Here is a 57,671-nt window from a genome sequence, read left to right as displayed (position 1 = left end):
TTGAAATGTTTCTAGAAAGTGTATAGCGATTTTGGAAAGAGAACGATTTTTTAACCATATGACAGCAGAGTCCGATGTAATAGTAGAATCCTCTATATCTATTATTTTTACACCGTTTAATGGGAGTGCAACTAGAGTAGATTTTGGAAGGAGTGTAAATCCGACGCCGGATTTAACTAGTGATAGGAGCATAGCTGCATCAGGGCAATCACAAATGATATTTGGTTTTAGTCCATGTTGCTTAAAGCCATCTAGCACTTTTTCATAAAGTCCAAATCCTTTTATGCGTTGTAATAGCATAAGGGGAGCAGTGGCGAGTTCTTTCATCGAAATCGTTGTTCGCTTATCTGTTTTTTCATCAGGTATGACGACTACAAACTTATCTGTTGGTAAGGGGAAAAAAGAGAACTCTTCCATCTCTACAGGGAGTCGTACAACGGCAAGCTCAATCTCTCTGTTTTTAATCGATTCTGCAAGGCGAAATGAATCGCCTTCATATAAACGAAATGTTACAAGTGGGTACTTTTCACGAAATAAGCGAAGTCTTTCTGGTATATAAGAGAAACATGATTTGACAGATCCGATTGATAGAGTTCCCTTTAATCCGTTTCCGACTTCTTTCACTTCTGAAATTGTTTCATCAAATTGATATAAAATTTCCTGCGCTTTTTTGAATAAAACACTACCAGCTTCCGTGAGTTCTAGTTGTCTACCATTTCTTTCTAATAATAGAACACCAAGTTCTTGCTCAAGTAATTTCAGCTGCTGACTTAATGGTGGTTGTGCCATATGAAGCTTTTTTGCTGCACGTGTAATTTGTCCTTCTTGTGCAATCGTGAAGAAATAGCGAAGTTGTCTAATGTCCACACTACATTCCTCCAGTAGCTAAGTATATTTTTTTCGTATAGAACACCAATCTTTTTAGTGTTTTTCATCTATGATATCACATGATAGAGTAACACTGTAATGAATTTTCAGATAAGTTAGACTTTTTGAAGGTGATTTTGTTGCATGTTTTATAGTATGAAAAATGAAAAGGAGAGACGCTAGAATGACTAAATTTGAAGAAATGAAGAAAAAATTAAGAGGTTCTATCGCCCCGATTATTACACCATTTGATGAGAATGGTTCGATTGATTTTGAAACATTAGTAAATCTGATTAACTGGCATATAAAAAGTGGAAGTCACGGTATTTCAGTGACAGGAACAACTGGTGAACCTAGTTCATTAAAGATTGAGGAACGTGTGCAAGTAATGGAAGCTGCTGCAAAGGCAATTAACGGACGAGTACCTTTCGTACCGGGAACAGGATCGACTAATCATGAAGAAACATTGTACTTAACGAAGAAAGCGCAAGAAATTGGTGCGGATGCAGCACTTGTTATTGTTCCTTATTACAATAAACCATCGCAACATGCGCTTTATAAACATTTTAAAATTGTTGCAGATTCTGTTGATATTCCAATTATTATTTACAACATTCCGGGAAGAACAGCTGTAAATCTTCAAGTTGAAACGATCACTAAATTAAATAAGGATTGTCCAAATATTATTGGTGTAAAAGAGTCTAACAAAGACTTTGAACATATTAATCGTGTGCTATTAAACTGCGGAAGAGATTTTCTTTTATTCTCTGGTATCGAATTATTATGTTATCCGATGTTAGCAATTGGTGGGGCTGGACACATTAGTGCTACCGCTAACGTTGCTCCGAAGCAAGTCGCAGAAATATATGATGCTTGGAATGAAGGAGACGTAAAGAGAGCATTACATCTTCACTATGAGTTAATGCCATTAAATGATGTTCTATTTAAAGACACAAACCCTGCCCCTCTAAAAGCAGCACTCGGGATGATGGGGAAAATTAAACCTGTATTACGCTTACCAATGGATGTTCCAACGCAGGAATTACAAGATGAAATTCGTGAGGTGCTAAAACAGTACGTAGAACTGCCAGAAAGTATTGTATCTAGATAATGAATGAGAACATGTCCCCTTTAAAATTGGAATGGTTTTAAAGGGGACATCAGGAAAGAGGGGGAAAAGGATGCAGACGGAAGCAACTAATATTCAAAGATACAAAGCGCATGGAGAAGTGAAAAACATTGATTTGTATATTAACGGTGAATTTGTATCTGCACAATCAGGTTTAACATTTAAAAATATGAATCCATTTATGAATGAAATAATAAATAGAGTAGCAGAAGGCAGTGCTGTAGATATAAATTTGGCAGTTGCTGCAGCAAAACACGCGTTTGAAATCGGGCCTTGGGGCAAGATGAAAGTAGAAGAACGAATGAAGTATATAAACCGCATCGCAGATTTAATTGATGAAGAAATAGAAGAAATTGCATATTTAGAAGCATTAGATACAGGGCTTCCTATTAGTCAAACGAAAAAAATGACATCCCGAGCAGCTGAGAATTTCCGCTTTTATGCAAGGATGGTTCAAACGAAACTTCATGGGGAATCGTATCCGGTCGGCCAGGAGTTTATCAATTATACAATCTATAATTCATTAGGAGTTGTAGGGTTAATCACACCATGGAATGCCCCTTTTATGCTAGAAACATGGAAAGTAGCTCCAGCATTAGCTACTGGCAATACAGTTGTCTTAAAGCCTGCGGAACTTTCTCCTTTAACAGTTAACAAACTAGCGGAAATTATTGATAAAGCAGAAGTGCCAAAAGGGGTATTTAATGTGGTTCATGGTTTCGGGGAAACTGCTGGTGCAAGCCTTGTTTCACACAAAGATGTGAAAGCGATATCATTTACAGGTGAAACAACGACAGGTTCTATTATTATGAAAAATGCTGCTGATACTTTAAAGAAAACATCGATGGAACTCGGCGGAAAATCGCCTCTTATTGTCTTCGATGATGCTGACTTAGATCGTGCATTAGATGCAGCTGTTTGGGGGATTTTTTCATTTAATGGCGAACGTTGTACAGCAAATTCTCGGCTATTACTTCACAAAAATATAAAAGAACAATTTATCGAAAAGCTAAAGGAACGCGTGGGCTATATTACAATTGGTGACCCAATGGATCCGACAACAGAATTAGGACCTTTAATTGAGAAAGAGCATTTTCAAAAAGTGCAAGAGTACATTGAAATCGCAAAAGAAGAAGGATGCGAAGTTGTACAAGGGATCGTCCCTGAAGAGATGAAATCAGGAAACTTTGTACCGCCAACGTTATTACTGCATGCTAAAAACGAAATGAGAGTTTGCCAGGAAGAAATTTTTGGACCAGTTATGGCTGTTATTGAATTTGAAACGGAAGAAGAAGCGATTGCAATTGCAAATGACGTTAGATACGGGCTTGCTGGTTATGTTTGGACGAATGATATAAAGAGAGGTCATCGTCTAGCGCAATCGATTGAAGCAGGAATGTTATGGGTGAATGCTCAAAATGTTCGTGATCTCCGCATTCCATTTGGGGGCACGAAAGATAGTGGAATTGGGAGAGAAGGTGGTCACTATGCGATTTTTGAGTTTTATACAGAGCCAAAAGTCATTCACGTTGCAATTGGAGACCATCATATCCCGAAATTTGGAAGGAAGAAATAACCTTTATTAGAGCGTATAGGAATCTACTTTATTTTTAAGCTATATAAAGAATTTTGAAAGGGGAGAGTGAAATGCCAGCAAAAACGGGGAAAGAATATATTGAGAGAGTGGATCAAGCCGATGCGAATGTATGGGTTGATGGGAAGCGAGTAGAAGGAAAGATTTCAGAGCATCCGGCCTTTAAAGGCGTTATGAAAACACAATCGGAGTTATATGATATGCAGCATGATTCCGCTAAATCAGAGTATATGACCTATACTTCTCCAACAACAGGAGAGCGCGTAGGTACTTCGTTTCTACAGCCACGAACGAAAGAAGACCTGCAAACACGCCGGAAGATGATACAAGAATGGGCGAAGTATAACGGAGGCATGATGGGGCGTTCTCCGGACTATATTAATGCAGGTATGATGGCCTATGGTTCTGCTTCTGAAATGTTTGGGAAGCAGGATGCCTTTTATGCAAAAAATATGGCGGAGTACTATGAATATTGTAGGGAGAACGATCTATCTTTAACACATACATTAATTCAGCCACAGGTGAACCGTGCTGTAAATGCTGCGCAATTACCAGATCCTTATATTGCAGCGCGTATTGCCGGGAAAACTTCTGAAGGTGTAATCATTCGAGGCGCACGTTTATTGGCAACACAAGGCGGAATTACAGATGAGATTATGGTGTTTCCTTCTACTCTTTTAAAGCAATCAGAAGAGGAAAATCCATATGCATATGCCTTTTCGATTCCAAACAATACACCGGGATTAAAATTTATTTGCCGGGAATCGTTTGATTATGGCAAATCTCATTTTGATCACCCGCTTGGGTCACGTTTTGAAGAAATGGATACAATTGTTGTATTTGATGATGTAGTAGTACCTTGGAATCGCGTGTTCGCATTAGGAGATGTTGGTGTTTGTAATCAAGCCTACAATGAGAGTAATGCAGTTGTTCATATGACGCACCAAGTTGTCTCAAAAAATGTAGCAAAAACTGAATTTGTATTAGGAATCCTTCAATTAATGGTAGAGACCATTAACATTAGTCAATTTCAGCATGTACAAGAAAAGATGTCAGAAGTCATTATGGCGCTAGAGACTGTGAAAGCATATGTTGCGGCGGCAGAAGCAAATGCCAAAATGGATAAGTGGGGAATTATGACACCAGACTTTACACCATTAAATGTTGCTCGTCATTACTATCCGAAAATTTACCCGAGATTTAGTGAAATTATGCAATTACTCGGAGCAAGTGGCTTAATGGCAATCCCATCAGAGACGGATTTTAACTCTGATTTACGTCCGGATTTAGATAAATATTTACAATCGGCAAATGGTGATGCTTATAACCGTGTGAAATTGTATCGCCTTGCTTGGGATGTATGTATGAGTGCATTTGGCTCAAGACAAACATTGTATGAGCGCTTCTTTTTTGGAGATCCAGTTCGCATGGCGAGTGCGTTATATAACGGCTACGATAAACAAGAGTATGTAGACCGTGTAAAAGAGTTTTTAAGTCGCTCGGAACAATTAATAGAAAAAGCATAAAGGTATGTGAAAAGAAACTTGGAGGTGTAACGAATGGATTTTAACATTATTCGAATTGCAAGAACGGTATTGAATGTAAAGGATTTAGAGCGTTCGAGAGAATTTTATGTAAACGCTTTAGGGTTTATCGAAACAGAATGTGATGAAGAACATATTTATTTAAGAGGATTAGAAGAGCATGTTCATCACAGCTTAGTATTAAAAAAATCAGAGGAACTAGGTGTTCACGCACTCGGTTATAAAGTGAAAAGTGAAGAGGATTTAGATAAATTAGCAGCATTCTTTCAATCAAAAGGACTGAAAACGAAGTGGAAAGAGGAAGGGACGCAGTATGCATTAGGAAGAGCATTGCATGTGCATGATATATCAGGTATGCCGCTTGAGTTCTTCTGTAAGATGACAGGCGCTGAGCGAATGATACAGCGCTATGATAAATATAAAGGAGCAAGAGTTCAACGAATCGATCATGTCAACTGTGCGGTTCCAGATGTGGAAAAAGCGTATAACTTCTTCGTAAATGAACTTGGATTTGCATGTTCAGAATATACGGCAACAGAAGATGATCGTGTATGGGCAGCTTGGCTTCATCGGAAACAAACCGTGCACGATCAAGCATTTATGAATGGAGAAGGACCTCGTCTTCATCATATTGGATTTTGGCTACCGGACCCATTAGCGCTTATTCATTGTTGTGATGTACTCGCATCTCTTGGTTATGGCGAAAATATTGAGAGGGGACCTGGTCGTCACGGATTATCCAATGCATTTTTCTTGTATTTAAGAGATCCAGATGGGTATCGAATTGAGCTTTATAATGGGGATTATTTAACGAGTGATCCAGATTTTAATCCAGTACGCTGGGATTTAAATGATCCGAGGCGCCAAACATTCTGGGGACATAAAGCACCGGATAGCTGGTTCAATGAAACATCACCATTTTTAGATATTGAAACGGGAGAAAAAATACAGGAAGAGAATCCTACGTTAGAACAAAGAAAACCAGATTTTGTTTTGTAGATGGCTATTAGATAAATGAAGGGAACCTTTAGGTGGGAAAGAGTATCCGATTATACATAGAATCGGTCAACTTCTTTTCCTGCCTGGTGAAAAGAGAAAATAAGTAGAGTTCACTTTTTATTTTTCATTGCAGCTACATATATAGTAGAACATCAAAATAGATTTGTATTTTTTTGAAAGAGTAAATAGTTTCATAAAAAGGGGTAGGTGAGTTGATAAGGTGAAGACGGTTTATATTCAACACCCAATTTCGAAAACGGTAAGAGATGAAACTGAAGAATGCGTGTTGGCACTTGGTTTCTTTGATGGCGTGCATATTGGTCATAAACAGTTAATTCAAACAGCAAAAGAGATTGCAAGGCAGAAAAAGATGACACTTGCTGTAATGACGTTTTATCCGCATCCAAGGGATATTGTTCATTCTACTCAAAATCCAATGAAATATTTAACGCCGCTAACAGTGAAAGAAGAACGTTTTAAAAATATGGGTGTTGAAAAATTAATCGTGGTGAAATTTGATTCGGCTTTTGCTCGTCTATCCTATGAAGAGTTTGTCAAAACATATATTATCGGGTTTCGATGTAGACATGTTATAGCTGGTTTTGACTACCATTACGGATACATGGGGCAAGGTAACATGCAGTTACTTAAGGAACAAGGGAGAAACCAGTTTGCTGTTACAACGATTCCAAAAATAGAACATGATCATGAAAAGATTAGTTCAACTGCCATCCGGAATCTTCTTAAAGTAGGATTGGTACATGCCGTCCCGAAGTACCTTGATGATTATTATGAAGTGCGAGGAAAAGTAGAAAAATCATCATCTTTTTATGAAACGTATCAGTTTTTGGAAATTTTAGTAGATAAAGATTATATGCTCCCGGCATCTGGTGTTTATCGCATTGAAGTGGAAATAGAGAACGATATATATGAGGGAGTTTGTCAGCAAGTATCGCAGCAAGGTGATAGACAAGCTCTTCTTATTCAATTATCTAATTGCACCGTACAAACATGTGGGAAACGACTGAAAGTAAGGTGGATACAATATATATTTGAGAAACAAAATGTGTATGAGATGAGCCGATATTTTGTAGGAGATGAATTAGCGATGTAATCAAATAGTTGATGTTACATCGTGACAAAACTGAATTAAGGGTGAGGTGGGGTTTTATATGATAAAATCCAGTCAAAACATAGATTATGAGAAGATTGCGAGTTCGGAAAAGTTTCAAGAATTGTTGAATGCGAGAAAAAAATTTACCGTTTCAGTTACAATTTTTTTCATTAGCTTTGCTCTACTTTTACCTATCTTAACATTAGATACGGATATTTTAACAAAGCCTGCTATTGGTACAATATCATGGGCTTGGATCTATGCGTTTTCTCAATTTTTCATGACAGGAATTATATGTCACTTATATGTAAAAAAGGCAGCCTATTTTGATCAGCTAGCTGAGGAAGTATTGAACGAAGAGGTGAAGGGGAGAAAAGTAGATGGATTATAAAGTAGTAGCAATGTTTGGATTGATTGTTGTTATAACGCTTTTCATTACTTATTACGCCTCGAAAAAAACAAGGAATGCGAGTTCTTTTTATACAGCGGGGGGAGGGCTTAGTGGTTGGCAAAATGGTTTTGCAATTGCTGGTGACTTTATGTCAGCCTCTTCTTTTTTAGGATTAATTGGAGCCATTTCACTTCTTGGATATGATGGTTTTTTCTTAATGTACGGCGCACTTGTTTCCTATTTAGTTGTATTGCTTTTAGTCGCTGAACCGCTTCGGAATCTTGGAAAGTATACGTTAGCAGATATGATTACTGAACGTTTTCAGAATAAAAAGGTTCGTGGTGTTACTGCATTTAATGCCCTTACAATTTCTGTTTTTTATATGCTTGCGCAGCTTGTTGCAGCTGGTGCGCTATTTAAATTGTTATTAAATATTAACTATGAAATATCAGTAGTAATTGTTGGGCTTGTTATGTTAGTTTTCGTTATTTTTGGTGGTATGACAGCTACAAGCTGGGTGCAAATTATAAAAGCTTTTTTACTACTAGGCGGGACATTTATTATTTTTATAATGGTAATGACAAAATTTGATTTTAATGTTTTACGTATTTTTGAAGAAATGAGAACAGCTACGCCTCTTAAGGAAGCATATTTAAATCCTGGAGCAAAATATACGAATGGATTAGATGCATTTTCATTAACACTCGGATTAATACTTGGTACAGCCGGCCTTCCGCACGTATTAAGTCGTTTTTTGACAGTGCCAAATGCAAAAGTTGCCCGTAAATCTGTTGTGTATTCCATTTGGATTATCGGTTTATTTTATATCATGGTTATATTTTTAGGGTTTGCAGCAGCAAAATTTGTAGGAGCTACCAATATTATGGCAGCAAATCCAGCTGGGAATATGGCAGCGCCACTACTGGCCAAAATATTAGGCGGGGATATGTTGTTCGCCGTTATATCAGCTGTTTCATTTGCGACAATTCTTGCTGTAGTAGCAGGTATTGTAGTAACAGGTGCAACGGCATTCTCTCATGATTTTTACAATGAAATTATGAGAGAAGGAAAAGCGACTGAGAAAGAGCAAATTCGAATGGCTAGATTTGCATCCATTGGTATTACTATTTTTTCTATCATTCTAGCGTTATTTGTTCAGAAAATTAATGTTGCGTTTCTTGCATCGCTCGCATTAACCGTTGCAGCTAGCTCAAACTTACCAGTTATTTTATTTACTGTATATTGGAAGCGTTTTAATATGGCGGGAGCGATTATAGGAATGCTCGTAGGGCTATTAGGGAGCATTATTCTTGTCGCACTTAGTCCAAGTGTATGGAGTCCTGAACCAGGAAAAGCACTCTTTGTTGGGACACCACTATTTCCACTATCTTCTCCAGGAATCGTATCTATTCCTTTAGGATTTTTAGGAGCTTATATAGGTACCCTTCTTTTTGCAAAGAAAAGTAAGACTGGTAATTTTGAAGAGATATTAGTGAAATCAAATACAGGAAGTGATGTGAAGGGTGTCAGCCATCATTAAGTGAGATCTTTGTGATAGAAGTGTCACTTTATCGTAAGGAGTGAAAAGGATGAGTAAGGTAAAAGTTAAATTTTGTGGTGCACTACAAGTGGAAGAAAGTGAAGTAAATCTATTAGAAGGTACAGTCAAACGGAACGAACGATATTATGAGAAGGATGAATTACAGTTGGATGTTCCAATTACAGGAACTATTTACGGTACATTATTAAATTATAAAGGAGCACTTACAGCATTAGGAGATTCAGTACATGAATTACCATATAAAAAAGCGCCAAGTGCTCCTATTTTGTATATAAAACCCGTAAATACCATTATTGCCGGGGGAATGTCAATTCCGTTGCCAAATGGAGTTGAAGAACTAGAAGTTGGAGCAGCACTTGGAATTGTAATAGGAAAGAAAGCAACCCGAGTGTGCGAAGAACAAGCGATGGATTATATAGCCGGCTATACAATTGTGAATGACATTAGTATTCCTCATGATAGCGTATATCGTCCGGCAGTAAAACAAAAAGCACGTGATGGTTTTTGCCCGGTTGGTCCGTGGATTATGGGTCGAGATGCGATAGAAAATCCGGATAATTTGGATATACAAGTATATATAAACGGTGTATTACAGCAGGAAAATAATACAGAAAATTTAATTCGTTCGGTAGCACGACTCATCGTCGATGTAACAGAATTTATGACACTAAACGAAGGAGATACACTGCTTGTCGGTGTTCCAGAAAATCCGCCTCTTGTAAAGGATGGGGATCTGATTCGAATTGAAATTGAAGGGATTGGAAGTCTAGAAAATAAGGTTGTACTTGAAAAAGAACTTGTGAAAGGAGAAGTACAATGAAACGAGGGCGTGTTGCATATGCCGGCGCAATTCATGGCGTTACCGAAGTAAATGGAAATTTGAAATTAGATGACGGGCGTCTTTTGTCAGAAGAGGAAGTCGTTTGGTTACCACCAATTGAGCCACGAACAGTATTTGCATTAGGTTTAAATTATGCTGATCATGCGAAAGAATTATCATTCAATGCACCAACAGAACCACTTGTTTTTTTGAAAGGGCCGAATACGTTTATTGGTCACCGCGGACAAACATATCGTCCGGGAGATGCGACATATATGCACTATGAATGTGAATTAGCTGTTGTTATTGGGAAAACAGCTCGAAATGTAAAACGGGAGCAGGCGTATGATTACGTTGCGGGATATACAGTGGCGAATGATTATGCTATACGAGATTACTTAGAAAATTACTATCGTCCGAACCTTAGAGTGAAAAATCGTGATACATGTACTCCAATCGGCCCGTGGCTTGTAGATGCTGCTGACATTGAAAACCCGATGGATTTGACACTTCGTACGTATGTAAATGGGAAGCTTACACAAGAAGGAACAACAAAAGATATGATATTTGATATCCCAGCTTTAATTGAATATTTTAGTAGTTTTATGACGTTAAGCAAAGGCGATATCATTTTAACTGGTACGCCAGAAGGGTTAGTTGATACAGCAATTGGAGATGAAGTGATTACTGAAATTGAAAGTATCGGACGCTTAGTAAATACAATTGTTGGTGCGGAAATGTTTTCGAAACAATAAGTGATGAGAAGAGTAGCTGATCTGGGCTACTCTCATGATTGTTATAGACGACAAGTAGAAATGATGGGAGGAAAAAATATGCCACATTTTATTATAGAGTATACAAACAATATAAAGGGAGAAGCGAACATTTCAACTCTCTTACAAAAAGTAAATGAAATATTGATCTCACGAAGCGATATCTTTCCAACAGGAGGTATTCGCTCAAGGGCGATTGAACTAGAAGATTACTATATTGCTGATGGGAAAGAAGATGACGCATTCGTCCATGCCACATTTAAAATTGGGGCAGGGAGAACAGAAGAAGATAAGAAAGAAGCATGTGATCACATTTTTAATATGATGAAAGAGCATTTTGCTAATCTATTTACAAATCGTTACTTTGCATTATCGATGGAATTAGTTGAATTTAGTGAAGCGGGGACTTATAAGTGGAATAACATTCATAAGAGGTTTAAGGGATAGTGAGGACAGAGATTTCTAAAATGAATAGAAAGGTATGTTGACTTTTATTGTTAGCATACCTTTCTATTCAATATATATTATCTTTGTATCGGTTTATATTATTATATAGAAAAAATAATAAAATAGAAAATAACCAAAAAAATCAAGTTTAATATACAATAAGTTTGAAATTGGATTTCATTCTATTTAATTTTCATTACAATTCTGTTACTATTCTTATTCTTATCTGAGAAACAATTATACTTATACATAATACATAGATTGAGTCAATGATTAAATTTAGGAAAAGGAAGGAATTTATGAGAAAACGAATTGTGGCATTAACTATAGCGATGGCTTTTGGACTTGGTTTTCAACCGAATAGTAGTTTAGCAGAAACATCAAATACTATAACACAAGCGGCTCCACAGCAAACGGGCTGGCAATCACAAAATGGAAAATGGTTTTATTATCAAAATGGTAGTAAAAAAACAGGTTGGTTAAGTACAGGTGGAAAATGGTACTACTTAGATGCAGCAGCGGGCGGAGCAATGAAAATGGGCTGGTTAAGTACAGGTGGAAGTTGGTATTACTTAGATGCAGCAGCAGGCGGAGCAATGAAAACAGGCTGGACTAAGATTGACGCCAAAATGAATTATTTCAAAGGTAGTGGACAATGGGTAAATGCACGTGAGCTAACAGTGAGATCAACAGCATATTCAAATGATCCAGTAGAAAATGGTGCGAAACCTGGTCAACATGTTTATACTCGTATGGGAGACGATTTAACAGCTAATCCTAATTTGAAAGTAATTGCCGTAGATCCTTCTGTTATCCCACTTGGTTCAAATGTATATGTAGAAGGATATGGAGCAGCAGCAGCGAGAGATACGGGTGGAGCTATTAAAGGTAATAAAATAGATGTATTCATTGCTTCCAAGCAGGCCGTTTGGAACTGGGGAGTTAGAACAGTAAAGGTATACGTCTTACCTTAAGATAGTTGTAGTATTACATACATATTGTTACATAAAAAGAATTAGTACTAGAAACAGCTTTTTCAAGTGTGGACTTGGGGAAGCTGTTTTTTAGTGGGGATTTATCCCGCATTAACGGACAGTAACACTCCCCTCTCAAAATTCAGTGAAAGCAATGTCCAGCTCTAGTGGTTAAAATCTCCAGCCGTTTCGCTCCCTCGGACGAGGCAAAAAACGCCTCTCTGTCAGGAGCGCGGGCGGCCTATGATTTTGAACGAGCCGTTTCCGCTTTTCTAAAGAAGTTAGGTGGGGAATGAAGAAACCTCCCCACTGATGGAAGTTTCACTTTATCCCGTTTTCTCTCTTTAAACGCGCAACAATGTGAGGTTCCTCTAAAATATTACCATTTGAATGAACATTATGTTGTGGCGGAATCAAATTCGCCTTTTGTACAAGTGAGATTATACATTCACACATGTAATGCTTGTTTCATAAATATATATATAGCTATTTTAATGTAATATTCGAAAGGTGTGAATGTATGCAAGATGACTTACAAAGGAATTCTGAACGTATAAATTTAGAGCAAAAAGAAATAAGAAAAGAGATGTGTAACATTGAACAGCGGATCACCGTTAACGAAAAAGATATATCAGCACTAAGCGGGCGTGTAGAAAAAATTAGTACAAACATCATTTGGCTGTTACGAATCGTTGTAGGTGCAGTTATTATGGGGATACTAGGATTGATAATTAACGGTGGAGTGTAAGGGATTAAAGTAACACATTAGAGAAGCAGAAATGCTTCTTTTTTATTTTAGCAGGAGAGGGATATTGATGATTGAAATTGCAGTCATCAGTCGAACTATACCAAGTGGATAGGGATAAGAATGATTGATATGTATAAGCAAGGTGTTACTAGGCACAACGTATCAAGCAGTAAATCGCTAGATAAAAAAGGGGAATAAATCCTTCCCCTTTTTTATCCTCATCACTTTTTAACGCCTACTTCCAGCAAAGTGTCCCCAGTCATAAGCTAACGTCAGGACTGTAATTTCCTCATCTGTAAGTTGGCGTCCTAAATAGCCCTCGATGTAAGCCTTTGTGGCTGTATTAACCTTGCGTTGCGTTTGGACATTGTTACCATCTTCTTTATCTTCATGCATAGCTATGTTTAGATGCCGAATTTCTTCAGCTGACTTCGTACCACCGAAATGTTTTTCTGATAATACCTTTAACAATTCAAGTTTCTCTGTATCATCCATTTTGTACATATATACTAAAATCTCATCACACGATATTTTCGTAGTCATTACAGTTGTACCTCCTAAATAAGTTTTGAAACATTCTTGATGCCTTCGCTAATCTTGTTCGTTGATGAACTGTTGCTTCATTGTTTCTTATCTTTTCGATTGTCCTTTCTATGTATCTGGCTGGTGTATAGAACGCCCAGTATTGGTATTATACAGCCTCTTCTTATCATGTTCTAGCAATACGTTTTTGATTGAGACTATTGATTGAGGGGATGTTTTCTCACTACGTAATGTTAGCGAGTGTCGGCTTTTGCTTTGCCATTATTGAGGGTGAGTCTATTGAAGAAATTAGAGAGAATATAAGCAAAGAGTTAAAGACAAGAAATGCAACTTATATGCATACTAATTGGTTAAATAATTGAGTCGAAGATTTTATGTAAATAAAAAAGTCATTTTTCAATGACTTTTAAAAATCTGGTAAATATTGAAAAAGAAATGGAACTAATAATACAAGAATAACGCCTATAATAGTTATGGATATAACCTTAATTAAATCTTTTTTTACCTCTTTTTCCAAATAAAAACACCTCCGTATCATTTGCATTTAATACTATCACTATTTTGAAGATTATGAATTATTCGGATTAAATTGTACTTTACAACTAAAGTTGAATGTATCGAGGAAGAGTTTGGAATATATATTCCGGTATATTTTCTTCTAAGATGAGGACACCATTTTGTGAAGTCTCCCATACGGTTGTAGTGGTGAAAGAAAACATAGATTTAAGGCTTCTTGAAATTCTTCACGTTCTACTATAGGCTTCGTTGTGAAAAAGTGTAAAAAACGAACAGATGCAATAGGGATGTCCTTATTTCGATATAACGCTTCATACCGTAACTTTTCTTTTTCTGTCTCATAAAACGTATCGGCATGAAGGCGGGATAAGAAAGATGGAAGTAATTGATATTCCCGTTCATGTAAACGAGATTTACGGATTCCCACTTTTATCCTTCAACTAAAAACTAGTTATAATCCCCAGACAACATGATCTCATTAATTTTTATATCTTTCCCATAATATGTTTTTAATTGTTGAATCATAGGAACACTTCTTTTTATATGAATTAGGCTTCATTTTTTGCTATTCGTTAGTGCGAGGTAAACTAAAAACTTGAGGGGAGGATTTCTTTATCTTGTTTTAATGATTAATCTTCATCAATCCGATTTTAATAGAAAGAATCTATTTTATAAAAATAATTTTTCTTTTGTAGGCAATTCAATTCATAGTTTGCATTACAAAATAAATATAGAATAAGTTTGTTGAGTGATAAATAAAATTTTAAAAAATTCAGAAAAAATGTATTGCGGAAGAAAAAGTTGTGATGGTATACTTCATAACAACTGGTAATGACAACATTATATCATGATTGAATCTGTCATATACATAATCAATATAGTAGTCATAGTTTGTTAGTTCAACTGGTAGTGACATCATTATACCTGAGTGATAGAAAGAACAAAAAAAGTTTTTTACAAATAAAAACACTTATTTGTAAACGTTTTATTTATGCTAAAATACAATTCTTTTGTCAGCATTGTTATTTGTAGCAACAGGATGTTCTAATGGTGGCGAAAAAGCAAACATGTCATCTTTAAAAATAGTTGGATAATAAGAAAATAATTCCACAAGGCTTTAAGGAGGTGGTTCACCAAGAGGAATGATCAAAAGTAGCAGGGATAAGAAGAAAGGATAGGAGGAAGTATCAAATGGAAACTGTAAGAATTGGGATTATTGGTGCAGGACTTCGGAGTGGTATTGCAAAGTATTGGCATAACCCAGGTGGGAATTCAGTTGTCGTTGCTGCAGCCGATGTTTCGATGGAAAGATTGAAAACCTTTCAAGAAAAAATTAACCAACATGCATATATTACCACCGTTTATAAAGAGTTGCTCGCTCGCACGGATATTGATGCCGTTGCCATTTTGTCTCCCGATTATTTACATGAAGAGCATGCCATTGCGGCACTTCAAGCTGGTAAGCACGTCTATTGTGAAAAGCCCTTAGCGATCACAGTAGAAGGATGTGACCGGATTATCGAACAAGCGGAAAAGTCTGGAAAGCATTTAATGGTTGGTTTTAATATGCGTTATATGAGTATGTACCAAACAATGAAAGAAATTATTGATTCCGGGGTAATCGGTGATCTTAAAGCCGTTTGGGTAAGACATTTTGTCGGATTTGGCGGATACTATTATTACCATGATTGGCATGGAACAGCTAAAAATACGACTTCGCTTTTATTGCAAAAGGGTTCTCATGATCTCGATGTGATCCATTGGATTACTGGAAAATATACAAAAAAGGTTTCGGCTTTTGGGGGACTCGATTTTTACGGTGGAGATAAACCAAATACATTAACCTGTCCTACTTGTGATGAAAATGATACCTGTACGGAAGCGAGTCTGAACGTATTGACCCAATGCGCTTTCCGGGAAGAAATCGATGTTGAGGACAATAATATGTTGATTATGGAACTTGAAGGCGGCATTAAAGCCTCCTACTTACAATGCCACTTTACACCAGATTATTCAAGAAACTATACCTTTATCGGTACAAAAGGCAGAGTAGAGAATGATGATGTAAATGAAAAAGTATATGTGAAAACGAGAAAATCAAACTCCTGGAATGAACTTAGCGACATAACCTATGACATGAAAAAAGAACAAGGCAGCCACGGTGGTGCGGATCCAAAAATATGCAGAGACTTTATCGAACTAGTCTTAAACAACAAGCAGCCTTTAACCACACCATATGCAGGAAGAATGAGTGTTGCGGTCGGCTGTGCAGCGACTGAGTCTATTCGCTCTGGTGGAAAAGTTATTCAGATCAGTCAAAGTTCAACTGTCAAGTATGTGTGATTAGCTTCCGTATGAGAAGGGGGAGAGAATTTGGAAAAAATTATTCAAAGCGAGACTAGTATGCAACACACTAGCATATTAGAAAAAAAATCAGAAACTTCCTTGTCGAAGTGGACAATTTTACAGAAATCGTTCCGTAAAAATTGGGACCTTTATTTATTGATTTTTCCTGTAATCGCTTACTTTATTGTGTTTCATTATGTCCCAATGTACGGTGTGCAAATTGCTTTCAAAGATTTTATTGCAACGCTAGGGATATGGGATAGTCCATGGGTAGGGATGAAACACTTTGAGCGTTTTTTTAATAGTTACTATTTTTGGAGACTTATTAAAAATACGTTGATTATTGGTATTTATACACTAGCAGTAGCATTCCCAATTCCAATCATCATTGCCCTCATGCTAAATGAAGTAAGAAATTCTAAGTTTAAAAAATTCGTACAAACCGTTATTTATGCCCCTCACTTTTTATCTACGGTAGTAGTAGTCGGGATGTTAATCCTTTTTTTAAAGCCGGATGGACTAATCAATCAAATTATTATTCTAGTGGGTGGAAAACCAATCGCATTTATGTCGGAACCAAGTTGGTTTAAAACATTATACGTGTTTTCCGATGTATGGCAAACCATGGGATGGAGCTCTATTATTTATCTTTCTGCTTTAACTGCTGTTGACTATTCCTTACATGAATCAGCAATGATTGACGGTGCTTCGAGATTTCAAAGAATATGGCATATTAATATCCCAACGATTATGCCAACGATTATTATTCTGTTTATCCTAAATGCAGGATCTGTTATGTCAGTTGGATTTGAAAAGGTTTTCTTAATGCAAAATACCCTAAACATGTCGACATCAGACGTTATATCTACCTTTGTTTATCGCAGCGGTATCGAACAAGCTGAATACAGCTTTTCTGCTGCAGTGGGGTTATTCAACTCAATCATAAATTTCATTATGCTTGTAATGGTGAATTTCTTTGCTAAGAAAATCAATCAAACAAGTCTATGGTAGGTGGTGACTAGATTGGAAAATACAGCATCTGATAAGGTTTTTGATTTTTTCAATTATTTCTTTTTAACAATCATCGCGTTACTAGTTGTGTATCCTTTGATCTTTATCATAAGCGCGTCGCTTAGCAATCCAATCCATGTGTTAAACGGAGAAATTTGGTTTTGGCCAAAGGGGTTAAATTTCGACGCGTACAAAAAATTATTTTCAAATCATGATATTATAAACGGATTTCTCAATACGCTTAAATATACGGTGGTAGGGACTGCTATTAATGTAGTATTAACGATTATGGCAGCGTATCCACTTTCTAGGGCAGACTTTGTTGGCCGTAATGTGATTATGGGAATCTTTGTTTTCACGATGTTTTTTAGCGGTGGTTTAATTCCTAGCTATTTGCTTATCAAAGATCTTGGAATGATTGATACATTTTGGGTAATGGTTATTCCTAATGCCGTATCTGTCTTTAATATTATTATTATGCGGACGTTTTTCCAAACGACCATTCCACTTGAGCTTCAAGAAGCGGCCATGATTGATGGTGCAGGAAATATCAGAATTCTTTTGAAAATAGTTTTGCCTCTTTCCATGCCTGTTATTGCCGTTATGATTTTATTCTATGCAGTTGCACACTGGAATTCTTATTTTACAGCATTAATTTATTTACAAAATAAAGAACTTTTTCCACTTCAATTAATCTTAAGGGAGATTCTTATTCAAAACCAAGCGAGTGATATGGTTAAATCAACGAGTGAAAGCTTTTTAAAACAGCAGATGAGTGTGGAAGGGCTAAAATATGCTGTTTTAATTTTTGCGAACTTACCAATGTTGATTTTGTATCCATTCTTACAAAGGTATTTTGTTAAAGGATTTTTGGTTGGATCTATTAAAGGATAAAATCAGGGGGGTTGCGAAATGAAGAATAAGAAGAAAAAAGCTAGTATTCTATCATTTGTTCTAATGAGTTCACTCGTATTAGGCGCATGTTCCAACGAGAAAACCGCTACCGAAAAGAAAGACAGTAAAAAGGAACCTACAGTATCTAATTTAAATCAAACTGGAATGCCCATTGCAAAAGATAAAATTGAGTTGGAAGGCTTTGCGGGAAAGTTTTTGCAATCACAGGATTGGAACAATTTAATGCTTTGGCAAGAATATGAAAAAATGACCAATATTCATATCAATTGGGATACTGTCCAAACACAAAGTTTGAAGGAAAAACGAAATCTCATGCTTGCAAGTGGTGAGCATCCAGATGTACTATTCGCAGCTGCAGTGCCGAAGACGGATTTAGTAAAATTTGGTCAGCAGGGTGTATTTATTTCTTTAAATGATTTAATTGATAAGTATGCTCCGAATTTTAAAAAGATTATGGAAAAATACCCTTTAGTGAAAAAAGGGATTACGATGCCTGATGGGAAAATCTATGGGTTTCCGGCTTTTTATGATCCTGAATTCAAAGGGCTATTTTATGGAACACCATGGATCAAAAAGGAGTGGCTTGATAAATTAGGATTGAAAGAGCCAACGACTCTTGATGAATTTGAATCCGTATTACAAGCCATAAAAGACGGTGATCCAAACGGTAATGGAAAAGCAGACGAAATTCCTTGGGGCGGGGCATATGGAATTGATGATTTTATTTACGCCTTAAAGGGATCTTTCGGCTTAAATAATCATGGAATTGCGAATCCCAATGTTGACTTAGATCCGAAAACAAAAAAAATGCGCTTTGTACCGACCGCTGATGGATATAAAGAGCTACTGCAATATTTAAACAAGCTTTATACGAAAGGTTTAATTGATAAAGAAATCTTCACTCTTAAGACGGAAGAGTTTAGTGCGAAAGCTTCAAAGAATACCTTTGGCGTCATAAACGGAGTTGATCCTGGGGTGACAGAAAATCTGAGTGGCTTTGTAGGAATGCCTGTATTAAAAGGCCCTCATGGAGATCGGTTAAATACAGCAGTTGGTTCACCTTTAGGAAACATAGGTATGTTTGTTATTACCAATAAGAATAAGAGTCCTGAAGCGACGGTCAGGTGGATCGATCATTTCTATAGTGATGAAGGATCAAAAATGTTCTTTATGGGCTTCGAAGGTAAGACATACACTAAAGATCCATCAACGGGTAAATTGGATTATGTTGATGAAATTAAGAAGAATCCGGATGGATTAACGCTAGACCAAGCAGTAAGTAAATACTTAACATGGCCTGGTGGTTATTATCCTGGTTTTGTTCAGCAAAAATACTTTAACGGGGCAGAAAGCAAAGAGGCTACAACCCTAAATGCCAAACAAGCAGAACCGCTATCGCTTAAATTTGGTGATGTTTGGCCGGCGTTTAACTTTACAGCAGAAGAACAGAGTGAGTTAACCCCAATTTCAACCGATATGGATACGTATTTGAAAGAGATGACAGCAAACTTTATTACAGGAAAAGCAGATTTCTCTAAATGGAATGAATATAAAAGTACATTAGAAAAAATGGGCGTTAAACGTTATCTAGAAATTTATGAGGCAGCATACAAGAGAATGGAAAAATAAAAAAGTTGATTGAACCGTACGGAGGATACTGGCTCTCCGTACGTGTTTCCTTCTTAGGAAGAGGGTTATGGTGTTTATGGAAACTAATGGTCTCATATGGAAGTTTTATCATTTTTCAGAAATTGTTATGAAAATAGCCGTTTTTCAAATCATTTGGATCGCCCTGACTTTAATGGGAGGCATTATCCTAGGGCTGATGCCGGCAACTGTAGGGTTATTTACAGTCATAAGGAAATGGCGGATGGGAAACGAACAACTCCGTTCATTAGTTGAAATTTATTGGATTACTTTCCGAAAAGAGTTTTGGAAAGCGAACACCATAGGCTTTGTTTTATTTTCCATTGGGTTCCTGATCTATCTAAACTTCTCCATTATTCGATTTACCAACGGGCTCATGCATCTATTATTATTTATTTTCATTATCACGCTTAGTATTCTTTTTTTAATCCTACTATTATATGTGATCCCTGTTTTTGTTCATTTTGAATTTAAGTTGCAGCAATACTTGACGATGTCCTTATTATTAGGAATATCCTTCCCGTTCCATACGATACTATTAGCTTTCGGTTACTATATTTTATTTAGGCTGTTTTTGTGGGTTCCAGGTTTAATTCCATTTTTTAGCGTTAGTGTTGTAGCCTTTTTTACTATGTGGGTGTCAATGAATATATTTCATACGATGGAGAATAAAGTGAGAGAGACTTCCAACTTTAAATTGCCTGGTTTGAATCCGTTCTTTCATAAAAAAACATTACCATCTGAAAACCAGGCCAAGGAAGTTTAAGGAGACTCTAACAAATATAGAAAAACCAATATTTGTATTTTTCGTTATTAGCGATATCCAATTAATATGCTGGCAGAAGTTCCGTTTGCTATTAAGCTATAAAAGTGTTACTAAGAATTTTGGAGGGAAATCATGATAACTTATGATAAAAAAAGCTGGAAGATTCATAATAAGAGAATCTTCATTTTATCTGCTGCTATCCACTACTTCCGTCTTCCAAAGGCTGAGTGGGATGATGTTTTAGAAAAAGCCAAAGCCGGGGGATGTAATACAATTGAAACCTATATTCCGTGGAATTTCCATGAGATGAAGGAAGGTGAATGGGATTTCTCTGGCGATAAAGATTTAGCGTATTTTCTTCAATTATGCGCTAATAAAGGATTATATGTCATTGCAAGACCAGGTCCATATATTTGTGCAGAATGGGATTTTGGCGGATTTCCGTGGTGGCTCTCTACGAAAAAAGATATTCAATATCGCTCGGCACAGCCTAGTTTTTTACACTATGTAGATCAATATTTTGATCAGGTTATTTCAATTATTGATGAGTATCAATTAACGAAAAACGGTTCAGTTATCATGGTTCAGATTGAAAATGAATTCCAAGCTTACGGTCAACCTGATAAGCAATATATGGAATACCTGCGGGATGGAATGATTGCAAGGGGCATTGAGGTACCATTTGTTACATGCTACGGAGCAGTCGATGGTGCTGTGGAGTTCCGCAATTTTTGGTCGGGTGCCAACCGTGCCGCTGAGATTTTAGATGAACGATTTGCCGATCAGCCGAAAGGTGTCATGGAGTTTTGGATTGGTTGGTTTGAACACTGGGGTGGAAATAAAGCGAATCAAAAAACACCTGAGCAGCTTGAACGTGAGTGTTATCAGCTCTTGAGCAATGGATTTACGACCATTAATTATTACATGTATTTTGGTGGCACGAATTTTGATCATTGGGGCGGCCGGACAGTTAGTGAACAGGTTTTTTGTACGACAACATATGATTATGATGTCGCCATTGACGAATACTTGCAGCCAACGAGAAAATATGAAGTATTAAAAAGATACCATTTATTTGTCAAATGGCTAGAACCGCTATTCACAAATGCAGAACAAGCTACTTCTGATGTGAAGTTGTCAAGTGACCTTAAATCAGGGCGAATTGTCAGTCCTCATGGTGAAGTACTATTTATTGAGAATAATAGGAATGAAAGAATTCAATCCCATGTGAAACATGGCAATGAACTTGTTCCGTTTACGATTGAAGCCAATGCTGTTTTACCGATTGTCCGCAATGTTAAGGTAGGAAATCGTTTTACCATTAAAACATTAACGGGACAGACAACAGGTTTTGATTCTAGGCATGCGGTGATTTATCACGAAAATGGGCAACGGTCTACTTTAGTTTTACAGTTTGACCAAAAGGCAGAAATTCATTGTCCAACACCAAATCGATTCGAAGAGTTAGAAGACGGCAGTATTGCTTTTCATTTATTTCATGGAAGTCAATCACAAACAATAAAGCTTTTATTTCAGGATGGCTCCAGCTATTCTATTGAAGTTGTTACAAGAACATCGCTGGAGGTCATTGTTCCTAAGATTGAAAAGGATACTACACGAAATAAATTATCATGGGAAACAGCAGATGAATCTCTTTCTTTTTTAAAAGGAAAGGTGAAAGAGGCAGAAAAACCGCTTGATTTCAGTAGTTTTGGACAGTTTAGCGGCTATTTAGGCTATGAAAGTGAATTTGATACTGAAGAAACGCAAACTACGACGGTTGTCTTTCCTCGCATCGAGGATCCAGTCATGGTTTTCTGTAATCAGCAATTTGTCGGGAAACTTAGCAAGCTTGGGGCTGCTGAAATTGAGGTTCCAGTGAAAAAAGGGAAAAATACGTTAACATGCCTCGTTCAGAATATGGGACGCTTCAACTATTCTCAAGTGGTAGGGGAACCGAAGGGTATTAGTGAGCCGCCGGCACTTAACGGAAAATATCTATCCTTACGAGGAGAATGGCAGGTTGAAGGCTGTGGGGTTCACCATCATTTATCGCAAATACCAAGGATTGAAGGGCGTATCGCCTTTTTAAAAACCTTCGAGAATGAGGGGTATGATCGAGCGCTTCTCGTTGGTGAAGGCGTTTCGCGTGTTACGGTAAATGGCGAAAAGGGTAAAATCTTGATGGAATGTCAAACGGGCGGCTCAAGAAACAGTGCTGTTTATGGAGTTGCAGATATAAGTGCTGCCTTAAAGCAAGGGAAAAATGTTTTGGATTTAGATGTTCAAAATATTACTAGTATTCGTCGTTTCGACCTGTATTTGTTTAATGAAAAGGAGCAAATTTCCGACTGGAAAACGAAAGCATTTGCCCAGCAATACGAGGTACGGGAATGGAAGATTGTTAATAATAGTGATCAACAAACTATTAATCCCCGCTGGCATAAAAGTAGATTTACCTGGAACCCTGACAATGGCTCAATTGTAAAGGTTCGTTTGAATCAGTTGAGCAAAGGATGTTTTTGGGTAAACGGCCAATGTTTAGGAAGGTACTGGAACATTGGACCACAGGAGGATTATAAGATTCCAGCATCCTTACTGAAAGAGCAAAATGAAATTGTTATTTTTGATGAAGAAGGTTTAGTGCCGGATCATGTTGTGATTCATTCCTACAGCCCATTTGTTCAGTCAGAAAAAAAACAGTTGGTTACAGTCGAAGCTGGAAGCAAAGAATGAAACTTAGATAGGAAGAAAGCGTAACGTCTGCAATGATTTCGGCAAATAGTCATGTAATTGCCTTTGCTGCTGAAAAATCAAGAATAACAGGTGAAACAATGAACCAAGTGAAGTAAGGAATGTAACCTGTATCGTAAGAGTCACCTCACAATAGGGAAATATAGGTGAAAGAATTTTAACTGATGGAGAACCACTTTCCATTTCAATATGAGAAAGTGGTAGTAGTTCCTATTTCCATTCGTTATAATAACCATAAACTGGTTATAACAACTTTATGGATGAGGGAGTAAAACATGATTGTAAAAGATAATCGAACACCACTATATTATCAACTGATGGATATTATTGTAGAGTTAATTGAAACTGGGAAATTGCAAGAACATGATAAGCTTCCGTCAGAGCGTGAGTTATGTGAGAGTCATGATGTAAGCAGAACAACAGTAAGACAGACAATGCAAGAGTTAGAGAAAGAAGGATACATTTATAAAAAGCATGGCAAAGGAAGTTTTGTCTCACCTCGTGTATTTAATCAAAGTCTTGTTCATTTTTATAGTTTCACGGACGAAATGAAAAAGTTTGGAAAAGTTCCATCATCAAAAGTCGTATCCTTTACTATTATGAATTGCGACAAGAAAATAGCGAAAATTATGAAGCTTGAGTTTGAAGAAGAGGTGTATCAAATTACAAGGTTAAGGCTAGCTGATCAAGAGCCGATGTTATTTGAAACATCTTATATTCCGGTAAAATTCTTCCCATATTTAACGAAAGAAGAGCTAGAAGAGACGCCGATGTACGAAATTTTTCGCACAAAATATCAAGTGCATATTACGCGAGCAGTAGAAAATTTCAAAGCAATTGCTGCAAATAAGGATCATGCAAAATGGTTGCAAATTCAAGTGAATGAGCCATCTCTATTGTTAGAGCGAATCGCATATGCAAAAGAAAATATAATGGAATACACAGAGACAATTGCTAGAGGGGATAAATTTACTTACACAGTTGAATTACAATAAGTANNTACTTATTGTAATTCAACTGGTAATGACGACGTGATAAGATATGAAATTATGTTAAGGAGGTTTGTACATGTTATTACATGCAAATGAAAAAATAAGAGAAACATATGGAGCGTGTTTTACCGCGAAAGAGATTGCACAGCAGCCAGATCTTTGGGAACAAGTATATTCGAATGTTCAAAGTAATCATCATGAAATTACAGCGTTTTTTTCTCGTATTTCAAGACGGCATGAGCAAGTACGAGTTATTTTTACTGGGGCTGGGACATCAGCTTTTGTTGGAGATACAATCGTTCCATATATAAAAAGAATAGTAGATGTAAAGAAAATACAGATTGAAAGTATTCCAACAACAAATATCGTTTCAAGTCCTTATTATTATTTACAACCAAATATCCCAACAATTTTAGTATCGTTTGCTCGCTCTGGTAATAGTCCAGAAAGTGTAGCGGCAGTGGAACTAGCAGAACAAACGATTCATTCTGTTTACCACATTATTCTAACTTGTAATGAAGAAGGGAATTTAGCGAAACAATTTCAACATAAAGAGAATGCTTTCGTAATGTATATGCCAAAGGGGGCAAATGATCGAGGGTTTGCGATGACAGGCAGTTTTACTTCTATGATGTTAACGGCACTTTTATTATGTAACTATAAAGAAATCCCTCTTTTACAATCTAGCATTACGGATATTGTTCAGCTAGGAAAGAAGGTAATCGAAAAGCAAGAACGGGAAATGAAGCGAATTGCAGAAAAAGAATTTCGTAAAATTGTATTTTTAGGATCAGGCGTATTCGAAGGCCTTTCTAGGGAGTCGGCACTAAAATTTTTAGAGTTAACGGCTGGGCGTATTCCCGTTATGTTTGACACGCCGCTTGGGTTTAGACATGGACCAAAATCAATTTTAGATGAAGATACAGCTGTTGTATTGTTTTTATCTAATGATGAGTATACAAAAAAATATGATCTTGATTTATTAAGAGAAATTTATCAAGAGAAAGATAGAAACGATATTATTGTCATTGCGCATCAAGATAGCCAGGAAGCAAGGCAGTATTGCGATACATTTTTATGCAATGACGGAAACGATTTGAAGGATGATATATATATTACATTTATTTATATATTATATGGTCAAATTTTAGCGTTATATAAATCTATTGCATTAGGAATTACTCCAGATAACCCTTGCCCGAGCGGAAGTGTAAATCGTGTCGTTCAAGGTGTAACCGTACATCCTTATAAAAGGAAGGAATAGAAATGTATGAATTATTATGTCAAAGCATCAATGTATTTACTCGAAGATGGGGTACGTGAAAGTGGGTATTTACATGTTGTAAATGGTTACTTTCTAAAACATGTTGAAGAAATAGTAGACGGAGCAATGGTAATGGATTTTGAAGGGAGTATTATTGCTCCGGGATTTGTTGATACACATATTCATGGTTTAGCGGGGCACGATGTAATGGATTGTACATATGAATCGTTAAACAATATTTCTATTCAGTTATTGGAAAATGGTGTTACGAGCTTTTTGCCTACAACATTAACTGATTCTTTAGAAAATACGACGAAGGCTTTACAAAATATAGCTTATGCAAAAAGAAAGGGCGTTGCAGGAGCAACTATTATTGGAGCTTTTCTTGAAGGGCCTTGTTTTACTGAAGCTTATAAAGGTGCGCAAAATCCAAAATATTTTATTAACCCAACGATTGAGTTGTTAGAAGAGTGGATTGCTGAATCAGAAGGAACAGTTAGAAAAATTGCAATGGCACCAGAAAGAGAAGGTGCTATCGCCTTTATACAGCAAGCGGTAAAAAATAATATTCGCGTGGCAATTGGTCATACAGATGCGAATTATGAAGTATGTCAGGAAGCAATTCAAGCAGGAGCGACAATCTTTGTGCATACGTTTAATGGAATGAAGGGGCTACATCATCGTGAACCTGGCGTTGTTGGAGCCGCACTTTCTACTGACCATGTGTACGGTGAAATCATTGCAGACGGACATCATGTACATCCAAGTGCAGTGAATATTTTATATAAATGTAAAGGATACGATAAAACCTGTCTAGTTAGTGATTGCATGCGAGCGGGCTTATTAGGAGACGGCATATATCATTTAGGAGAATTTGCTGTTCATGTAAAAGATGGAGTTGCTCGAACAGAAACAGGATCTTTAGCTGGGAGCACACTTCGATTTATTGATGGTGTGAAGAATATCAAGAAATGGACAAATGCATCGTTATGGGAAAGTGTTCATATGGGATCACTTAGTCCTGCTAAAAGTATTGGAGTTGACAGAGAAATTGGGAGCATCGCGCCAGGAAAAAGAGCAGATTTTCTTATATTAACAGACGATTTAGAGCTTATCGGAACAGTTGTTAGAGGAGAAATGAAATATAAAAAGAAAATGGAAAGGGTTTGAGAATATGCTTGTTTCAACTCAATTTATATTACGAAATGCGCAAGAATATGGCTACGCAGTTCCTACTTTTAATATTCATAACTTAGAAACTTTAAAAGCGGTAGTTGAAACCGCGGTAGAACTAAGATCACCTGTTATTATCGCGGCAACACCAGGTACGATAAAGTATATGGGAAAAGAAATTGTTGTGAATATGATTGAAGCGGCAAGAATGCGATATGATGTACCAATTAGCCTACATTTGGATCATCATGAAGATATAGAAGATATTAAAAGTTGCATTGATTTAGGTGTTCGCTCTGTTATGATTGATGCATCACATCATTCGTTTGAAGATAATATTCAGATTGTTCAGGAAGTTGTTTCGTATGCAAAACAATATGAAGCAACAGTAGAAGCGGAATTAGGTCAATTATCAGGAATAGAAGAAAATATAGTAGTAGAAAACTCAATCTATACAGATCCGTATCAAGCAAAAGAATTTGTAGAGCGCACGAATATTGACTCATTAGCAGTTGCGATCGGAACAGCGCATGGTTTATATAAAGGAGAACCAAAGTTAGATTTACAAAGATTAGCAGATATTCAAAAGCAAGTTGATATTCCACTTGTACTTCATGGAGCATCTGGATTATCTGATAGTTTAGTGCAAGAAACAATCAGATTGGGCATTTGTAAAGTGAATATCGCAACAGAATTAAAAATCGCATTTGTCACAGCGTTACGCAATTACTTACAAACTCATCCAGAAGAAAATGATCCGCGAAAATACTTTGCAGATGCTATTGTGGAGATGAAACGAGTCGTTGCGGATAAAATAAAGATGTGTAAAAGTTTGAATCGTGTATAAGGAGCTATTTTTATGATTGCGACGATTACATTGAATCCATCTGTTGATATGCGATATGAGTTAGATGAGTTAAAGCCACATGAAGTACATCGCACGAAAGACTATGAAAAAACAGCTGGTGGCAAAGGTATGAATGTATCGAGAGTACTTCGTTTATTAGGGGAAGAGATTACAGGAAGCGGTCTACTCGGTGGCAGAAATGGCGATTTTATAAGAGAAAAGTTGAAAGAACTATCAATTACAGATGAGTTTGTTTCCATTAAAGAAGAAACTCGCAATTGCTTAGCATTAATAACAAAAAATTCTGCTTCAGCTACAGAAATATTAGAAGCAGGTCCAGCTATTTCGGAAGATGAAATAGCTCTTTTTATAAAAAAATATGAAAAAATTGTAGATAACTTTGAGTTTATTGTTGCATCGGGAAGCTTACCAAGTGGTATTCCAAAATCATTTTATAAACAGTTGGCGCAAAAAGCTGCTGAAAATGGTAAGAAATTTATATTAGATACAAGTGGAGAAACATTATCTCATGGTATACAGGGAAAGCCATTTTTAATTAAGCCGAACAGGCAAGAGATTTGTCAGCTCCTTCAAAAACAGCACGTATCACAGGAAGAAATGGTCGCAGCGGCAACTCAAATATGCCGGGGCGGCGTGCAGTATGTTCTTCTTTCACTTGGAAAAGAGGGAGCGATACTTATAACGAAAGATGAGAAATTTAGGGCAATTTTACCAGAAATAGACGCTATCAATTCGGTTGGTTCAGGGGATGCAATGGTTGCCGGCATAACGTATGCACTCGCAAAAGGGTATGAGATAAAGGATGCACTTCGATTTTCGGCCGCTTGTGGCATGGCGAATGCAGCAGAGCAAGCAACAGGTTATATACAGCCTCAAATTGTAGAGAAGTTCTATAACGAAATTACAATTGTATAAGAGTAGGAAGGGGAGAAATATGGGGAAAAGCTTCGCTTGTTTTGATATTGGGGGAACATTTATTAAATATGCGATGATTGATGAACAAGGAACAATATATGAAAAAGGAAAAATACAAACACCAGTACACAATCAAAAAAACGAAATTCTGCAGTGTATTTGTGACACAATACGTGAATTAGAAAAGAATTATAAGATTCATTCTGTTGGGGTATCGTCATGTGGACTGATTGACAATGAACGAGGGGAAGTTATATTCTCTGCCAATATTCCGGGGTATAGTGGCACGAACATAACAGATTCTATTTATAGAGAAACTGGTTATACCGCAACTGTTGAAAACGATGTTCGTTCAGCTTGCATTGGTGAAATGTGGAAAGGGGCAGGTAGCGGAAAAGAACACATTGTTTTAATTACGCTTGGAACAGGGATCGGTAGCGGTATTATGATAAATGGTCAAATGCTCCAAGGGGCAAGCGGACTAGCTGGAGAGCTCGGTCATATGACAATTGTTCATAATGGAGAAGCTTGCAGTTGCGGCGGGAAAGGATGTTACGAAAGATATGCATCAACTTCAGCTCTGATTCGTCAGTATCAAGACGCTTCCAGATTACAAGGGATAGAAATAAACACCATTACAGGTGAAGAAATTATAGAACGCATACAAGGAGGAGAGCAATTAGCAAAAGATGTATATGAACAGTTTTTACAATATGTCACGACTGGACTAGTGAATATTGCCCATATGCTCAATCCCGAATTAATTATTATTGGAGGCGGGATTGCTGAACAAGGTGAACCTTTCTTGCAACAAATTCAAGAAAGATTCCATCAAGCAGTAATGGAGATTTATCAAAAAAAGACGGATATAGTTTTAGCAGCATTACATAATGATGCAGGTGTGTATGGTGCCTGTTATGTGGCGTTCAACCGGTTGGAAAAAGAACTACTATTTTAGAATAGTAGTTCTTTTTTTATGAAAGTTGCTACCAGTGTCTATCAAAGTATTAGATTGATTATAATATTTTCTAATTATCCTCTTTAAAAAGAACGTACATTCGTATATAATAAGAACAAATGTTCTGATTTGGTTAATAAAGATTCTATGCGTCAGTTCGTTGTATGGAAAGAGAACGAGACTGCGATATATAAAACATACAAATACATGAAAGGAGGATACAAACGATGAATCACGCAACCATGTTAAAGGAAAGAAAAATAGATAAATGGCAGCCGTTTGCACATATACCAAAACAATTCGCTGGTATACGAGCAATTATGAAAGAAAATGCAAAAGCGCCACGACCTACCGTAACAAAAGATGCCCAAGAACAAATCGAAAATCGTCTCTTAACATCGTTATTAAGCGAAGAAGAAATGTTAATTACATACTATGAGGATGGTTACATACTGACAAACTACATGACAGTTATCGATATTGATCCTGTAAAAAAGGAAATCATATGTACGGATGCATTTCATATGAAAAAGGTATTGATAGGTGATGATATTATTCATGTGGGATAGGGGATACCTAATCCAGCCTTGTACTGGTATCGAAAAACACCAAAAGGGTTAAGATAAATCCCTAACCCTTTTGGTGTTCAGTTGAGGCACGTGTAAAAATGGATCATAGACTGAATTTTATTATGAATTTGCATTTTAATAAGATGTTAATTCAAGATTATTTCTCCCATATTTCAATCCATCTTCCGTCTGGATCAGAAATCCATACAAATGTTCCAAACTCGCTTTTTTCAGGTTCTTTTAAAAGTGGTACTCCAATTTTGTTGAAATGTTCCATCAAAGCTTCAATATTTTCTACTTGAAAATTTAGCATCACAGATTGTTCCTTTGGAAAATAATCACTATCTTCTTTAAAGAAAGAAAAGATTGTTTCATTATCAGCATCTGGCTTGATAATAGTACCATTCCACTCTCCCATCGAAATACCTAGAACTTCTTTATACCAATTGTTTAATGAAACAACATCCTTTGTTCTCCAAAAAACCCCACCGAAACCTTTAATTTTCATAAGCTTGACCTCCGATTATATATAAAATAATTGTATTGCTAAACAATTTTGCACTGTTAGTTTTATTATAGGGTAACCCTCTATTAAGTAAAAGTTACTTTCGTTAGAAGCGTTGTTAGCAACCTGCATTGTGCATGGAGGGAGGTTAAAAATGTGATATGTTTTTTCATCTATCAGACCGACATATGTATAGGGGCGTCTTTGAAGTCTTGAATGGCAAGTTTAAGCAACAAAAAAACCACTTCCTTTCCAGTTTATAAACTAGAAGAAAGTGGTTTCTCAATTGCATAGCGTGTCTGCTAGCAACCATTATATTTTATTACCGTCTGAATTCTTAACAAATCCAGTAATACCAAGCATGTATGACCCCGGAGAGGCTCGAACTCACGACCTCCACCCTGTCAATTCAAAGACACCTTTTTCCTCCAGTTCTTTTGTGTTCTCAAAAGTGCTTTAGAATAAGATTTATAACAATACAGGGACGTTAATTTGTCCTTTGGTTCTTTTAAATTATTGCAAATTGGTGACCATTTTGTGACCAGTTTTATTATTGATATGTTCAGGAAATACCTATGTTTTAATTCCTTCTCTGAATTCTTTTATGATACATTCCCTGCATCGTTTGCATTATTAATTATAATTCTTTTAACTAATGAATGGAGTAATAACTTTAATTCATTTTCATTTTCAATTTGACCATTAAATACATGATGAATAAGCCAATTATAGGGAAGAAGGGAATCTGTTTTCTTATTAATTACTACGTCTTCTTTTTTGTCTCCATGTACTTCAATTGCATGCTTTGTACCATTATACCAAACAGCAATATCAATAAAAACAACAGTATTAACCCCCGTCTTTAAACATACTTCTAAAGCCATTTCAAAATCAGTTATATGTCTTGACAATTCTTCTTTTAATTTTCCGAAAAAGTACACAGCTTGAAATGTGGGACGAGGTGGATATTTCCATTCATGCTCAATATGATTAGGAAAAAATGGATGTATTGAAGGTTGAAGTTTGTAGGGTTCATAATTATTCCATATATCATATTCTTCACGTATTTTTTTTTCAAATTCACTTTCAAACATTAAAAATCACCTCTTTTTATATGTAAGTATTCACCAGTGAATGAGTTGTTTATACTTTATGAATTACAAGAGTTTTGCTAGGTAGAAATTTTGATGAGATTTTAAAATAGCACTTAAAATTCTATAGAATATAAATTTTCACCATAAAATTATGTTTATAGGTTTGAACAAATAATAATGATATAGAAAAGAAAAGTAATAAAAACATAGGAGAATTAACAGTTTTTTTAAAATAAATCTCGTTAATATAATTAAAATTAAGTTAAATGTAATTAAATCAAATTTTTCAAGAAAGAAGTTAAAATCTGAAGAGACTAGGAATATTGTAGTTCATTGCTCATATAAATAAAATTAGACTGGAAATTAAGTGCTAATTGTTTTGATGTCCATTCCATACATATACCGTTTGTGGTGTATGATAAATAAGTGGAGGGATATAATAAAAATGAATTATAAGGTGCAATTACAAATTTTGAGAATTTCACTAGAGGATAAGATTAGAAGTTGTAGACATGTGATGATGCTGAGGCAAAATAAAACTTTGAAAAATGAGATGAGAATTTACAATGAGTTATTAGCTATGTTAAATAATTTAAAGCAAGGATAAAGTTCTTTAAATTTGAAAGGCTTATTATAAAGAAAGCATTGCTTATGCAAGCAATGCTTTTCCTTTTTACTAAAAAAGAAGTTTAGGAACAAATAATTAATTTTTAGGGTTTTAGATGAAGATTATTAGGGAAGAGATGAATTTCTAGGAGGATAAATAGTAAAAGAATTAAATGTATAAATGTGGGACTTGGCAACTACCGAGTATTTCCAGTAATGAAGAGCTTAACTTCCTGACATTCCTGCGTTCTCATATAATTATCCGTTACTTATGAACTTACCAACCACCTAAAATTTTTAATGCACGGTACAAATTGCTGTGGTGGTTGCTTGTATCTTTGGTTCGAGCCATGCTAGGATTCGAACGCAAAAGAAAAGATAACCGATTAAACATCCAATATAAGTGTAAGCAATTGCATCGGAATTTTTAATATGCTTGACTACGTTAGGTAAAAAAAGGAAAAAAACAGAAAAAGCACTACCCAAGATTACAATTTGAAATAATACTAGAATCACTAACTCATAAATATTCATTAATACCAACCCCTTATTATAAAAAGGAGGTCAGCGTGTTCAATATTTTTCATAGTGTTTTGTTTCATCCGTATAAACTCAGGGTGTTTCCCCTTCAACTAAGGTCACCAAATCTTAAAAGTATTGTATCACAATTCTGAAAGAAAAAAAAAGAGGTTGACCAGAAATAAAACTTTGGTCAACCTCTTTTTTTATACGAAAATTTGAAATTGTGAACTTCTTAACAATTTCATCCTATAAAACATTTTCCAAATATTTTTCTCCAAGTGTTATTAGCCAAAGAGGGGTACTTTTCTTCATCTTCTATTGCTTCGACAGCTCTAAGATATCCTTGTTTTGCTTTATATTCAAAATTACCTTTTCTCCAAACTTGTTGACCGCTCCCGTGAGCTTTCCAGTAAGATTGTTCAGGATTTTGTTGAGATAAGTATTTTAAAAAGTCTCTAACCATCCAATCGTAATAAAAATATGATTTATTTGCATATTCATATTGTATTAAAAAATTCATAACGAGAGTTTCTAATAACATGCCTGATATAGGTACATTATTTTCATTTCTCCATGCCTTCATAATACGTACGAGATACTTTACGTTTTTATTGTATTTATTATTTAATTGGTTTATAGCATTGATTTCAGCAACAGGATTACAAGTTTTCCAGCGTCCTCCGTTGTTCGAATCTGGATAGGTATAACTTATACCATCTTTATTAATGAAAGCTGGTACTACTTCAAACATTATTCCATCAGAAAATTTAACAACCACCACTTGTCCATCCCCACCAACATCTGTATTAGGATATGTTTTGCGAATGGAATTTCTAACTTCTTGTAACAATGCGGATTGTCCTTTTTCTGCATACTTATTATACTTGGAGTAAGTTTCGTATGGAAGGTGTACTAACATATCTACATCACTAAACCCTTTAATGGCGGTACCCCTGCCGTAAGAACCGACATATTTCGAATATAGCAAGTCAGAATCTATTCCTCTAAAATCTAAATTAATTCTTTTGGTTATTCTTTTATATCTTTCGGAAACCGTATTATGGTTGTTTGTTCTTGTGTTTTTTACTAGATTTTCGAATTTATTAGCTATGCTCAAGCTACTTTCTCCTCCTTTAAATATAATCATATATCCCTTTTTTTATATTTTACCAGAAAGAGAACGTTTGTACGAAAAATATACATACGCAATGTAGGATACCGATACTGAGTTTTTTATGAATCAATACTATCGAGTGGTAAGTAGCTAGTAAGCGACAGAAATTATGAATGGTGCTAAGATATATTTAAGAAATGGCATGTAATTAAATGAAATAGGAGCTGATGCGTATTGAATAAAGATGCCTTATTAAAAGAACTAGCTACAAATGGATACAATGTTGGTTTTGGAGCAAAGAAACATTTTGCTACCTACGATATTGTAGAAAAAATTCCTGTTATCATATCCGTTATTACCTTCATGGTAGGGCTAGGACAGTTAGCCTATCCCAATGCTCCTTATGACCAATTTATGTCCTTAATCTTAGTTATTATTAGTGCATTTGCCTTTTATATTGCACCTTATAGTCAGGATAAAGAGAAATACGAACAAGCAGGCATTAAAACTACGCAATTATTTAATCAATTAAGGGCTTTATATTTACAAGTACAAGCTTCTTCAAAAGACACTTTCGAAGAAGAAGAAGAGAAAATGAAAAAAATCATGGATGAGTTTTATGAAGTTAGTATAACAAAACAAATATATGCAAGTGATTGGTTTGCTCACTATAAATTCTTCTGTCAATTGCAAATTGATTGGGTCGATGAGCAGAAGCAATTTACCTTTTGGAAAGATAAAGTACCTAAATCCCTTGTATCTTCCATCTTAATGTATATAGCAATAGGCATAATCTTAAAAATAGCATTCACAGGGGGACTTTGATGTTAGCAGATTCATTTTCGGACTATGCAGAAAGCTTAGAAGTAGATAACTTAGAGGATATTGATAAAAAATATAAGCGGATAACCAAAAAGTTAAATCAATCGTTTTGGGATTTAGAGAGCGATGAAGAGCATGCACATAAAGTTGGGTCGTTAGGAAGAGGAACTGCCATTAAGGGTGTTAGTGACCTAGACATGTTGTTCATTCTTCCTGATGCATTGTATACACAATATAATAATCATGAAGGGAATGGTCAATCGAAGTTATTACAACGGGTAAAGGAAGTAATAAGAGAAACATATCCTAGAACTATCGTCCGCGGAGATGGACAAGTGGTAGTCGTTAGCTTTTCTAATTATCAAATAGAAGTTTGTCCTTGCTTTTCAGAAAACGATGGTAGTTTTACGTATCCTGATTCTAATAATGGAGGGAAATGGAAGAAAACAGACCCCATGCCTGAAATTAGGGAAAGTCTTGCAATGACAGAGGAAACGGATAGGCATTATTGCTATTTATGCAATATGTTGCGTGCATGGAAGAATGAAACGGGCTTCAAGTTTGGTGGATTGCTAATTGATACTTTGGTATATGATTTTTTTGAAGAATATACAGGATACAAAGAATGCAGTTTTGAAGATTATTTATCTGTACTTAAGGATTTATTTGCTTACTTGAAAAATCAGAGCGAAACCAGAAAATATTGGTTTGCATTAGGTAGTAATCAACAAGTGTATGACAAGAAGAAAACTTTTATTAAAAAAGCTAAGAAAGCCCATGAAAAACTAGACCCATTGTCAGAAGACAGTGAAGATATATACGATATTCTACAAGAGCTGTTTGGTCAAAACTTCCCAGTTCCTGAAGAATTGCAAGAAATTACAAAAAGTGCTTTTGCATCTTACCAGTATGTTAATAATGAACAATTTATTGAAGAGTTATTCCCTGTAGATATTCGTTATAATTTAACGGTAAATGCTAATATATTGCAAGCTGGTTTTCGTGAAGGAAGTTTATCTGATTTTATACTGAAACGATTCCCTCTCAAAACAAAAAAGCAATTGAAGTTCTACATTGAACAAAATGAAACAGATGAACTTGAGTTGCCTTACACAGTTTACTGGAAAGTGCGGAATGTTGGAATAGAGGCTGTTAGAAGAAATATGATTCGTGGGGAAATTTCCCAAGACACAGGAAATGAGCAAATAACAGAAACTACAGACTTTAGAGGCAGCCATTATGTTGAGTGTTATATTATTCATAATGGAGTGTGTGTAGCTAAGGATAGAATTAAGGTACCCATTGCTATTGCTTAACGGTACAGTAGTGCTATTTTTAAAAGAAAATGTTACGGATGGATGAATTCCTTTAAGATAAAGAAAGTAAAAAAGTTGAATACCTGTAGCGTGAGCTATAGGTATTTGCGTTAAAAATATATTTTGGAATTGAGGGGGAGAGAGAAAATGGATAGGCTAGATGAAATATCACTGTCAAGAATAGCTACAATATTAGATAAACATACTATTATAAGAACAGATAATAATTCTATATGGGAGAAAATTATTTCAAATGCAGGTCAGAGTGTACTTTATGAAGAGTTTAGAAGCTCTTTAACCCCATATACATATAATGGGGGTTACCAAAATACAAATGAGTTATTTAATGAATTTTATTCAGCGATTAAAAGTATCTTGAAGAAGGTTTATTCAAATGGAGAAAATGCTTCTGAATTTTATCAATTAATAAGTTCAATAATTGATGAAATCGATATTCAAAATCTTTTTGATAGTGACCTGGAAAAATTAATACCGAGGAAATTTAGACGCTACACGCTAACTGAATTCTTTCAAGAAAAGACAGATGAGGAATGTATTAAATTTATTCAAGAGAACTCAATCAATGACTTTAAAATTTTAATTAATAATTTAAATGTTTTAAACATGGATATTTCATACTCGAATAAAAAATTGAGGCTAACACCATTCACTCAACAATCTTTACATATTTCTCGCAATCCTTCTTCATTGTTAGATTGGCTTAATAATAATTATCCTCAAATTGGAAATATGTATGAGGAAGCGATTAAAAATTATAGTGATGGAGAAGCAGTATCTTGTATCTCAAGTTGTAGAAATATCATAACAGGAATATTTAGTCACTTTAAAGATGATGGTAATAAATCCTGGGTAAAGGGGCTACAAAATCTTAGTACGGATACAAATATTGAGAACGTACAGGCAGCAAATAATATTATGCAAGGTAGTGCTAATAAAGATATAAATTTTGAGACTGATAGGGTATTTAAGTATCCAAGATTTAAACTAATCTATTATTTATATTCCTTTACTTCTGATTTAGGCCCTCATATTACCGAGGCACCTAAAATTAATGGCGAATTATTTCCAGAAAAGACAACTCTAAATGATGCGCTGTTGTGTTTACGGATGACAGAAGATGTTTTAATTTGGGTTAAAGAGAGAGCAAAAAGTTATGAATAGTTAATTGATTTTATAAGTGTAATTTCACTAATATAAATGGGGTTTATTAGAATTTGTTCGTTCGATGATTATGAAATTCTGTTAAATGAATATGTAAAATAAAAGATGAAAGAAAAAGGGGATTCTTCTTTCATCTTTTATTTTTTTGAAAATAGAACGTACGTTTAAAAAAAAATATTTTTGTGTTAAAATAAAGTGTCCTTATCTAAGGATTAATTTCTAAGAGAAGGAGCTAACATACATTGCTTAACGTAATAGAATTATTTGCAGGTGTTGGAGGGTTCAGAGTTGGACTTGAGCGCTCTGGTGGTTTCAATTTTGTATGGGCTAACCAATGGGAACCTTCAAAGAAAGCACAAGATGCATACAATTGTTATGTATCACATTTTGGAGAAAGTGACTTTCATTCAAATGAAGATATAAATAAAGTAGATGAAACTACATTACCTGAATTTGAACTTCTAGTAGGTGGATTCCCTTGCCAAGATTACTCTGTCGCAAGAAGTTTAAGTGGTGAATTGGGTATTCAAGGGAAAAAAGGAGTCCTTTTTTGGGATATTATAAGAATTGTCGAAAATAAACGACCTAATTATATATTACTTGAAAATGTTGACCGATTGTTAAAATCACCATCTTCCCAACGTGGGAAAGATTTTTCTATTATGCTAGCGAGCCTCAATGGTCTTGGTTACAATGTAGAATGGCGGATTATTAACGCTGCAGATTATGGTTGTGCTCAAAGACGAAGAAGAGTGTTTATTTTTGCATATAGAAAAAATGCTAAATTTTTAACAGATACTACTGATTTTAATGAAATCTTGTTTGAAAAAGGATTCTTCGCTCCAATCTTTCCCGTTAAAGAAAACCCGAAAAAAATGGGTGTTCTGCATGAACAATTATCTGATGATATTGAGTGGATATCTGAAGAATTTAAAGCAAGTTACTTTAATTCGGGAATAATGATAGATGGTACAGTTTATAGTCGTGAATTGTTACCTATTGAAGAGCAATCAACGCCTTTGATTGCAATTCTTGATGGGAATGTAGATGAAAAATATTACTTAGATGAATCTGCTATTGAAAAATTCAAAAAATTAAAAGGCGCAAAAAAGATTGAACGGACTGCAAAGTCAGGACATAAGTATATTTTTTCAGAAGGTGGAATGGCATTTCCAGAACATCTAGAAAAACCTGGGCGTACGATGTTAACAAGTGAAGGGACAACAAATAGGAGTACACATGTTGTTGAAGACCCAGAAACACATCGCCTAAGATACTTAACTCCTAATGAATGTGAGAAATTGAATGGATTTGAGCCTAATTGGACTAACACTGGAATGTCTGAAAGAATGAGATATTTTTGTATGGGTAATGCTCTTGTTGTAGATTTGGTAGAAAGAATGGGACGTAGAATAAACCAAATAGTAGTTCAAGAACAAACACAAAGATAAAAAGGTTGTCCGCGTTGTGGACAACCTTTTTCTTACTATCTTGGTAAGCTGAATTTATAAATGAAAGAAGGAGGGGTGTAAAATGATATGCGACTGTGGAGGAGTTTTGTTGGTAGTATCAATTGAGGAACCACCTGCACATCTGTCAAAAGAAAAGAAGCTTCTTTATAATCGTGTGTGTGATGTGCAATGTCAAACATGCGGGAAAATACATTACTCACAAACCTATGATGATGGAACTCATATTAATCTTGTGAAAACCACTAAAAAGATTTAATGAAGTTTTGATTATTGGACAGAATAAAAGTAGCATTAATTCAGTGGGGAATTATGCTACTTTTATTGTTATCTGCATCAAAAATTTAGCTTCCTTGAGGATGAAAGTCCTCTTATAATTCTAAATGAGAGTGCTTTTTAACTTGATTTAATATGTATTTTCGGTGTAGCCAAAAACTTTTTTTGACTAATGATTCTCCGTAGTGAGTTAAATATGTATCTATTCCTTCTCTACCATGTGGTCGTACATGGGCAACGGGATTTTCAGAACTCTTAGGAAGCATATGTGCTTGTTTATTTTTTATCCTTGTTACAGTTTCTTCCCAGACTTTACGGAAATGACCTTCTAAGTCTTCTGTAGGCATTCGCCAAAAGAAAGAATCACGGAAAACATAGTCTCCATCATTATTTTCACAGTAAATAACAAATAAGAATCGATGTTCTTCAAAATATTCTTTCATGGTGGAAGTTTCCCATGTTTCTTCAATTATTTCAGTATACTTAAATGATGGGAATGACATATTCTGTTCAATTATCCCCTTTTTGTTAATTCTAATTGCTTTAATTTTGGAGTTCGATTTTACAAATTCCTCTGATTTATCGATATCATCCAATTCATTATTTAAAATTTTAGCTGATATTTTTTTAGCAACTAGATAAGCATAACTTTTTGAGTTGAAGTTAACATTAAATTCCTTACATAAATCGTTTAGAGTTCTACCAAAATATGGAGTGTATTTTCTGTAAATATATTCATCTAATGTTTCGTCTTTTAAATCATCAATAATTGACTGTCCTGCTATCAATTCTCTAGTTTTATATGTTTTTTTCCCTTGAAGAATATAATTATTTAAAATGCTAGTCATATATGATTGTTTTAAAGAAAATGCTCTAGGTTTTGCCTTCTTACCTGGTGCATCTGTTCGTTTACTACTGTTAGCACCCTTTGTACACGCAGCTAGGTAATATGTATCACTCTCAGATAAGTCATAGGCTTTTCCAGAGCTGACTTTGTTATGAATAATCTCCCAATCTTTTTTTATAATTTTTAAATCGTTTTCTGGGAACTCAAATAGTTGAGCATGTCTAATTTCAAAATCTTTCCTCTCCTTTTCGGTTTCATATAAATAGAATACAAGAAGAATCAGTTTGTTTTTTTTCCAGAAGGAGCTTGTACTAAAAGTTTCATTAGGTAAATTGGGATAATTTATCATATTCAGCACTAAGCGCTCTTTAGCAGAAAAAGGTTTTTTCTTTGATGCATTTCTTTTAAAGGGTGTGACCTTTAATTCGACGCCTGCTAGAGGGAAATCAGGTGCAGCTTCATTATTGGGTTGAATTCCAAAATGATGTTCTTCTACAAGTAGCCCTAGTCCTCCTTTATTATTCTTATTTAATAATATTCTTTCAGGAAGAAATTCATGGAACCTTTTATTTTCAAGAAGTTTACCATGGGCTTCTATTGATTCAGGATTTGTGTTGTCATACATTCTATTATTATCAGACATAAGTCTTACCTCGTTTCATTCTTTAGTTGGGGTTATTATTAAAAAGCTTAGCGGTACTGTTAAATAAATTTTTAATTGTTCCTTGCATTAACGGAGTGGATTTAGCTCTATAAGGATTAAAATGCTTTGCCTTTAGTGTTTTATCGTAGTCTTTGTAACGTCCACCAAAGCTCGGTGTCATTTTGATTTTAGGGTTGTATTTGTTGGTAATCCAATTAGGGATTTTATCAACATCATCTAGAGTAAAAGTCATATCGATAAAACCCATCAACATATCTCTAGGTTTAGCTCTGCAATTAGGAGAGAATGCTGAGTATGCTTGAAAATCTTCATCCCCCCAATTAATCTCTTGTTCAAACAACATAAGCTTCAACACCTCTAACATATGCACTTCATTTTGTTTTAGAGTAAGGGAGTTTGGAGTTGCACCCTGCCATATGCTTTTGCAATTTTGTAAGGTCGAATTAGCTAGAAGCTCCTTCATAGCTTGATAATGCGTGTAATCTAATGAATCACCGATTCGTATTTTAAAGTCAAATAGACCTCGTTTTGGCTTATCCGTCTTTTTTGCCATTAGTCCAGAATAATTTCTTTGATATTCGAAACCAAAGAATTGATTATTTACAGTATATATAAATTTATTGTTTTTTGATGGTAATAAAACTGTTAACAAAAGATGTTGAGCTAATTCTTCAAATGGATTGCTGGGTTTAAAAGTTTGAATATCATTGACTAAGGTACTATATGTTTTTTGAGTACATATTGCATTATTTATAAATTTATTATCTCTGGTAAATTGTTGGAATTCTGAGGGTGAAAACATTAGCTTTTCTCCTTTTCATGTAAGAGTTTATTAATAGTTTACAACTTTTTTATTAATTGTTTAATAGTCTCTCTGAAAATTAGTAGAATAACTGGAAAATAAATGTGTTTTGTGGATAAAGAAAAAAGAAGAGAAGTGGGGCTCTTCTTCCTTTTTTGAAAATATGTATACCTTTTGTATTGTCTCGGTTCGACTAAAAATAATATATAATTAGACTACGATTTTTCAGGTGAAAATACTATGTAGCAAAACCACGGTTTTTTTTAGATATTATGCAATCAGACTGCGATTTTTTTAGAAAATTATTTTATTTAAAGAAAGACATCCTCTCTTAATCATGTTGTCCAAATTGAACACGGATATGTCTTGTGTATTCATCGTTACCGTCAGAATCTATGCGAAACATTAAATCAGGATGCACGATGTATCTAGCCCTTCCTTTTGCTTTTGTCACCATTACAGCTCCCGCTTCTTGTAATAAATTAAAATATCTCGTGATTGTAGCTCTATCTGCATTCTTATGACCTAATATTCTTCCAATTTCACTTTTGGTTAAATGCTTTAATGTCTTAGGTTTTCGTTCTAATGCATCTAATACGGTTTCATCTGGATTGGTGATTGGTTCATCAGGATTCTTAACTAAATAATAAGTTTCATAATGAAAATATGGTATAACAGCATGTAAAATGCCGATTACATCTTTAATGTAAATTGGCTTCTTTCTTTTTCTATTTTCAATTTCTTCTATTTTTTGTAAATTACTTATAGTTTGCTGGAGTTTATTTTGGAAAATTTTAACGAATTTATCTTTATCTCCAGCTTTCAACTTGCCCATCACATAGTATGTATCATTTAAAACATAATTTGCTTTCCTTTTGTCTTTGGGATTTTTGATTTGTTTAATAATACCTATTTGACAAAATTTTTTTAGCTTTTTATAAGCATTCACTTCGTCTATACTCCATATTTCTGCAATTTCTTTGTTTGCAAGCGGTTCTCCACTTTTAGAAAAGGGTTTTCCATCGAATTGTGCATATAACATTAAAATCATAATATATCGTCTATCCGTTAATGTTAAGCGGTCTTTTAATTCTAAATTAGAGCTTGTTATTGCCATAAAGTAGGACCCTCTTTCATCTGATGCTCTTATTGATAAACGTTTGAAGTAATTTCTAATGCTTTCAGCTAAGGATTTATCTTTTACTTCATTTTCATTTAAGTCAATCAGACGTAATACTCTTATTTCTCCTGTTTTCTTATCCTTTACTGTAACACTGGATTCGTCATTACTAATGATTACTTCATTTTCATGAATGCGATTGTAATCATTTATTGTCATATTTAATTCCTCCTAAAATAAATTCTTTTTTAGGAGTCCCTTGTTTTTAGAGGATTCTTTTAAATGGTGTGATATATAGTTTATAAATTAATTGTTTTCTATTGGGTTCCCCATGGACTCCAATTAAAATATGTAGGGAAGCCAGAGATATTTTTACACAATCAATTGTTTCTAGTGTGGTGTATACATCAACTTCTAATTATTTTTGTATTTTAAAATGTGATATACGAATGATGAAGGGGAACTAGTTTGTTGTATATTTATTTTTTTTGATGTTCGTTCTTATTCCTCTTTTTATAAAAAATTAAAATCATATAGCTTTATGGTTATATAAGTGTATGTTCTTATGTTGTTTTAACAACGACCTCTAATTTTACAAGCTTGGAAAAATACTGCTATTAATTCCTCAGATAAGATTGAACTAAATACATCATCTAAACTTATTTTATAGCCGTTATAAAGTGATAAGCCAACTTCAACAAGGCGTCTTGTAGAGCCAGTCAAACCAGCTGCATCTATACGATGTTTTTCTTCCTCTTCATCCCAGTACGTAAGCATAAATAACGGACCAGAAGATGCATCTAATGTATTGATATCAATACATTCATATATCGCAGGATAAGCTGCGATGTATATATTTGCTTCGTACTGGACATCAACAGCTTTTTCTCTAGTTAAATGATATGTTCTCATTAAAAAATCATAGTTTTCTTTATGTTTATCGTTAACAAAATACATTGTATCCACCCCTTATAAATTAAGTTTGTCAGTTGCTTTATTATTCTACATTCTGAATTTTACGAATTCAATACCGAAATTTGAAAAATCATATGATATAATAATTAAAAATTTTAAAACCGAACTAGAGGATGTCGAAAGTATCAAGTGAAATTGAATAGAGAACATTACAAAAAAACTAGGGATTTTGGTAATCCCTAGCGTTTTTGTTTTACACCATATATTTAATTGTGATGTTAACTTAGTTATAATTACCGTTCTTTTCTTGGTCATCCTCGTTCCCGAATTGTTGTAGGTGTTTGTTAATTTCAACTTCAAACGATAAGTTTGTGTATTGTTCATCATTAGTCACATCACTCAATATTTGTTGAGTAATTTCATAATAGGGCAGGGTGCTTGTTTTCGGATTCTTACAACACTCTTTAAGCCATAATTGAAAATAATTTAGTACGTCTTCTAAACTTCCTTCAAATAACTCATATCGTCCAAATGATTTTATAACGCAGAGTTTATATTTCTCATTCAAATTTAGGTTATCTTTTGTGTCTTGGGTTACACCGATTAGGCACCAAATAGTGATATCGTGTTGGTTAGCCAATGTTAGATAGGATAACAACTGTGTTGCTTTTAATCCTGTAATAGATGTTTTTTCATCTATTACAAGAAAATGTCCACAAAAGGGAATGAAAGTATCTATATCACCAACGTATAGAATGTTATTTTTATCTTCCACTTTTAGAGAATCTCCTAAAAATTCTTTGATGGATTGATAGAAAACACCAAGGTCCCATTTGTGAGAGAAATTATCGACATTTTTGATGTTTTTAGGAACAGGTACTTCTTTAGCACAATAGTCTCCAAGTTTCTCATTTAGTAAATTTAAAAGTATTTCTTTATCATTTCCCATGGTATCTGAAAATGAAAACAATCTTCTTCGTTTGCGCTTATCTGGTAATTGTTCTATTGATTGTATTCCGAATTTTGGCATGTTTTTTATTATTCACCTCGAATATTATTTGTTGTTTTTCCCTACATTCTCAAGGTATGTATCTCGAAAAAAATTATGAATAAATGGTTGAGCGTTTAAGGATTTGTTTGGAAAAATAAACATCAAAATTCGACATGATTATGTTCGATAAAAAAACTTTTCGACATACATACCATAAAAATTTTCAATATTCAAACTCGATTTTTAAGAATTTGTGTTTTAGCTTAATAATATAACAAAGAATTACAGGAGAATAAAATATTAATAGGGGGGATATCTTGCTTCTAATAAAAGATTTACCTGAATATATAACGCCATTACATATAAAGCAGATATTAAGAATCGGACAAAGACAAGCTTATCAATTAACAAAAACAAATGACTTTCAAACTATGAAATTAGAAGATATTAATCTGTATTCAAAAGAAAAATTTATTAAATGGTTAGAGGGAGGAAATTTAAAATGAGAGAAGGTACCAAGGAATTAAAATCATTTCCTGATATTTTAACAGTTATGGAATTAAAAGAACTTTTAGGAATAGGACGAGAACAGGCGTATGAACTTGTTAAATCAGAAGATTTCCCTACCAAAAGAATCGGTCGAAGAATCATAATTTATAAACCCAATTTAATTAAATGGTTAGAAAAAAATAATGCATCTTGAAAAAAATGCTAGTTGAAAATGGAAAATATTTAGCCTTGATGGCATAAAGGAAGTGCGGCGTAATAAGTGTAAAGAATTTTTTATAGAGGAGGTACTTATGAGAGGAAGTGTAAAGAAAGATTTAAAAAGTGGTACTTATTATTTTGTTGTTGATATTGGTATACAGCCAAATGGAAAAAGAAAACAAAAAAGGAAGCGTGGGTTTCCAAGAAAACAAGACGCGCAGGCAGCCTTAAATGAAGTTATTTCACAACTGAATAAAGGGACATTCATTGAACCTAGCAAGATGTTATTCTCGGAAGTATCCATCAAATGGTTAGAACGTAGAAAGCGTGAGATAAGATATTCTACTTATAAAACCTATAATCAAGTTTTAGATACACATATTCTACCTTATTTAGGAAATATAAAAATTTCGAAAGTTAATCAGAGATTGCTAAATTCTTTTGTCGATGAAAAGTATGAAAAAGGATATTCCAAGAACTATATTTCAAAACAGATTGCTGTTTTAAAATTAATTTTAAATTTTGCGGTAGAAGAGGGCTACTTAAAACACAATCCTGCAAAAAAGCTAAAAAAACAAGAAGAAAAAAATACTGTTACATCCTATTGGACTGAAGAAGAAGCAAAAACTTTTTTAGCTACAGCGAGAACGTCCCCTTATTATGCAGTGTATTTGATAGCGCTAGCTACTGGATTACGTAAGGGAGAAATCTTAGGTATGAGATGGGATGCTGTTGATTTTGAAAATAGTAGGATTTATGTTAAACAGATTTTAACAAACGATGGAAAAAAACTTGAGATAGGTGCAAAGACTGAAAATTCTTTACGAAGTGTCGAGGTTTCTCAGAATATAATGGAAGAATTAAAATCTATAAAACAGAGGTTTAATGATAAAGAGTGCCTGCTAAAAGGTGCATTTTCTGAGAATAATTTAGTGATTTCATCAAGTAAAGGGACCCCTATTAATCCTAGAAATATAGGGAGAAATATGGATTTGATAATACAAAAATCTGGGGTGCGACGTATTACATTTCACTCTCTTAGGCACACCCATGCCACATTGTTAATGGAAAAGGGAATCAATATGAAAGTTGTTTCTGAAAGATTGGGACATGCAGATATAAGAACAACCATGAATAGATATACCCATGTAGGTCAAACACTTCAAAAAGAAGCTGCTGAGATGATGGGGAGTTTAATAAAATGAGATGTTGCATTTTGTTTTTTGATATTAAGATTTTATAAAAAACCAGCCTAAACTATTTGAAATTTAGACTGGTTTTGAAAACTTAGAGGCTATTCTTAAAATGAACAAAAGTAGCAGAAATATAGGTTCCATTTAAGGGCTTAATAATTCATCTGAAAAATGTAATAGGAATTAATTAAGGTTCCTTAGCAATTTAAAAATCATTAATTTTATTTAAATTCCAAACTTGTTGGACAATTTTTTTATATAGCTTTTGACGTTCTATTAATTCATTATTATTAAATGTAGCATATGGTTTAAAAGGTAAATTATGATTTTTTATGTATCTTAAAAAGTTAGGGTTATTTTCATAGCAATTTTTATGAAGGGATTTAGCTAATAAGTTTTGTCCAAAATATTGCTGGACCTTAACAAAGTATTCTTTATCACCATAGCTTTGATTAATACTTTTAGGAAGCAAGAGAAGCCCTCCAACATGATTGCGACGATTTTGAAAATCCGTTTCGTTGCTGAATTCATGTGTATGACGTTGAAATTTATTTGCCCAAATGTGCTCGATTTGAAAGGGATTTTTAGACTCTTTAGTTACATACGTTTTAAAGTTAGAGTCTATCCCGCTTTCTATTTCGATATGATGCGTTATGCGAGCGAGTAAGTAATGGACATATTTTTTGTTTTGTTGATGAAGGTAAAAAAATTCTAGATTTTCTAGCTTATTAATTTCGTTCCCTTTTTCTTGTAATATTATTTTTAGTTCATCTAAATCTTTGTCTCGTATGTCCTTTGTCAAGTTATACATCGTGTAAGCAAGAGATGAATAGTTTAATGTTGAAAATGAGATAAAGCGATTAACAATGAGCATATCAATATAATAAGCGACTAAATTGATTTTACGATTTATAATATCCTGTGTATCAGTTACTTTTAGTGGTGCTAGTAATAAATGGTACTGATGCGTAAAATTATTATGGTTATTGTAATAAACATACTCAAGTCCTGTTGTATAAGTAACCGATGCCTTTAAAATATTTAAATATTGTCTTGAATAAAAATCGAATTGTTTTGTAATAAAATCTTCAAAATCTTGACTTGTATGCAAAGATAAGCTGTCTTTATTATCACGGACCCACTTATGATAAGAAGTAGCAACCTTCTCAAAATCCTTATTTTCTTTTCCTTTGCCGCGTTCACGTATACTCTGAGCAAATTTTGCTCGGAACCAATGCTTAAAGAAATCAACTTCTTCGTTTTTCCCTTTTTCAATTAGTTCCAAAATTCGTTTTTTCCATAAAGTATTGGCTCTTTCTTTTGCTTCATTATCTCTAATATTTGCTAATAAATAGCCTTTGAGCATGTCAGTTGGATTAAGGCTTAACCCTCTATCATTCATTGTCTCAAAAATTGTATAAGCATCCTCATCGTTATCTGCTTCAATATGTACTATCATAACTTTATTTATCATCCAATCGATAAAGTAAGGTAACGCATCACCTTGTAAATCATCTGGGAAATGATGTTTAATATCTTCATAACGAGCCCCAATTGTCCGAACCGATTCTGAAGAGCTACCTTCAAAATCGAAGTGGTGCTCATTAAACAAAGCTTCCATACAAGGGGTACGTTCTTCTACATCAATATTAAAAGATTTCTCTCCGAATCTTTCTGAAAAAATAAGTTCGCTTACATTCACTCTTCGATGAATACTTTGTTTTTGAATGTTATGAAGGAAAATCAAAATCAATGAAATAGAGGTCAATCTTTGCTGACCATCAATTACATATTTTTTCCCTTCTTTATTACTAATTACAATGGAACCTAAGAAATAATTTTCGTATTTCTCCACTTCTCTTGGTTCGTGTTTGGGGTCATAATTATTTAAGAACTTGTTAGATAAATCTTCAAGTAGTTCACGAATATTTTTTGTTTCCCATCGATATTCTCTTTGATAATAATCAATGCCGTATTTTGTATTTCCTAATGTTTCTCGAATGCTTCTTGAACGCGCCTGAATTTCACTCAAGTTTCTGTCCCTCCTAAAACTAGTTTGCAGAAAATGTAGTAGTATATAATTTAAATGATACTGTAAATGATACTGTAACCTTTAAATTATATACATTATTTTACCATTTCTATATTAATGTGATGAGGGATTTCTTAAATTAAATGTTAAGCGAAGTTGATATATCGTTAAAAGCAAACTTGCATTTTTCATTGTTTCCAAACTGTAAGAACAGAAAATTAAACAAGCGTGACCAATTTGTGACCAAACCTTTTTTAGGCTATGAGTTTATAAAAGAAAAAACCGTATCAAATATTGATTTGACACGGTTTCTACACGTATGACCCCGACTGGGTTCGAACCAGCGACCTCCACCCTGTCAAGGTGGCGCTCTCCCTGCTGAGCTACGGGATCGTAATAAATATTGATGTTGTTTTATGTCTGATAATTCTGTTAAGTTGATTATACAGAACGAAGTGCCACATTACAATAGTTTTTCATTGCAATATTTAAACGAATATATACGATTTAAAATGAGAAGTGTATAGGATGGTTTATAGAATAGGAAACTTTTTAGAAGGGATCATTGAAAGTATGATGAAAGAAAAGAACGTATTTCTTCTATTATTTCTTCCTAAACTTTAATATATGATGATTACATAAAGCGATATAGTAAATAAATCGTTACTTTATCGTTGTTTTGGTAGGATATTCTTTTTACAATTGTATGTAAATAGTATATAACAGAAATAGAGAATAAATATTCATAGATTAAAGGAGCATATACGAATGGTAAGAAAATCTTTCAAGGTGCGTGTACCTAGAAATAGAACGATTTCAATTAATGGTGCGATTCTTGACGTGGATGTCTCTCATGATGAGTTTTTAGATGAGTTTATTGAGTGGGTGGATTCAAAAGGATGGTCATTTATGGGAATGACGGATGAGATTACAGAAGAGGAAGCAGGGAGTAATTTAATAGATTTATTGGCAAATGAGAAGGATCAGAAAGAATGAGTCCTTCTTATTTTACGCGTATGATTATGTTCTTTTCTGTAAAATTATGATATAGTGAAAAATAGTGAATATTTTTCCAATTAAATACCAATTTATAACCAATTGATTAAAATATTGGTATATATGACAAACAGAGAATAGAAAAGGGAGAGTCATATGGTAAATTGTAAGAAGATTTCGGTTTTTATTATGGTTATTTGTTTATTCATTTTAACGCCTATGACATTGTACGCTGAAACGGGTATTACGCCAGCACCGGTACCAGCACCAGCAGCACCTGGTCAAGGGCCAAATGTATTTGGTCAGTTTGCGGTTTCAATCGATGCAAAAACGGGTGATGTTTTGTACGACAAAAATGCAAATCAACGTGCGTTCCCGGCAAGTATGACGAAAGTGTTGACTGCCATTTTATTAATGGAGCATGTGAAACCGGGGGAGCAGTTTACGTTCTCACAACCTGCATTAGATCAGGAAAAGAGTAATTATCAAATTGAGTTTCAAGTGGGAGAAACGATTGATCGGAATACAGCACTTACCATTTTAATGGTACTGAGTGCAAATGATGTTTCATATGCGATTGGTGAACGTATTGGAGGCAGTATCGAGAACTTTGCGAAGATGATGAATGAGAAAGCGAAGCAGTTAGGAGCAAAGGATAGCCATTTTATAACGCCAAATGGGTTACATGACCCGAATCATTATACGACAGCATATGATATGGCAATGATTACAAGGGGAGTTCAGAAATATCCTGAGATTTTACAAGCTATGAATACGAAACGGACAACGGTTACTACATCTAGGCAAACGGTGCCCATTTTTAATAAGGCAAACTATTTTGAAAACCCATACAACATTGGTGGGAAAACTGGTTTTACAAATGAGGCTCGCAATACGCTTGTATTATTAAATGAGAAAGATGGCAATCGTATTATTAATGTTGTGATGGCATCACAAAGACCGGAAATCTATGAAGATATGCGTCAAATTGCGGATCATTCTTTCTCGCAATTCACAAAGCAAATGGTGCTAGATAAAAATAATTGGCATCAGAAAGCATCTTATCTAGATAAAAACATAGATTGTGAACTTGAGAAAAGTGCAGAATTGATGTTAAAGAAAGATGAAGGAAAGAATGTGAAAACAGTTTTTAGAGCGGCTTCGGTTAATAAGGAACAACTATATCAAAAAGGAATTCATCGCGGAGATGTCATCGGGACAGTAGATGTGACCAAAAATAATCAAACAATTGAAAGTATTAATGTTCTTTCTAAAGAAGATGTTACATTTGTAATGCCTCAGAAAAAGATACAGCCAGCCGAGCCTACGTATCCAATTGGGTTGATGGTAAGTATTGGAGTTGGATTTATTGCTTTCATGACAATTGCTTTGTATATGGTAAGACGATCGAAAAAGAATGCAATTTCAGAAGGAGAATAGGCAATGAATAATTGCCTATTTTTATTGCGTTTTTTTGATGTTCATTATAGTATGGATTTAAGTTCTCTTTTAAGAACGAATTAGGATATCCTAGTTTTACGTGCATATACATAATAAAAAGGAGGAGATACGGATGAAACTAGTTTGGAAGATTATTAGCAACGTTATCTCATTTGTTTTATTTGCGCTCATGGTTTGTTTAGCTTTTGTTGTTATTTCATCAAAAGCGAGTGGTGGGGTTCCAACCGTAATGGGATATCAATTTAAAACAGTACTATCTGGATCGATGGAACCAACATTTTTAACTGGTTCAATTATTGCGATTGAACCAACGAAAGATGGATCGAAATATAAAAAAGGTGATGTCATTACTTTTAAAGAAGATGAGAATAAAGTTGTCACTCACCGTATTATTGGTGTGAAAGATATAAATGGAAAAGTCATGTATGAAACAAAAGGTGACAATAATAATGGCCCGGATTTAAAGCCGGTATTAGCTGAAAATGTGATTGGGAAATATGGTGATATTACAGTTCCATATGTGGGATATGTATTGAATTATGCAAGTTCAAAAGCAGGAGCTGCCTTACTTTTAATTATTCCAGGAGTATGCTTACTTATGTATTCTATCATTTCTATTTTTAGCGCAATCCGCAGCATTGATAATGAAAAGAAAAATAAATCTACGGATGTTGGACAATCTGTATAATATCGTTATTTTCTCTATTTTAGGGATTATAAATACATAGATATTATAGGGGGATATGGACATGACTTTAAAGAAGAAATTAGGAATAGGGATTGCATCGGCAATTATGGGAACTGCATTAATTAGCGGAGGCACATATGCTTATTTCAGCGATAAAGAAGCCTCTAATAATACATTTGCGTCAGGGAAGCTGGATTTAACTGCAAATCCAACAGCAATTATTGATGTTAATAATCTTAAGCCTGGAGATACGATCATTCGCGATTTTGAATTAGTAAATAGCGGGACATTAGATATTGAAAAAGTTTTATTATACTCTGAATATAGCGTGAAAGACGCGAAAGGTGATAATACGGAAGATTTTGGTGACCATATTAAAGTAACGATTTTACGAAATATGGACAAGGGGCATGCGATTATAAAAGAAAAGAAATTATCTGAATTAACAGGGAAGCCATCTGTACCAGTCAATAATGATGCCCTATCTGAAAGAGTAGATGAGAAGGGAATTAAGGCGGGAAATAAGGATACATTTAAAGTGAAGTTCGAATTTGTAGATAATGGACAAAACCAAAATCAATTTCAAGGGGATACGCTTGAGTTGAAATGGACATTTGATGCACTGCAAACGGCTGGTGTAGAGAAATAATGATATAAACAGGCTATCAAGTTGGTAGCCTGTTTTACTATATGTATCATTTTTTTACTATGCCATATGAAAATAGAAGGAGAATCAATAGAGTTAGATTTTTTCAGTATACAAAAAGTTACATGTCGCAAAAATGTGAAAATTTCTATGATTTTCGAATTCTATTCTTTATAATAAGAATATGTTCTTTATAAAGAATGAGATACGAGTAATGGGAGAGGTTGGAATGCTAAAATCATCAAAAAAAATAAAAATAATGCTTATGTTGCCTTGTATGTGTTCAATGGCGTTCTATATGGGATCACAAGTAGTTACATATACGGAGGCCGCTTTTGTAAGTGAGACAAAAATACAGTCTACGATTTCAACTGCAATTGTATTTCCAAAAACGATTGATAATTTGGTGAAAGAAGCGGAGCAGCATGAGAGTGCTATTTTAAAAGTAGATGAAGGCATGCGTAAGGAAATCAAAGCTGATTCTGTAGAAATACTTGAACAACAAGTGAAAGAGTGGAGAGGGCAGCTTGAACAAGTGAAAGTGGAACGTGAAGCATTGCAACGCATATATACAGAAATAGAAGATTATCATACGAAATCAGTAGAAAATGTAAAAAAACATGAGAGCGATTCAAGTAAAGAAGTGCTTCAATATGTACAAGCCGGTTTTACTAAGGTAAAGAGTATGAAGGATAATGTTGATAAGAAAATATCGGTACCGAAAATAGAAGAATCTATTCTAACGTTGCAAAAGAAAATAGAAGAGGAAAAAGCGAAACAGGTTAAAAAAACAGAGCAGGAACAGGTTATACCTCCTTCTGAGCAAAAAGAACAAACGAAACAAGAGGAAACAAAGCAACCAGTAAAACCTAAACAAGAGCAGGTCAATCAAACCGAACAAAAAGAGTCAAAGAAACAAGAAGAAATAAAGCAACCAGTAAAATCTAAACAAGAGCAGGCAAATCAAACTGAGCAAAAAGAAGAAAGTAATCCAGCATTACAACAATCTGAAGAGAAGAACGAAGAAGTACAACAACAAGACGTAAGTGCTGTACAGGAAAACCAATAATTTTTTTGGTTTTCCTTTCTAGAAATGTAGGTATAAACATGAAAAATGTAATTTAGGGGCATCAGTGGTAGTAGGATTATTTTATGTACAATATGAATTTGTAGACAATGAACAAAATCAAAGTCAATTCTAAGTTGAAATGGATATGAAGTAGAAAAATAATCGAATTGATGGAAGAAAGGTAGATTTTTTCCTGCCTTTTTTCATAGCAATTCGTTTTATATGAGGGATGCAGATGAATAAGAAGTGGTTATTTATTATGAGTGCATGTCTGATTTTAATAGTATTCATTGGTATGACAAAAAATATTGACCGAGTGTATGCGGAGGAGCGACGAGAAATAGATATAAGTCTTGATCCAAAAGAAGTACTATTTCACGCTACAAATATGAAACCAGGAGACTGGGCGGAGCGAAGCATACGTATTCGTAATGAAGGGACAAAGAAATTATCATACAGTATAAAGAGCGAGGTTTCAGAGGGATCTACAAAATTATATGAAGCTCTTAAGATCACTGTAAAAGATAAACAGAAGTTGCTATACGAGGGGAGTCTAAAAGAACTTCAAAGTATGGAAAAGCGTACATTAGCAGTTGATAAAATGGATGAGCTTATCTATATGGTATATGTTCCTAAAGAGTTAGGAAATGAGTATCAAGGTTTACAAACAATAGTGAAATTTATTTTCTATGCGGAAGAGCCAAACGGAGATGGTGTAGGTACAGAAAATGAAACAGGAAGCAATCAAACACAACCTCCTACGGATAGTAACGGGCAGCTGCCACGTACAGGTGCGCAGCAAAGTAGTATGATTTTAATAGGAATTGGTTTAGTAGGGTTTGGGCTTTATTTTTATAAAAGGTACATGCAAATGAAGTATAGGAAAGATTGAGTTTTTAAGGATTCGTAGAAATCCATTCACTAAAGTTTCACTTTAGAAGAATAGCTCGTTACTAATTATGGAAAATATTGAATTTAGAATATTCTGTAAAAAATTTAGAAATAAATTAATGTTATTTTATGGTTGCAATTACAACCTTATGTTCTTTATAATGAACATAAGGTAGCTTTTTAAAGAACAGATAAATTCAAGGGGTATTGTACATATATAGACTATAGAAAAAGTAACAACCGTTCTATTAGTTATACCTCTTATCCAATCATTAAGAGATAACAATAAAAAAAGCTTAGGGGGAATTAAAGTGAGTTTAAAGAAAAAATTGGGTATGGGAGTCGCTTCAGCAGCATTAGGATTATCTTTAATCGGTGGAGGAACGTTCGCTTACTTTAGTGACAAAGAAGTATCAGACAATACGTTTGCAGCGGGTACATTAGATCTTACTTTGGACCCTAAAGTACTTGTAGATATTAAGGATCTTAAACCAGGCGATTCTGTTAAGAAAGAGTTCTTATTAAAGAACAGCGGTTCATTAGCAATTAAAGATGTGAAATTAGCAACGGAATATGCAGTAACAGATGCGAAAGGTGATAATGCTGGGGAAGATTTCGGTGAACACATTAAAGTAAAATTCCTTTGGAACTGGGATAAGCAAAGTGAACCTGTATATGAAACAACTTTAGCAGACTTACAGAAAGTAGATCCAGATGTTTTAGCAAAAGACATCTTTGCTCCAGAGTGGGGTGAAAATGGTGGCTTAGAAGCTGGAACAGAAGATTACCTATGGGTACAATTTGAATTCGAAGATAATGGACAAGACCAAAATAAATTCCAAGGCGATGCATTAAACTTAAAATGGACATTTAATGCAAACCAAACTGAAGGCGAAGAGAAATAAGGAAGTTAAACAAAAGCGGGGAGATTCCCCGCTTTTTTCTTAAATAAAAAAAGAGTGCTCCCCAGTACGCACTCTCTCTCGTATACATTATTTCTGATTTTGTTTCCACTTTGTAAATTCTAGAAATTCGCGAAATTGTTCTTTTGAGACACCAGAGCTCATCGCTTCTTTGACGAGATGTGTCCATTCCGAATCTAATTGGCTTTCGGCTGCTGATTCATCATGGAGTAGCGTATCCATTGGTATTTGTAGAACATTTGCGATCTTTTCAAGAAATTGAATGGAAGGATTTTTTTGTAAATTACGTTCAATCGAGCTGATATAAGATTTTGCAACACCGGCTTTTTCAGCAAGTTCTGTTAAGGAAATCCCTCTTTGTAAACGAAGGCGTTTTATACGTTCTCCTATCATTTTTGCGCACCTTTCTGTAAATATGTAATAGGCTTATGATGTCATTAGTATAACACAAATTTCGTTAAAAAGAACGCGCTGCTAGTTCCCGGTAGGTTGGTTCATACGTTGGAAAAAGTGTTCGATATCTTGAATCGTGATTCCCGCATCTAGAGCCTCGAGCATTAAATCAATCCAATCCTGATCTAGCGTATCTGCCTTGTCTTTGTACAAAATGTATTCCTCCCTAATGTTCTATTGTCATGTCATGAATCGTACCAAATTATCTTTTAAACACATTATAATATTTTGAAAAGTTAATTTGGTAAAAATAATGTTAATTTATTGTATATTTTGTAGGTAAAACCAATGAAGAAGTTACTATCTTGTCATTCTATAAAGAAATTGTAATAGTTTTATCGAAAATTATCAATATCTTCAGAAATAACTGATATATTGTTAGGTGTTTCTATAAAGAATATGGAATTTTTACAAAAATGTTACAAACTTTACAAAACAACACAAAAAAGAACAAATTATTGCAAGATTACTGAATTTTTATTATTATCTAAATATTAGTACATATTCTTATTAGGGGAGGAAATGGGGATGAAAAAGAAACCATTCAAAGTGTTATCAACACTTGCTGTAGCAGCTGTTTTAGGCTGCTCATTTGGGGCTGGAACTCAGTCTGCTTATGCGGAAACACCTATCAAAACACCGACAAGCCCAGTTGATGATCATTTAATTCCAGAGGAGCGTTTAGCTGATGCTCTTAAAAAACGTGGGGTAATTAATCCTTCAGCTTCAAAAGAAGAAACAAAGAAAGCTGTCGAAAAATACGTAGACAAAAAGAAGGGTGACAAGTCTGGCAAAGAAGTAACAAATGGGGATTCTGTTACAAAAGAAGCATCTGATTTCTTGAAGAAGGTGAAAGATGCAAAAGCTGACACGAAAGAAAAATTAGAGCAGCCAGCAAATGGTAATGGTGCTGGAACAGGGCCAGTTAGAGGCGCTTTAAATGGTAAAGTACCAACGTCTCCTGCAAAGGCAAAAGAGTATAACGGAGAAGTTCGTAAAGATAAAGTACTAGTTTTACTAGTAGAGTATGCAGACTTTAAGCATAACAATATCGATAAAGAACCTGGTTATATGTATTCTAGTGATTTCAATCAGGAGCATTATCAAAAAATGTTATTTGGTGACGAACCATTTGCATTAGAAGATGGAAGTAAGATTGAAACATTTAAGAAATATTATGAAGAACAATCTGGTGGCAGCTATACAGTAGATGGAACAGTTACAAAATGGTTAACAGTTCCAGGTAAAGCGGCTGACTATGGTGCAGATGCTGCAAGTGGTGGTCATGATAATAAAGGACCATTAGGACCTCGTGACCTAATCAAAGATGCATTAAAAGCAGCGGTAGATAGCGGTCTTGATTTATCAGAATTTGATCAATTTGATCAATATGATGTAAACCAAGATGGTAATAAAAATCAACCAGATGGTTTGGTTGACCACTTAATGGTTATTCATGCGGGTGTTGGACAAGAAGCTGGTGGCGGTAAATTAGGTGACGATGCAATTTGGTCTCACCGCTGGACAATTGGACCAAAACCATACGCAGTAGAAGGAACGAAAGCGAAGGTTCCTTATTGGGGCGGTAAAATGGCAGCATTCGACTACACAATTGAGCCAGAAGATGGAGCAGTTGGTGTATTCGCGCACGAATATGGTCATGATTTAGGTCTTCCAGATGAGTATGATACAAAGTATTCTGGTGGCGGCGAGCCAGTTCAATCATGGTCTATTATGAGTGGCGGTAGCTGGGCAGGTCAAATTGCTGGAACGACACCAACAAGTTTCTCTCCACAAAACAAAGAGTTCTTCCAAAAAACAATTGGCGGTAACTGGGCGAATATTGTGGAAGTAGATTACGAGAAATTAAACCGAGGAATTGGTTATGCAACATACTTAGATCAAAGTGTAACGAAATCAGCTCGTCCTGGTCTGATTCGCGTGAACTTACCAGATAAAGATGTAAAAGGAATTCAGCCTGCATTTGGTAAGAAGTACTACTATAGTACAAAAGGTGACGACCTTCATACAACATTAGAAACACCTGTATTTGATTTAACAAAAGCAACAAATGCAAAATTTGATTACAAATCATTGTATGAAATTGAGACAGACTATGACTTCTTAGAAGTACATGCAGTGGCTGAAGATGGAACGAAAACATTAAT

The 57,671-nt window shown here is 34.7% G+C and carries 54 protein-coding genes, 1 tRNA gene and 1 pseudogene (1 of these 56 running past the window's edge); 41 read left to right on the top strand and 15 right to left on the bottom strand.

The features are described from left to right. A protein-coding gene (locus tag CN373_RS11460; protein ID WP_000354832.1) for a LysR family transcriptional regulator crosses the window boundary here: on the bottom strand, nucleotides 1-867 show its 5' portion. The gene continues 15 nt to the left of window position 1, outside the view; only the first 867 of its 882 coding nucleotides appear in the window; its start codon is at nucleotides 865-867; its stop codon lies off the left edge, out of view. A gap of 184 nt (nucleotides 868-1,051) precedes the next feature. On the opposite strand from CN373_RS11460, the gene hpaI reads away from it, so the two are divergent. The 12 genes from hpaI to CN373_RS11400 all read left to right on the top strand — a co-directional run bounded on the left by hpaI (nucleotide 1,052) and on the right by CN373_RS11400 (nucleotide 12,961). After that, on the top strand, nucleotides 1,052-1,978 hold the full coding sequence (gene hpaI / locus CN373_RS11455; protein ID WP_000159933.1) for a 2,4-dihydroxyhept-2-ene-1,7-dioic acid aldolase: 927 nt from the start codon (nucleotides 1,052-1,054) through the stop codon (nucleotides 1,976-1,978). A gap of 70 nt (nucleotides 1,979-2,048) precedes the next feature. Further along, nucleotides 2,049-3,572, top strand: a complete 1,524-nt coding sequence (gene hpaE / locus CN373_RS11450; protein WP_098359385.1) for a 5-carboxymethyl-2-hydroxymuconate semialdehyde dehydrogenase — start codon at nucleotides 2,049-2,051, stop codon at nucleotides 3,570-3,572. Nucleotides 3,573-3,643: 71 nt separating this feature from the next. Then, nucleotides 3,644-5,116, top strand: a complete 1,473-nt coding sequence (hpaB, locus tag CN373_RS11445) for a 4-hydroxyphenylacetate 3-monooxygenase, oxygenase component (RefSeq protein ID WP_001111014.1) — start codon at nucleotides 3,644-3,646, stop codon at nucleotides 5,114-5,116. Nucleotides 5,117-5,149: 33 nt separating this feature from the next. Further along, nucleotides 5,150-6,133, top strand: a complete 984-nt coding sequence (gene hpaD / locus CN373_RS11440) for a 3,4-dihydroxyphenylacetate 2,3-dioxygenase (RefSeq protein ID WP_000347050.1) — start codon at nucleotides 5,150-5,152, stop codon at nucleotides 6,131-6,133. Nucleotides 6,134-6,353: 220 nt separating this feature from the next. Next, on the top strand, nucleotides 6,354-7,247 hold the full coding sequence (locus tag CN373_RS11435) for an adenylyltransferase/cytidyltransferase family protein (protein ID WP_000860392.1): 894 nt from the start codon (nucleotides 6,354-6,356) through the stop codon (nucleotides 7,245-7,247). Between the two features lie 58 nt (nucleotides 7,248-7,305). Further along, nucleotides 7,306-7,638 (top strand): DUF485 domain-containing protein, encoded by a 333-nt coding sequence (locus tag CN373_RS11430; protein WP_000597693.1) that lies wholly within the window; start codon nucleotides 7,306-7,308, stop codon nucleotides 7,636-7,638. Continuing rightward, the gene (locus CN373_RS11425) at nucleotides 7,628-9,178 is read left to right on the top strand and encodes a solute symporter family protein (RefSeq protein ID WP_000385030.1); all 1,551 of its coding nucleotides are present in this window, start codon (nucleotides 7,628-7,630) and stop codon (nucleotides 9,176-9,178) included. Before CN373_RS11430 ends, CN373_RS11425 begins: the two co-directional genes overlap by 11 nt. 49 nt (nucleotides 9,179-9,227) lie before the next feature. Continuing rightward, the gene (locus tag CN373_RS11420; RefSeq protein ID WP_098359384.1) at nucleotides 9,228-10,019 is read left to right on the top strand and encodes a fumarylacetoacetate hydrolase family protein; all 792 of its coding nucleotides are present in this window, start codon (nucleotides 9,228-9,230) and stop codon (nucleotides 10,017-10,019) included. Beyond that, on the top strand, nucleotides 10,016-10,774 hold the full coding sequence (locus CN373_RS11415) for a fumarylacetoacetate hydrolase family protein (RefSeq protein WP_000820316.1): 759 nt from the start codon (nucleotides 10,016-10,018) through the stop codon (nucleotides 10,772-10,774). Before CN373_RS11420 ends, CN373_RS11415 begins: the two co-directional genes overlap by 4 nt. Before the next feature lie 78 nt (nucleotides 10,775-10,852). After that, on the top strand, nucleotides 10,853-11,239 hold the full coding sequence (locus CN373_RS11410; RefSeq protein WP_098359383.1) for a 5-carboxymethyl-2-hydroxymuconate Delta-isomerase: 387 nt from the start codon (nucleotides 10,853-10,855) through the stop codon (nucleotides 11,237-11,239). A gap of 299 nt (nucleotides 11,240-11,538) precedes the next feature. Next, nucleotides 11,539-12,213 carry a 3D domain-containing protein gene (locus tag CN373_RS11405; RefSeq protein ID WP_113745329.1) on the top strand — a complete coding sequence of 225 codons (675 nt, stop codon included), beginning with the start codon at nucleotides 11,539-11,541 and terminating at the stop codon, nucleotides 12,211-12,213. A gap of 520 nt (nucleotides 12,214-12,733) precedes the next feature. Next, nucleotides 12,734-12,961: a hypothetical protein gene (locus tag CN373_RS11400; RefSeq protein WP_001150157.1), complete on the top strand. Its 228-nt coding sequence runs from the start codon at nucleotides 12,734-12,736 to the stop codon at nucleotides 12,959-12,961. 228 nt (nucleotides 12,962-13,189) lie between these two features. Here CN373_RS11400 and CN373_RS11395 read toward each other — a convergent pair whose 3' ends face one another. Together CN373_RS11395 and CN373_RS11390 are read right to left on the bottom strand one after the other, a co-directional pair. Continuing rightward, nucleotides 13,190-13,504, bottom strand: coding sequence for a hypothetical protein (locus CN373_RS11395; protein ID WP_000208492.1), 315 nt, complete (start codon nucleotides 13,502-13,504; stop codon nucleotides 13,190-13,192). A gap of 626 nt (nucleotides 13,505-14,130) precedes the next feature. Next, a pseudogene (locus CN373_RS11390) lies at nucleotides 14,131-14,545 on the bottom strand (PucR family transcriptional regulator); the annotation flags it as partial. A gap of 666 nt (nucleotides 14,546-15,211) precedes the next feature. Here CN373_RS11390 and CN373_RS11385 point away from each other — a divergent pair. From CN373_RS11385 to CN373_RS11325, 13 genes are all read left to right on the top strand, one after another. After that, on the top strand, nucleotides 15,212-16,363 hold the full coding sequence (locus CN373_RS11385; protein ID WP_098359382.1) for a Gfo/Idh/MocA family protein: 1,152 nt from the start codon (nucleotides 15,212-15,214) through the stop codon (nucleotides 16,361-16,363). Between the two features lie 30 nt (nucleotides 16,364-16,393). Beyond that, entirely contained in the window at nucleotides 16,394-17,377 is a 984-nt protein-coding gene (locus tag CN373_RS11380) for an ABC transporter permease subunit (RefSeq protein ID WP_000411254.1), read from the top strand. 12 nt (nucleotides 17,378-17,389) lie between these two features. Beyond that, complete coding sequence (locus CN373_RS11375; protein WP_000432027.1) at nucleotides 17,390-18,271, top strand: carbohydrate ABC transporter permease; 882 nt, start codon at nucleotides 17,390-17,392, stop codon at nucleotides 18,269-18,271. Nucleotides 18,272-18,289: 18 nt separating this feature from the next. After that, a complete protein-coding gene (locus tag CN373_RS11370) occupies nucleotides 18,290-19,921 on the top strand; it encodes an extracellular solute-binding protein (RefSeq protein WP_098359381.1) in 1,632 nt (543 codons plus the stop codon). A gap of 76 nt (nucleotides 19,922-19,997) precedes the next feature. Beyond that, the gene (locus CN373_RS11365; RefSeq protein ID WP_240519110.1) at nucleotides 19,998-20,705 is read left to right on the top strand and encodes a YesL family protein; all 708 of its coding nucleotides are present in this window, start codon (nucleotides 19,998-20,000) and stop codon (nucleotides 20,703-20,705) included. Between the two features lie 132 nt (nucleotides 20,706-20,837). Continuing rightward, entirely contained in the window at nucleotides 20,838-23,441 is a 2,604-nt protein-coding gene (locus CN373_RS11360; protein WP_098359379.1) for a beta-galactosidase, read from the top strand. A 293-nt stretch (nucleotides 23,442-23,734) separates the two neighbouring features. Next, nucleotides 23,735-24,454, top strand: coding sequence for a GntR family transcriptional regulator (locus CN373_RS11355; protein ID WP_000635661.1), 720 nt, complete (start codon nucleotides 23,735-23,737; stop codon nucleotides 24,452-24,454). Between the two features lie 73 nt (nucleotides 24,455-24,527). Continuing rightward, on the top strand, nucleotides 24,528-25,715 hold the full coding sequence (locus CN373_RS11350) for an SIS domain-containing protein (protein WP_098359378.1): 1,188 nt from the start codon (nucleotides 24,528-24,530) through the stop codon (nucleotides 25,713-25,715). A 6-nt stretch (nucleotides 25,716-25,721) separates the two neighbouring features. Beyond that, complete coding sequence (gene nagA / locus CN373_RS11345; RefSeq protein WP_165771897.1) at nucleotides 25,722-26,885, top strand: N-acetylglucosamine-6-phosphate deacetylase; 1,164 nt, start codon at nucleotides 25,722-25,724, stop codon at nucleotides 26,883-26,885. Between the two features lie 4 nt (nucleotides 26,886-26,889). Then, entirely contained in the window at nucleotides 26,890-27,735 is an 846-nt protein-coding gene (locus tag CN373_RS11340; protein ID WP_098359377.1) for a tagatose-bisphosphate aldolase subunit GatY, read from the top strand. 12 nt (nucleotides 27,736-27,747) lie between these two features. Further along, nucleotides 27,748-28,671 carry a 1-phosphofructokinase gene (pfkB, locus tag CN373_RS11335; protein WP_098359376.1) on the top strand — a complete coding sequence of 308 codons (924 nt, stop codon included), beginning with the start codon at nucleotides 27,748-27,750 and terminating at the stop codon, nucleotides 28,669-28,671. Between the two features lie 19 nt (nucleotides 28,672-28,690). Further along, on the top strand, nucleotides 28,691-29,629 hold the full coding sequence (locus tag CN373_RS11330) for an ROK family protein (protein WP_098359375.1): 939 nt from the start codon (nucleotides 28,691-28,693) through the stop codon (nucleotides 29,627-29,629). A gap of 227 nt (nucleotides 29,630-29,856) precedes the next feature. Then, nucleotides 29,857-30,198: a YolD-like family protein gene (locus tag CN373_RS11325; protein ID WP_098359374.1), complete on the top strand. Its 342-nt coding sequence runs from the start codon at nucleotides 29,857-29,859 to the stop codon at nucleotides 30,196-30,198. 157 nt (nucleotides 30,199-30,355) lie between these two features. On the opposite strand, the gene CN373_RS11320 is transcribed toward CN373_RS11325, so the two are convergent. The 3 genes from CN373_RS11320 to CN373_RS11305 all read right to left on the bottom strand — a co-directional run bounded on the left by CN373_RS11320 (nucleotide 30,356) and on the right by CN373_RS11305 (nucleotide 34,042). Further along, nucleotides 30,356-30,706, bottom strand: a complete 351-nt coding sequence (locus CN373_RS11320) for a VOC family protein (RefSeq protein ID WP_098359373.1) — start codon at nucleotides 30,704-30,706, stop codon at nucleotides 30,356-30,358. Nucleotides 30,707-31,305: 599 nt separating this feature from the next. Further along, entirely contained in the window at nucleotides 31,306-31,797 is a 492-nt protein-coding gene (locus CN373_RS11315) for a hypothetical protein (RefSeq protein WP_098359372.1), read from the bottom strand. Nucleotides 31,798-33,166: 1,369 nt separating this feature from the next. Beyond that, nucleotides 33,167-34,042 (bottom strand): SMODS domain-containing nucleotidyltransferase, encoded by an 876-nt coding sequence (locus CN373_RS11305; protein WP_098359370.1) that lies wholly within the window; start codon nucleotides 34,040-34,042, stop codon nucleotides 33,167-33,169. 231 nt (nucleotides 34,043-34,273) lie between these two features. Between CN373_RS11305 and CN373_RS11300 the strand changes: the two genes are divergently transcribed. The 5 genes from CN373_RS11300 (at nucleotide 34,274) to CN373_RS11280 (ending at nucleotide 39,087) form a co-directional block, all read left to right on the top strand. Beyond that, nucleotides 34,274-34,864, top strand: a complete 591-nt coding sequence (locus CN373_RS11300; RefSeq protein ID WP_098359369.1) for an SLATT domain-containing protein — start codon at nucleotides 34,274-34,276, stop codon at nucleotides 34,862-34,864. Beyond that, a complete protein-coding gene (locus CN373_RS11295) occupies nucleotides 34,864-36,177 on the top strand; it encodes an SMODS domain-containing nucleotidyltransferase (RefSeq protein WP_098359368.1) in 1,314 nt (437 codons plus the stop codon). The genes CN373_RS11300 and CN373_RS11295 overlap by 1 nt, the downstream gene beginning before the upstream one ends. A gap of 147 nt (nucleotides 36,178-36,324) precedes the next feature. After that, entirely contained in the window at nucleotides 36,325-37,359 is a 1,035-nt protein-coding gene (locus tag CN373_RS11290; RefSeq protein ID WP_098359367.1) for a hypothetical protein, read from the top strand. 242 nt (nucleotides 37,360-37,601) lie between these two features. After that, nucleotides 37,602-38,810 (top strand): DNA (cytosine-5-)-methyltransferase, encoded by a 1,209-nt coding sequence (dcm, locus tag CN373_RS11285; protein ID WP_098359366.1) that lies wholly within the window; start codon nucleotides 37,602-37,604, stop codon nucleotides 38,808-38,810. A gap of 109 nt (nucleotides 38,811-38,919) precedes the next feature. After that, the gene (locus tag CN373_RS11280; RefSeq protein WP_240519109.1) at nucleotides 38,920-39,087 is read left to right on the top strand and encodes a hypothetical protein; all 168 of its coding nucleotides are present in this window, start codon (nucleotides 38,920-38,922) and stop codon (nucleotides 39,085-39,087) included. A 112-nt stretch (nucleotides 39,088-39,199) separates the two neighbouring features. Here the strand turns inward: CN373_RS11280 and CN373_RS11275 are convergent, their stop codons facing one another. The 5 genes from CN373_RS11275 to CN373_RS11255 all read right to left on the bottom strand — a co-directional run bounded on the left by CN373_RS11275 (nucleotide 39,200) and on the right by CN373_RS11255 (nucleotide 44,482). Continuing rightward, entirely contained in the window at nucleotides 39,200-40,594 is a 1,395-nt protein-coding gene (locus CN373_RS11275) for a Sau3AI family type II restriction endonuclease (protein WP_133116036.1), read from the bottom strand. Nucleotides 40,595-40,616: 22 nt separating this feature from the next. Beyond that, nucleotides 40,617-41,417, bottom strand: coding sequence for a hypothetical protein (locus tag CN373_RS11270; protein ID WP_098359365.1), 801 nt, complete (start codon nucleotides 41,415-41,417; stop codon nucleotides 40,617-40,619). 331 nt (nucleotides 41,418-41,748) lie between these two features. Next, nucleotides 41,749-42,756 carry a hypothetical protein gene (locus tag CN373_RS11265; RefSeq protein ID WP_098359364.1) on the bottom strand — a complete coding sequence of 336 codons (1,008 nt, stop codon included), beginning with the start codon at nucleotides 42,754-42,756 and terminating at the stop codon, nucleotides 41,749-41,751. 354 nt (nucleotides 42,757-43,110) lie between these two features. Continuing rightward, nucleotides 43,111-43,494, bottom strand: coding sequence for a hypothetical protein (locus tag CN373_RS11260; RefSeq protein WP_078178757.1), 384 nt, complete (start codon nucleotides 43,492-43,494; stop codon nucleotides 43,111-43,113). Nucleotides 43,495-43,735: 241 nt separating this feature from the next. Continuing rightward, on the bottom strand, nucleotides 43,736-44,482 hold the full coding sequence (locus CN373_RS11255; protein ID WP_098359363.1) for a hypothetical protein: 747 nt from the start codon (nucleotides 44,480-44,482) through the stop codon (nucleotides 43,736-43,738). 278 nt (nucleotides 44,483-44,760) lie between these two features. Between CN373_RS11255 and CN373_RS11250 the strand changes: the two genes are divergently transcribed. From CN373_RS11250 to CN373_RS11240, 3 genes are all read left to right on the top strand, one after another. Then, a complete protein-coding gene (locus CN373_RS11250) occupies nucleotides 44,761-44,949 on the top strand; it encodes a DNA-binding protein (protein ID WP_098359362.1) in 189 nt (62 codons plus the stop codon). Next, nucleotides 44,946-45,146 (top strand): helix-turn-helix domain-containing protein, encoded by a 201-nt coding sequence (locus CN373_RS11245; RefSeq protein WP_001206689.1) that lies wholly within the window; start codon nucleotides 44,946-44,948, stop codon nucleotides 45,144-45,146. Before CN373_RS11250 ends, CN373_RS11245 begins: the two co-directional genes overlap by 4 nt. A gap of 97 nt (nucleotides 45,147-45,243) precedes the next feature. Beyond that, nucleotides 45,244-46,356 carry a site-specific integrase gene (locus tag CN373_RS11240; RefSeq protein WP_098359361.1) on the top strand — a complete coding sequence of 371 codons (1,113 nt, stop codon included), beginning with the start codon at nucleotides 45,244-45,246 and terminating at the stop codon, nucleotides 46,354-46,356. Nucleotides 46,357-46,549: 193 nt separating this feature from the next. On the opposite strand, the gene CN373_RS11235 is transcribed toward CN373_RS11240, so the two are convergent. Together CN373_RS11235 and CN373_RS11230 are read right to left on the bottom strand one after the other, a co-directional pair. After that, entirely contained in the window at nucleotides 46,550-48,376 is a 1,827-nt protein-coding gene (locus tag CN373_RS11235; RefSeq protein WP_098359360.1) for a DUF262 domain-containing protein, read from the bottom strand. Between the two features lie 320 nt (nucleotides 48,377-48,696). After that, nucleotides 48,697-48,769 (bottom strand) — tRNA-Val (locus CN373_RS11230). Nucleotides 48,770-49,144: 375 nt separating this feature from the next. On the opposite strand from CN373_RS11230, the gene CN373_RS11225 reads away from it, so the two are divergent. From CN373_RS11225 to calY, 7 genes are all read left to right on the top strand, one after another. Next, nucleotides 49,145-49,372 (top strand): hypothetical protein, encoded by a 228-nt coding sequence (locus CN373_RS11225; protein WP_098359359.1) that lies wholly within the window; start codon nucleotides 49,145-49,147, stop codon nucleotides 49,370-49,372. 156 nt (nucleotides 49,373-49,528) lie between these two features. Then, the gene (locus CN373_RS11220; RefSeq protein WP_098359358.1) at nucleotides 49,529-50,812 is read left to right on the top strand and encodes a D-alanyl-D-alanine carboxypeptidase family protein; all 1,284 of its coding nucleotides are present in this window, start codon (nucleotides 49,529-49,531) and stop codon (nucleotides 50,810-50,812) included. 133 nt (nucleotides 50,813-50,945) lie between these two features. Next, nucleotides 50,946-51,521: a signal peptidase I SipW gene (gene sipW, locus CN373_RS11215; RefSeq protein ID WP_098359357.1), complete on the top strand. Its 576-nt coding sequence runs from the start codon at nucleotides 50,946-50,948 to the stop codon at nucleotides 51,519-51,521. A gap of 61 nt (nucleotides 51,522-51,582) precedes the next feature. After that, complete coding sequence (locus tag CN373_RS11210; RefSeq protein WP_098359356.1) at nucleotides 51,583-52,170, top strand: TasA family protein; 588 nt, start codon at nucleotides 51,583-51,585, stop codon at nucleotides 52,168-52,170. A 226-nt stretch (nucleotides 52,171-52,396) separates the two neighbouring features. Then, on the top strand, nucleotides 52,397-53,236 hold the full coding sequence (locus CN373_RS11205) for a DUF4047 domain-containing protein (protein WP_240519108.1): 840 nt from the start codon (nucleotides 52,397-52,399) through the stop codon (nucleotides 53,234-53,236). Nucleotides 53,237-53,471: 235 nt separating this feature from the next. Beyond that, nucleotides 53,472-54,128 (top strand): TasA family protein, encoded by a 657-nt coding sequence (locus CN373_RS11200; protein ID WP_098359354.1) that lies wholly within the window; start codon nucleotides 53,472-53,474, stop codon nucleotides 54,126-54,128. Nucleotides 54,129-54,438: 310 nt separating this feature from the next. Beyond that, a complete protein-coding gene (gene calY / locus CN373_RS11195; RefSeq protein WP_098359353.1) occupies nucleotides 54,439-55,032 on the top strand; it encodes a biofilm matrix protein CalY in 594 nt (197 codons plus the stop codon). A gap of 87 nt (nucleotides 55,033-55,119) precedes the next feature. On the opposite strand, the gene CN373_RS11190 is transcribed toward calY, so the two are convergent. Together CN373_RS11190 and CN373_RS11185 are read right to left on the bottom strand one after the other, a co-directional pair. Beyond that, the gene (locus CN373_RS11190; protein ID WP_098359352.1) at nucleotides 55,120-55,443 is read right to left on the bottom strand and encodes a helix-turn-helix domain-containing protein; all 324 of its coding nucleotides are present in this window, start codon (nucleotides 55,441-55,443) and stop codon (nucleotides 55,120-55,122) included. Between the two features lie 81 nt (nucleotides 55,444-55,524). Beyond that, nucleotides 55,525-55,656 (bottom strand): anti-repressor SinI family protein, encoded by a 132-nt coding sequence (locus tag CN373_RS11185; RefSeq protein ID WP_098359351.1) that lies wholly within the window; start codon nucleotides 55,654-55,656, stop codon nucleotides 55,525-55,527. 375 nt (nucleotides 55,657-56,031) lie between these two features. Here CN373_RS11185 and CN373_RS11180 point away from each other — a divergent pair. Then, nucleotides 56,032-57,671 (top strand): immune inhibitor A domain-containing protein (locus CN373_RS11180; RefSeq protein ID WP_098359350.1); only part of this gene is annotated, 1,640 nt, incomplete at its 3' end.

This window comes from Bacillus cereus, assembly GCF_002561295.1.
In the GTDB taxonomy this organism is placed as follows: Bacteria; Bacillota; Bacilli; order Bacillales; family Bacillaceae_G; genus Bacillus_A; species Bacillus_A cereus_S.
Note: the sequence above shows the minus strand (reverse complement) of the source record. Positions and strands in the feature narration are given on the sequence as shown.

Bases quoted from the DNA above. Each gene is read 5' to 3' on its own strand.
- CN373_RS11425 (WP_000385030.1), top strand. From the start codon at position 7,628: ATGGATTATAAAGTAGTAGCAATGTTTGGATTGATTGTTGTTATAACG.
- CN373_RS11325 (WP_098359374.1), top strand. From the start codon at position 29,857: ATGAATCACGCAACCATGTTAAAGGAAAGAAAAATAGATAAATGGCAG.
- CN373_RS11205 (WP_240519108.1), top strand. From the start codon at position 52,397: ATGCTAAAATCATCAAAAAAAATAAAAATAATGCTTATGTTGCCTTGT.
- CN373_RS11370 (WP_098359381.1), top strand. From the start codon at position 18,290: ATGAAGAATAAGAAGAAAAAAGCTAGTATTCTATCATTTGTTCTAATG.
- CN373_RS11410 (WP_098359383.1), top strand. From the start codon at position 10,853: ATGCCACATTTTATTATAGAGTATACAAACAATATAAAGGGAGAAGCG.
- CN373_RS11350 (WP_098359378.1), top strand. From the start codon at position 24,528: ATGTTATTACATGCAAATGAAAAAATAAGAGAAACATATGGAGCGTGT.
- CN373_RS11275 (WP_133116036.1), bottom strand. From the start codon at position 40,594: ATGTCTGATAATAATAGAATGTATGACAACACAAATCCTGAATCAATA.
- CN373_RS11420 (WP_098359384.1), top strand. From the start codon at position 9,228: ATGAGTAAGGTAAAAGTTAAATTTTGTGGTGCACTACAAGTGGAAGAA.
- CN373_RS11430 (WP_000597693.1), top strand. From the start codon at position 7,306: ATGATAAAATCCAGTCAAAACATAGATTATGAGAAGATTGCGAGTTCG.
- CN373_RS11265 (WP_098359364.1), bottom strand. From the start codon at position 42,756: ATGACAATAAATGATTACAATCGCATTCATGAAAATGAAGTAATCATT.
- CN373_RS11355 (WP_000635661.1), top strand. From the start codon at position 23,735: ATGATTGTAAAAGATAATCGAACACCACTATATTATCAACTGATGGAT.
- CN373_RS11245 (WP_001206689.1), top strand. From the start codon at position 44,946: ATGAGAGAAGGTACCAAGGAATTAAAATCATTTCCTGATATTTTAACA.
- CN373_RS11400 (WP_001150157.1), top strand. From the start codon at position 12,734: ATGCAAGATGACTTACAAAGGAATTCTGAACGTATAAATTTAGAGCAA.
- CN373_RS11320 (WP_098359373.1), bottom strand. From the start codon at position 30,706: ATGAAAATTAAAGGTTTCGGTGGGGTTTTTTGGAGAACAAAGGATGTT.
- CN373_RS11225 (WP_098359359.1), top strand. From the start codon at position 49,145: ATGGTAAGAAAATCTTTCAAGGTGCGTGTACCTAGAAATAGAACGATT.
- CN373_RS11405 (WP_113745329.1), top strand. From the start codon at position 11,539: ATGAGAAAACGAATTGTGGCATTAACTATAGCGATGGCTTTTGGACTT.
- CN373_RS11220 (WP_098359358.1), top strand. From the start codon at position 49,529: ATGGTAAATTGTAAGAAGATTTCGGTTTTTATTATGGTTATTTGTTTA.
- CN373_RS11290 (WP_098359367.1), top strand. From the start codon at position 36,325: ATGGATAGGCTAGATGAAATATCACTGTCAAGAATAGCTACAATATTA.
- nagA (WP_165771897.1), top strand. From the start codon at position 25,722: ATGAATTATTATGTCAAAGCATCAATGTATTTACTCGAAGATGGGGTA.
- sipW (WP_098359357.1), top strand. From the start codon at position 50,946: ATGAAACTAGTTTGGAAGATTATTAGCAACGTTATCTCATTTGTTTTA.
- hpaB (WP_001111014.1), top strand. From the start codon at position 3,644: ATGCCAGCAAAAACGGGGAAAGAATATATTGAGAGAGTGGATCAAGCC.
- CN373_RS11365 (WP_240519110.1), top strand. From the start codon at position 19,998: ATGGAAACTAATGGTCTCATATGGAAGTTTTATCATTTTTCAGAAATT.
- CN373_RS11315 (WP_098359372.1), bottom strand. From the start codon at position 31,797: ATGTTTGAAAGTGAATTTGAAAAAAAAATACGTGAAGAATATGATATA.
- CN373_RS11210 (WP_098359356.1), top strand. From the start codon at position 51,583: ATGACTTTAAAGAAGAAATTAGGAATAGGGATTGCATCGGCAATTATG.
- CN373_RS11295 (WP_098359368.1), top strand. From the start codon at position 34,864: ATGTTAGCAGATTCATTTTCGGACTATGCAGAAAGCTTAGAAGTAGAT.
- pfkB (WP_098359376.1), top strand. From the start codon at position 27,748: ATGATTGCGACGATTACATTGAATCCATCTGTTGATATGCGATATGAG.
- CN373_RS11395 (WP_000208492.1), bottom strand. From the start codon at position 13,504: ATGACTACGAAAATATCGTGTGATGAGATTTTAGTATATATGTACAAA.
- CN373_RS11385 (WP_098359382.1), top strand. From the start codon at position 15,212: ATGGAAACTGTAAGAATTGGGATTATTGGTGCAGGACTTCGGAGTGGT.
- CN373_RS11190 (WP_098359352.1), bottom strand. From the start codon at position 55,443: ATGATAGGAGAACGTATAAAACGCCTTCGTTTACAAAGAGGGATTTCC.
- CN373_RS11260 (WP_078178757.1), bottom strand. From the start codon at position 43,494: ATGTATTTTGTTAACGATAAACATAAAGAAAACTATGATTTTTTAATG.
- hpaD (WP_000347050.1), top strand. From the start codon at position 5,150: ATGGATTTTAACATTATTCGAATTGCAAGAACGGTATTGAATGTAAAG.
- CN373_RS11330 (WP_098359375.1), top strand. From the start codon at position 28,691: ATGGGGAAAAGCTTCGCTTGTTTTGATATTGGGGGAACATTTATTAAA.
- CN373_RS11240 (WP_098359361.1), top strand. From the start codon at position 45,244: ATGAGAGGAAGTGTAAAGAAAGATTTAAAAAGTGGTACTTATTATTTT.
- CN373_RS11255 (WP_098359363.1), bottom strand. From the start codon at position 44,482: ATGCCAAAATTCGGAATACAATCAATAGAACAATTACCAGATAAGCGC.
- CN373_RS11270 (WP_098359365.1), bottom strand. From the start codon at position 41,417: ATGTTTTCACCCTCAGAATTCCAACAATTTACCAGAGATAATAAATTT.
- CN373_RS11340 (WP_098359377.1), top strand. From the start codon at position 26,890: ATGCTTGTTTCAACTCAATTTATATTACGAAATGCGCAAGAATATGGC.
- CN373_RS11415 (WP_000820316.1), top strand. From the start codon at position 10,016: ATGAAACGAGGGCGTGTTGCATATGCCGGCGCAATTCATGGCGTTACC.
- hpaE (WP_098359385.1), top strand. From the start codon at position 2,049: ATGCAGACGGAAGCAACTAATATTCAAAGATACAAAGCGCATGGAGAA.
- hpaI (WP_000159933.1), top strand. From the start codon at position 1,052: ATGACTAAATTTGAAGAAATGAAGAAAAAATTAAGAGGTTCTATCGCC.
- CN373_RS11360 (WP_098359379.1), top strand. From the start codon at position 20,838: ATGATAACTTATGATAAAAAAAGCTGGAAGATTCATAATAAGAGAATC.
- CN373_RS11200 (WP_098359354.1), top strand. From the start codon at position 53,472: ATGAATAAGAAGTGGTTATTTATTATGAGTGCATGTCTGATTTTAATA.